Annotated in this window: 54 protein-coding genes (2 of these 54 cut by a window edge); 26 read left to right on the top strand and 28 right to left on the bottom strand. The window is 37.3% G+C overall.

Annotated features, from left to right (window positions below):
• The 3 genes from F984_RS14765 to F984_RS14755 form a co-directional block, all read right to left on the bottom strand.
• Nucleotides 1–760 carry the start of a VPA1262 family protein gene (locus tag F984_RS14765; RefSeq protein ID WP_004710414.1) on the bottom strand. Its footprint begins 2,612 nt before the window's first position, so the window shows 760 of its 3,372 coding nt (coding positions 1–760); it begins with the start codon at nucleotides 758–760; its stop codon lies beyond the left edge, outside the window.
• Nucleotides 761–1,019: 259 nt separating this feature from the next.
• Entirely contained in the window at nucleotides 1,020–1,580 is a 561-nt protein-coding gene (locus F984_RS14760) for a hypothetical protein (protein WP_004710413.1), read from the bottom strand.
• Between the two features lie 51 nt (nucleotides 1,581–1,631).
• Complete coding sequence (locus F984_RS14755) at nucleotides 1,632–2,693, bottom strand: hypothetical protein (RefSeq protein WP_004710412.1); 1,062 nt, start codon at nucleotides 2,691–2,693, stop codon at nucleotides 1,632–1,634.
• A 599-nt stretch (nucleotides 2,694–3,292) separates the two neighbouring features.
• Here F984_RS14755 and F984_RS14750 point away from each other — a divergent pair.
• Nucleotides 3,293–4,069, top strand: a complete 777-nt coding sequence (locus F984_RS14750) for a DUF4145 domain-containing protein (protein ID WP_004710411.1) — start codon at nucleotides 3,293–3,295, stop codon at nucleotides 4,067–4,069.
• Nucleotides 4,070–4,362: 293 nt separating this feature from the next.
• On the opposite strand, the gene F984_RS14745 is transcribed toward F984_RS14750, so the two are convergent.
• The 8 genes from F984_RS14745 to F984_RS14710 form a co-directional block, all read right to left on the bottom strand.
• Complete coding sequence (locus F984_RS14745) at nucleotides 4,363–4,911, bottom strand: hypothetical protein (RefSeq protein ID WP_004710410.1); 549 nt, start codon at nucleotides 4,909–4,911, stop codon at nucleotides 4,363–4,365.
• A 590-nt stretch (nucleotides 4,912–5,501) separates the two neighbouring features.
• Entirely contained in the window at nucleotides 5,502–6,323 is an 822-nt protein-coding gene (locus F984_RS14740) for a hypothetical protein (RefSeq protein ID WP_004710409.1), read from the bottom strand.
• Nucleotides 6,324–6,559: 236 nt separating this feature from the next.
• Nucleotides 6,560–8,086, bottom strand: coding sequence for a caspase family protein (locus tag F984_RS14735; protein ID WP_025469341.1), 1,527 nt, complete (start codon nucleotides 8,084–8,086; stop codon nucleotides 6,560–6,562).
• A 290-nt stretch (nucleotides 8,087–8,376) separates the two neighbouring features.
• On the bottom strand, nucleotides 8,377–10,359 hold the full coding sequence (locus F984_RS14730; protein ID WP_004710407.1) for a TniQ family protein: 1,983 nt from the start codon (nucleotides 10,357–10,359) through the stop codon (nucleotides 8,377–8,379).
• A 2-nt stretch (nucleotides 10,360–10,361) separates the two neighbouring features.
• The gene (locus F984_RS14725) at nucleotides 10,362–11,306 is read right to left on the bottom strand and encodes a TniB family NTP-binding protein (RefSeq protein WP_004710406.1); all 945 of its coding nucleotides are present in this window, start codon (nucleotides 11,304–11,306) and stop codon (nucleotides 10,362–10,364) included.
• Nucleotides 11,303–13,186 (bottom strand): Mu transposase C-terminal domain-containing protein, encoded by a 1,884-nt coding sequence (locus F984_RS14720; protein ID WP_004710405.1) that lies wholly within the window; start codon nucleotides 13,184–13,186, stop codon nucleotides 11,303–11,305. The genes F984_RS14725 and F984_RS14720 overlap by 4 nt, the downstream gene beginning before the upstream one ends.
• 1 nt (nucleotide 13,187) lies before the next feature.
• Complete coding sequence (locus tag F984_RS14715) at nucleotides 13,188–13,877, bottom strand: hypothetical protein (RefSeq protein WP_004710404.1); 690 nt, start codon at nucleotides 13,875–13,877, stop codon at nucleotides 13,188–13,190.
• Nucleotides 13,878–14,082: 205 nt separating this feature from the next.
• On the bottom strand, nucleotides 14,083–14,328 hold the full coding sequence (locus F984_RS14710; RefSeq protein WP_004710403.1) for a hypothetical protein: 246 nt from the start codon (nucleotides 14,326–14,328) through the stop codon (nucleotides 14,083–14,085).
• 105 nt (nucleotides 14,329–14,433) lie between these two features.
• On the opposite strand from F984_RS14710, the gene F984_RS14705 reads away from it, so the two are divergent.
• Nucleotides 14,434–15,240 (top strand): hypothetical protein, encoded by an 807-nt coding sequence (locus tag F984_RS14705; protein WP_004710402.1) that lies wholly within the window; start codon nucleotides 14,434–14,436, stop codon nucleotides 15,238–15,240.
• Between the two features lie 131 nt (nucleotides 15,241–15,371).
• Here F984_RS14705 and F984_RS14700 read toward each other — a convergent pair whose 3' ends face one another.
• A complete protein-coding gene (locus F984_RS14700) occupies nucleotides 15,372–15,986 on the bottom strand; it encodes a hypothetical protein (protein ID WP_228128010.1) in 615 nt (204 codons plus the stop codon).
• On the opposite strand from F984_RS14700, the gene F984_RS14695 reads away from it, so the two are divergent.
• Nucleotides 15,977–16,207: a helix-turn-helix domain-containing protein gene (locus tag F984_RS14695; protein ID WP_004710398.1), complete on the top strand. Its 231-nt coding sequence runs from the start codon at nucleotides 15,977–15,979 to the stop codon at nucleotides 16,205–16,207. The two genes, F984_RS14700 and F984_RS14695, sit on opposite strands and share 10 nt — an antisense overlap.
• A gap of 50 nt (nucleotides 16,208–16,257) precedes the next feature.
• Here F984_RS14695 and F984_RS14690 read toward each other — a convergent pair whose 3' ends face one another.
• The 8 genes from F984_RS14690 to F984_RS14660 form a co-directional block, all read right to left on the bottom strand.
• Nucleotides 16,258–17,844 (bottom strand): SAVED domain-containing protein, encoded by a 1,587-nt coding sequence (locus F984_RS14690; protein ID WP_004710397.1) that lies wholly within the window; start codon nucleotides 17,842–17,844, stop codon nucleotides 16,258–16,260.
• Between the two features lie 8 nt (nucleotides 17,845–17,852).
• On the bottom strand, nucleotides 17,853–18,326 hold the full coding sequence (locus F984_RS14685) for a Mov34/MPN/PAD-1 family protein (RefSeq protein WP_004710395.1): 474 nt from the start codon (nucleotides 18,324–18,326) through the stop codon (nucleotides 17,853–17,855).
• Complete coding sequence (locus F984_RS14680; RefSeq protein WP_228128009.1) at nucleotides 18,319–19,992, bottom strand: ThiF family adenylyltransferase; 1,674 nt, start codon at nucleotides 19,990–19,992, stop codon at nucleotides 18,319–18,321. Before F984_RS14680 ends, F984_RS14685 begins: the two co-directional genes overlap by 8 nt.
• A 44-nt stretch (nucleotides 19,993–20,036) precedes the next feature.
• A complete protein-coding gene (locus F984_RS14675) occupies nucleotides 20,037–21,077 on the bottom strand; it encodes a nucleotidyltransferase domain-containing protein (protein WP_004710393.1) in 1,041 nt (346 codons plus the stop codon).
• 260 nt (nucleotides 21,078–21,337) lie between these two features.
• The gene (locus F984_RS14670) at nucleotides 21,338–22,621 is read right to left on the bottom strand and encodes a ribonucleotide-diphosphate reductase subunit beta (protein WP_004710391.1); all 1,284 of its coding nucleotides are present in this window, start codon (nucleotides 22,619–22,621) and stop codon (nucleotides 21,338–21,340) included.
• 313 nt (nucleotides 22,622–22,934) lie between these two features.
• Nucleotides 22,935–23,171 (bottom strand): DUF2188 domain-containing protein, encoded by a 237-nt coding sequence (locus F984_RS14665; protein WP_004710389.1) that lies wholly within the window; start codon nucleotides 23,169–23,171, stop codon nucleotides 22,935–22,937.
• A gap of 231 nt (nucleotides 23,172–23,402) precedes the next feature.
• A complete protein-coding gene (locus F984_RS23050) occupies nucleotides 23,403–23,531 on the bottom strand; it encodes a hypothetical protein (protein WP_031944800.1) in 129 nt (42 codons plus the stop codon).
• 342 nt (nucleotides 23,532–23,873) lie between these two features.
• Complete coding sequence (locus F984_RS14660; protein ID WP_004710387.1) at nucleotides 23,874–26,708, bottom strand: ribonucleoside-diphosphate reductase subunit alpha; 2,835 nt, start codon at nucleotides 26,706–26,708, stop codon at nucleotides 23,874–23,876.
• Nucleotides 26,709–27,037: 329 nt separating this feature from the next.
• Between F984_RS14660 and F984_RS0103980 the strand changes: the two genes are divergently transcribed.
• The 3 genes from F984_RS0103980 to bfmS are packed head-to-tail and all read left to right on the top strand — an operon-like array spanning nucleotide 27,038 to nucleotide 29,639.
• Nucleotides 27,038–27,244 (top strand): hypothetical protein, encoded by a 207-nt coding sequence (locus F984_RS0103980; protein WP_017393245.1) that lies wholly within the window; start codon nucleotides 27,038–27,040, stop codon nucleotides 27,242–27,244.
• Nucleotides 27,241–27,957 carry a response regulator transcription factor BfmR gene (gene bfmR / locus F984_RS14655; protein ID WP_000076440.1) on the top strand — a complete coding sequence of 239 codons (717 nt, stop codon included), beginning with the start codon at nucleotides 27,241–27,243 and terminating at the stop codon, nucleotides 27,955–27,957. The genes F984_RS0103980 and bfmR overlap by 4 nt, the downstream gene beginning before the upstream one ends.
• A 32-nt stretch (nucleotides 27,958–27,989) precedes the next feature.
• On the top strand, nucleotides 27,990–29,639 hold the full coding sequence (bfmS, locus tag F984_RS14650) for a sensor histidine kinase BfmS (protein ID WP_004710386.1): 1,650 nt from the start codon (nucleotides 27,990–27,992) through the stop codon (nucleotides 29,637–29,639).
• 21 nt (nucleotides 29,640–29,660) lie between these two features.
• Here the strand turns inward: bfmS and F984_RS14645 are convergent, their stop codons facing one another.
• The gene (locus F984_RS14645) at nucleotides 29,661–30,014 is read right to left on the bottom strand and encodes a hypothetical protein (protein ID WP_002050462.1); all 354 of its coding nucleotides are present in this window, start codon (nucleotides 30,012–30,014) and stop codon (nucleotides 29,661–29,663) included.
• Between the two features lie 92 nt (nucleotides 30,015–30,106).
• On the bottom strand, nucleotides 30,107–31,528 hold the full coding sequence (locus tag F984_RS14640; protein ID WP_004710384.1) for a sensor domain-containing diguanylate cyclase: 1,422 nt from the start codon (nucleotides 31,526–31,528) through the stop codon (nucleotides 30,107–30,109).
• A 427-nt stretch (nucleotides 31,529–31,955) separates the two neighbouring features.
• Here F984_RS14640 and ndhC point away from each other — a divergent pair, with 427 nt between their 5' ends.
• The 16 genes from ndhC to F984_RS0103975 all read left to right on the top strand — a co-directional run bounded on the left by ndhC (nucleotide 31,956) and on the right by F984_RS0103975 (nucleotide 48,780).
• Nucleotides 31,956–32,507 (top strand): NADH-quinone oxidoreductase subunit A, encoded by a 552-nt coding sequence (ndhC, locus tag F984_RS14635; protein WP_002050273.1) that lies wholly within the window; start codon nucleotides 31,956–31,958, stop codon nucleotides 32,505–32,507.
• Nucleotides 32,508–32,513: 6 nt separating this feature from the next.
• Nucleotides 32,514–33,191 (top strand): NuoB/complex I 20 kDa subunit family protein, encoded by a 678-nt coding sequence (locus F984_RS14630; RefSeq protein ID WP_002050353.1) that lies wholly within the window; start codon nucleotides 32,514–32,516, stop codon nucleotides 33,189–33,191.
• Nucleotides 33,192–33,275: 84 nt separating this feature from the next.
• Nucleotides 33,276–35,063, top strand: a complete 1,788-nt coding sequence (gene nuoC, locus F984_RS14625) for an NADH-quinone oxidoreductase subunit C/D (RefSeq protein WP_002050296.1) — start codon at nucleotides 33,276–33,278, stop codon at nucleotides 35,061–35,063.
• A gap of 13 nt (nucleotides 35,064–35,076) precedes the next feature.
• Nucleotides 35,077–35,586 (top strand): NADH-quinone oxidoreductase subunit NuoE, encoded by a 510-nt coding sequence (gene nuoE, locus F984_RS14620; protein ID WP_002050341.1) that lies wholly within the window; start codon nucleotides 35,077–35,079, stop codon nucleotides 35,584–35,586.
• Nucleotides 35,583–36,914: an NADH-quinone oxidoreductase subunit NuoF gene (gene nuoF / locus F984_RS14615; protein ID WP_002050452.1), complete on the top strand. Its 1,332-nt coding sequence runs from the start codon at nucleotides 35,583–35,585 to the stop codon at nucleotides 36,912–36,914. Before nuoE ends, nuoF begins: the two co-directional genes overlap by 4 nt.
• Before the next feature lie 11 nt (nucleotides 36,915–36,925).
• Nucleotides 36,926–39,610: an NADH-quinone oxidoreductase subunit NuoG gene (gene nuoG / locus F984_RS14610; RefSeq protein ID WP_004710381.1), complete on the top strand. Its 2,685-nt coding sequence runs from the start codon at nucleotides 36,926–36,928 to the stop codon at nucleotides 39,608–39,610.
• A 3-nt stretch (nucleotides 39,611–39,613) separates the two neighbouring features.
• Entirely contained in the window at nucleotides 39,614–40,630 is a 1,017-nt protein-coding gene (nuoH, locus tag F984_RS14605; protein WP_002050372.1) for an NADH-quinone oxidoreductase subunit NuoH, read from the top strand.
• Between the two features lie 18 nt (nucleotides 40,631–40,648).
• Entirely contained in the window at nucleotides 40,649–41,191 is a 543-nt protein-coding gene (nuoI, locus tag F984_RS14600; RefSeq protein WP_000276693.1) for an NADH-quinone oxidoreductase subunit NuoI, read from the top strand.
• On the top strand, nucleotides 41,191–41,709 hold the full coding sequence (gene nuoJ / locus F984_RS14595) for an NADH-quinone oxidoreductase subunit J (protein WP_014205902.1): 519 nt from the start codon (nucleotides 41,191–41,193) through the stop codon (nucleotides 41,707–41,709). The genes nuoI and nuoJ overlap by 1 nt, the downstream gene beginning before the upstream one ends.
• A complete protein-coding gene (nuoK, locus tag F984_RS14590) occupies nucleotides 41,709–42,017 on the top strand; it encodes an NADH-quinone oxidoreductase subunit NuoK (protein WP_000529822.1) in 309 nt (102 codons plus the stop codon). Before nuoJ ends, nuoK begins: the two co-directional genes overlap by 1 nt.
• The gene (nuoL, locus tag F984_RS14585; RefSeq protein WP_004710377.1) at nucleotides 42,014–43,903 is read left to right on the top strand and encodes an NADH-quinone oxidoreductase subunit L; all 1,890 of its coding nucleotides are present in this window, start codon (nucleotides 42,014–42,016) and stop codon (nucleotides 43,901–43,903) included. The genes nuoK and nuoL overlap by 4 nt, the downstream gene beginning before the upstream one ends.
• Nucleotide 43,904: 1 nt before the next feature.
• Complete coding sequence (gene nuoM, locus F984_RS14580) at nucleotides 43,905–45,503, top strand: NADH-quinone oxidoreductase subunit M (RefSeq protein ID WP_002050326.1); 1,599 nt, start codon at nucleotides 43,905–43,907, stop codon at nucleotides 45,501–45,503.
• A 2-nt stretch (nucleotides 45,504–45,505) separates the two neighbouring features.
• Entirely contained in the window at nucleotides 45,506–47,002 is a 1,497-nt protein-coding gene (nuoN, locus tag F984_RS14575; protein WP_002050422.1) for an NADH-quinone oxidoreductase subunit NuoN, read from the top strand.
• 100 nt (nucleotides 47,003–47,102) lie between these two features.
• Entirely contained in the window at nucleotides 47,103–47,738 is a 636-nt protein-coding gene (gene upp / locus F984_RS14570) for a uracil phosphoribosyltransferase (RefSeq protein WP_002050313.1), read from the top strand.
• A 117-nt stretch (nucleotides 47,739–47,855) separates the two neighbouring features.
• Complete coding sequence (locus F984_RS14565) at nucleotides 47,856–48,149, top strand: cold shock domain-containing protein (protein WP_002050402.1); 294 nt, start codon at nucleotides 47,856–47,858, stop codon at nucleotides 48,147–48,149.
• Between the two features lie 154 nt (nucleotides 48,150–48,303).
• Nucleotides 48,304–48,780 carry an excalibur calcium-binding domain-containing protein gene (locus tag F984_RS0103975; protein ID WP_004710373.1) on the top strand — a complete coding sequence of 159 codons (477 nt, stop codon included), beginning with the start codon at nucleotides 48,304–48,306 and terminating at the stop codon, nucleotides 48,778–48,780.
• Nucleotides 48,781–48,791: 11 nt separating this feature from the next.
• Here F984_RS0103975 and gigC read toward each other — a convergent pair whose 3' ends face one another.
• On the bottom strand, nucleotides 48,792–49,679 hold the full coding sequence (gene gigC, locus F984_RS14560; protein WP_002050411.1) for a LysR family transcriptional regulator GigC: 888 nt from the start codon (nucleotides 49,677–49,679) through the stop codon (nucleotides 48,792–48,794).
• A gap of 85 nt (nucleotides 49,680–49,764) precedes the next feature.
• On the opposite strand from gigC, the gene F984_RS14555 reads away from it, so the two are divergent.
• On the top strand, nucleotides 49,765–50,526 hold the full coding sequence (locus F984_RS14555) for a ferredoxin--NADP reductase (RefSeq protein ID WP_002050307.1): 762 nt from the start codon (nucleotides 49,765–49,767) through the stop codon (nucleotides 50,524–50,526).
• Between the two features lie 47 nt (nucleotides 50,527–50,573).
• Here the strand turns inward: F984_RS14555 and F984_RS14550 are convergent, their stop codons facing one another.
• Entirely contained in the window at nucleotides 50,574–50,993 is a 420-nt protein-coding gene (locus tag F984_RS14550; RefSeq protein ID WP_170318166.1) for a hypothetical protein, read from the bottom strand.
• Between the two features lie 292 nt (nucleotides 50,994–51,285).
• Here F984_RS14550 and F984_RS14545 point away from each other — a divergent pair, with 292 nt between their 5' ends.
• The 3 genes from F984_RS14545 to F984_RS14535 all read left to right on the top strand — a co-directional run bounded on the left by F984_RS14545 (nucleotide 51,286) and on the right by F984_RS14535 (nucleotide 53,728).
• Entirely contained in the window at nucleotides 51,286–51,513 is a 228-nt protein-coding gene (locus F984_RS14545) for a hypothetical protein (RefSeq protein ID WP_002050410.1), read from the top strand.
• Nucleotides 51,514–51,740: 227 nt separating this feature from the next.
• Nucleotides 51,741–53,429, top strand: a complete 1,689-nt coding sequence (locus tag F984_RS14540; protein ID WP_004710370.1) for a mechanosensitive ion channel — start codon at nucleotides 51,741–51,743, stop codon at nucleotides 53,427–53,429.
• A 128-nt stretch (nucleotides 53,430–53,557) separates the two neighbouring features.
• Nucleotides 53,558–53,728 carry a hypothetical protein gene (locus F984_RS14535; protein ID WP_000742881.1) on the top strand — a complete coding sequence of 57 codons (171 nt, stop codon included), beginning with the start codon at nucleotides 53,558–53,560 and terminating at the stop codon, nucleotides 53,726–53,728.
• Nucleotides 53,729–53,740: 12 nt separating this feature from the next.
• Here the strand turns inward: F984_RS14535 and F984_RS14530 are convergent, their stop codons facing one another.
• From F984_RS14530 to F984_RS14515, 4 genes are all read right to left on the bottom strand, one after another.
• On the bottom strand, nucleotides 53,741–54,940 hold the full coding sequence (locus F984_RS14530) for a BaiN/RdsA family NAD(P)/FAD-dependent oxidoreductase (protein ID WP_004710368.1): 1,200 nt from the start codon (nucleotides 54,938–54,940) through the stop codon (nucleotides 53,741–53,743).
• 116 nt (nucleotides 54,941–55,056) lie between these two features.
• Complete coding sequence (locus tag F984_RS14525; RefSeq protein WP_004710367.1) at nucleotides 55,057–55,938, bottom strand: 1-aminocyclopropane-1-carboxylate deaminase/D-cysteine desulfhydrase; 882 nt, start codon at nucleotides 55,936–55,938, stop codon at nucleotides 55,057–55,059.
• 66 nt (nucleotides 55,939–56,004) lie between these two features.
• Complete coding sequence (locus F984_RS14520; protein WP_004710365.1) at nucleotides 56,005–57,138, bottom strand: HlyD family secretion protein; 1,134 nt, start codon at nucleotides 57,136–57,138, stop codon at nucleotides 56,005–56,007.
• A 40-nt stretch (nucleotides 57,139–57,178) separates the two neighbouring features.
• Nucleotides 57,179–57,671: the final stretch of an MFS transporter gene (locus F984_RS14515; protein WP_002050275.1), read on the bottom strand. It continues 1,151 nt past the right edge of the window; only the last 493 of its 1,644 coding nucleotides appear in the window; the start codon falls outside the window, past its right edge; its stop codon occupies nucleotides 57,179–57,181.

The raw sequence follows: 57,671 nt of genomic DNA, 5'->3' as shown, positions 1-57,671 counted from the left end.
GAGAGGGATTAAACCTAGCTATTAAAGTGTGTGGTGAGTTTATCCAGTTTATTTCTAATAAGTTTCGCTCCTGATCATCTAATGTTGGAAAAACAAGCAATTCTATGTCACCAAATCTAGAGGTATCGGTAATAGAAAAGTCCATACCTGTGTCTTCATTAAGGGATTTGACGACCATCTTAGTTAACGTTGGACTATATAGAGATCCTAGTTGAAATAATGCATCCTTATCAGTTGGGGTAATCGAGGCACTAAATGCTCCAGCTCCTTCATGTGGGCTAGAGAGTGAAGGATGATAAGCATCGCGATTGATGAGGTATGCAACAGGGCGGTAAGCCAGATCAGTAGGAGATAGTGAGGTTTTTCCGAATTCTTCTTCTAATCTTTCGGGAATTGTAAACCTTAATTCTTTGCTAATTAGAGTAATAGTTTGCCTATCATTCAATAATCGTAAGAGATCGGCACAATGAATACTTTGAAGGTACAAAGTGAGTTTAGCTACTCTAGCTTTAGTTTGTGAGTTAATGGTAATGAACTTGTTGTTATGGCTGAAATTCCAAGTGTTATTACAATGACTATAAGGAAGTAGACGGCCATAAACTATTCGATTCTCACTTAATTGGCCGCATTTTATTTGTAATACCCACAGCTGAAGAACACAGGGTTTAACATTTTTTGAGAACAATCGCTCTAGTCTACTATCATTTATTATGTCGTCCAAAGTAGGAGACTTTAATTTTTCTTGAGCATGTTGATGCATTTTGCTTCCTAAAATTGATTCTTAATAATGATTGTGGATTAATTTTGATTTCGTTAAGAATTTGTGTTGATAATTGAACAATTATCATAAATTAATAAATAGTAATAAGTAAAATTTTAGCTAATTAATAATTATATATTTCATCAGGCAAAACTGTTTTAAATTCAAAAACAACAGCCATCTACTATGAGATGGCTTTTGAGCGAAGGAAATTTCAATTGTTATTTTCAGCGGGTACTGGTCATCTAAAACATAAGTATTATTTAAAGTTTTGAAGGTTTTTTAGATCAAGCTTCTCATTATCAATAAGTAATTCAGATAATGAGAAGCCGGTTTCCTGTCTTACGAATTCATCACTTATTTTTTGACACCACTGTGGGTTAAATTGTTCGTCCATCTTAACTAAACGGCAATCATCTTCAAATTCTCTTAGGCCAGTATCTAATGGGTATCTTTCAATCCAAAGAATATTGTTAAAAAGCTCAGGAATATTCAGATATATTTTTTTTGATTGATTTTTATCGTTTAGCAGTTTTAATTTTATGAGAAGCCTTTTAAGTAAATTTCTATCTTTAGAGAATATTTTATATTCTGATAAATTAGGAATTTCGATGTTTACAATATTTTTATTTGCTACATCATAAAAAAATTTTTCTGCGATTGTTTCAACAGCATTGGTTACAGATGTTCCATAATAATTTTTATATTGTGAACAAACTATAACCATTTTTGATTCGGTTGACTTCATAGCAACTCTTAGGTGGCAATAACCTGTAGTTGCACTAAAACCCGGGAAGCTAAAATGTAAATCTTTAATCATGATTTTTCCTTGAGTCAATATTTTGATTGGAAACTAAATTTTTTAAATAAATTACAAGCTATAAGGTGACTTATTCAGTATTTTCCCAATTTGTTCGAGTGGTTCATTTTGAAGATCTTCGTAATACTTTTTGAATTTCGGTGAATCTTGAATTGCGTTAAATAATTCAGTTGCACCAATCCAATATGAACTGTCATTGTGGTTGTTTGTATCAGTTTTATCGAAAATAGATTCATACCAGAAATTAGCTTTTGTTTGTCCCCAAATATTAAAATGAATTGGAAGTTTCTCACCTTCAATAAGGGCATTCATTTCATCTTTTTTAATATTATAAGAAATTATTAGAGATGGTTTTCTTATATATTTGTAGAAAACCATGCAAAGGATTGCTAATTCTACTAAATAATGAAACCCCGAATTTCCAATATCATCCATGGATTGTAATTTAAGGTTTGAATAATAGATGCTCCGAACTTTCCAATCATTTCTATTAGATCCATAACCAATCGATACAAGCAAACTACCTTCTTCGCCGCGGATCAACTTTATAGAATGCGGTTGATGTCCTTTATATTCCTGAAGTATGTCTTGTAAGGATTCGGTCCAGTAATGAAAAGATTTTCTTTCAACAAGGAATGGAGTTAATTCAGGCATATACGGACTACTATTTCCAAATTTTATCCAGTCAGAATTGATAAAGTAAATATCACTAAATCGATCTAAATCCTCAAACGAGGGGATTTGGGATCCATTTAACCAACTTGAAACTTTTAAAGTGTTATCGTGACCTAATTCAAAAGCAACTTTTTCTGTTTGAAGTTTTAATTCATTGAAAACATAGTGTAAACGAGTGATTAAATTGATGTGTTCAATTGGTAAAGTGGAAATAAAATCTGAGTTAATACGATAAAATTTAGCCCCAAGATCAATTAAATTAACAAGGTGTTTTGAGCGATAGCGATCACCACCAATTGCTTTAGACTGATTAGTTACTTCCTCAAGTAAGTTGAGCGGAAGGCGAACCGTAAGTGGATCTGAAAGATCATAGCTAGACTCATTCTTTTGTTCATTTCTATAAAATCTAACTATAGATTTCCAAGCATCAGCGATCATTTTTATACTTCATTTTTGATTAACATATATTCAATATGAGGAATATTCGATTAATTGTCAATAGAAATTAATTCAATGTAATAACTTTATTTTTTTTAATTACTACAATGTATTAATGTGATTTAGGTTTGCTAGAAACTTTACTTTCTTCGCAGTTGTTAGAAATACTATTCTTTATAAGTTGTTGACTTATTTGAAAATTATTTAAGTGTAAGATGTCTAAGAGGTTACAGGCCTCAGCATTTGTAATGAATTTCTATTTTGGCTTCAATACATCCACTTAGATCAGTGGGGGGATATTTCTATACTTTAGAATGAACATAGACTATATGAAATTGTGAAAGATTGATGGATAAGTGATTGTTAAAAATGACAAATCATTAAAAAAGCCCAGATATGATAGAATAAAGCTATGATTTATATCAGATAAAAAAGCATTCCTTATAAGGCGTATTATATTAATTTTAAAAATCTTAAAATATGAATAGTTAAAGAATTACCCTAAAAAATTTACTACATATAAAAGATTATATTTAATTTAATAGAAATTTAATTGAGAGTTTAATATTATAAACTTTAATTTATATGACATTATTATTATGGATAGACAATTATTTAAAAGACCTTTTAAGAAAACTGATGATGTTATTTTCCCTTGTCCAGCATGTGGTAATCATAGTTTAAAGCTCGATGAAACAAAATTTCATTCAGAAGATACTGCGCAATCTAAAAAAATTCAGGAAAGTGATTATTGGGAGCCTGAATGGCTAACCTCAGTTTTTACTACGGTTTTTGCTTGTAATAATTCTAATTGTGGAGAAACTGTTATTTGCTCAGGCACAGGTTATGTTGATTGGGAACCTGAAGAAAATGAACATGGAGAATTCGAGCAAGAATATTACTGTTTCCATACTCCTAAAATTTTTATACCTGCAATTCATTTTTTCAAAATTCCTGAAAAATGCCCTGATAGTGTTAAAAACTCATTACTCGAAGCATTTTCTTTAACATTATATTCTCCTAGTTCTGCTGCTAACAAAGTCAGAGCTGCTGTTGAAAACCTATTAACAGAGTTTGGTATTCCTAGAATTACCCGAAAGCCGGGCAAAAATATTCGTTTACCTCTTGATGCCCGAATTGCAAAAGCAAAACATCATAAAGCCATTTTAGGTGAGCTTGAAAATATTCTATATGCTCTTAAATGGTTAGGGAATGCTGGCAGTCATGCTAATTCAGAGATTTCAGTTGATGATGTTTTTGATTCTTACGAATTTATGAATCATATACTTAATGAAATTTATCAACCTAAGCAAAAATTAGAAAAACTAGCAAAAGAAATTAGGAAGCGGAAAGGACCTGTGAAAAGCAAAAGTTAATTTTGATGCTAACTGAAAGTTCCACGCCTATTTAATATAATGGGCGTTATAGGAAATTTAATTAATAAAAAACCTGACTAAATGTCAGGTTTTTCTTATTATGCTACTTATAGATTTTTGAAAAAATTTACAACTTTTTTCTGTCTGATTCTAAAGTTTTCAACCTCCAAATCTGCTACTTCTATTACATCTTTAGTTATATAAAAAGAAAATTTTTCATTAAACTTATGATATATAATTTTTGTTTTGAAGATAAAAATTCTGTGCCTGTAAATTTTTACTTATTAGAAACGTTATCTACCAATTCGTTGTTTAGAGTTAATATAGCTTTCTAGGTCATCAAGAATAAATCGATGAAAACATGCCAGAAAAAAGTAAATTATTAAAAACAACCAACCACCGATAAAAACAACAATATTTGTGTTTGTGAAGTTCCCATATGAAAAAGCTATAGAGGCTAGACTTATTGATATACAAGAAAATATTAAGATCAAAGAGAGTATATTTGATGCTAAGTTTGCAATTGAACGAATGATTGACGCAGTCTTACTATTTTCCTTTACATCTATACGTTTCCTTTTTACAAATGCGGCAATTAATAAAAAAAAGGCAAAATAGAAAACAAATGTAACTAGAACAGGTGTATTTGCAGTGAAAGCACCTTCAAACCACCCATCAAGGGCAGATGTTCCAGATAAGCCCTTTGGAGGAGGATTATTTCGTTCTATTATTTCAATTAGGTTATTTCCAATTTCTGTTGTCCAAAAAAAAGTTGCTCCAATAATTGCAAATAAATGAACAATAATATTCCAAAAATTATTTTGTAGGTTTGACCACTTCATTTTTTAAGATCTCTCTAAAACTTAAATATTTCTAATTGATTGGAGCACTAAACTAATGAGAACAGATTCTATATCATTCGCTAAGTATATTTTTAGACAATAAAAAAACCAACATCCTATTGGGGGACTTGGTACTAGAGTCTATTCCTGTCATGCCTCGCGTCCTGTCGCTGTTCTTATTGTTATTATAGGAACATCCTGTCCTCGATGAGTCTATAATAGAGAAGCTACCTATTGGCCAATGCCCTAAATCAGTGTGTGCCCAGATGTACAAAATTTGCGTATATTTATCCCAAGAGTTGTCCGCAGAAAACTGTGATAATTTCAGAAATACGATCATTAAGAAATAAGGAAAAAACTAAATATTAAACAATTTTAAATCAAAAATATTGGCAAAAAATTCCAGAACTACTCATAAAAAAGCCGACTTGTGTCTTAGTCGGCTTGTTGGTGTTTCTAGTTTTATGAAAATATTTTAATTTTTTTTCGTATAACGCTCATTATATTAAATAAGTACGTCCCAAGCTATATCTAAAAAACGGTAGCTATTTAAAATCCAATAAATTTTGATGAATATTTACTAAATTTTATTAACACTGTAATAAATTAAAATTAAGATTCTCAATTATATCTAATAATTTATATGGGTTATTTAAATAACTATTTCGTAGAATAATCAGGAACCATTTTTGACTTTCATCATCATTATCATTTGGAGTAGTTAGATATTGACGTACTATTGGGTAATCCTCATTGTCATATTCAGACATTAATCCATAGCGTTGTAATATATGAGAGTGTTGCATAAATATATGATTTGGAATATGTAACCTCATTTCGACTTCCCTTGGATCAAACTCTAAGTATTCATCACCATGAGAGCTCAACATACAATGAGTATATAAACTACGTGTCTCGTAGGGAACTTTTGAAATAGTATTTATAAATGAATTAACAACCCCAATTATTTCCTCACTAGTCAGTCCATAATTATTTAAATCAAGAGCATTAATATTGGTCAATGGTTCCACAAAATTAGAAAAAGTTGCATCGATGAATACTTGTACATCCTTTTCATTTATATTGGGTGTATATGATCTATTTTCATGATCAAATTTTATTTTTTTCATTTTATCAACAGGATATTCAAAAGAATTATCTGTAGTTCTATGATGAGTAGGGCACATAAGTACTAAGTTGGAAATATGCCTTCTCTCTTCATTTGATTGTTGTGGGTTAAATCTTTCTCCCTCCTTATTTGCAGCTTCAATATGACAAATTTCACCAATAAAGTGTCCAAATCTATCCACCATTAGTTGTTTACAGTGGGGGAATGCACATTCATTTCTCGAAAGTAAATATAGAGCTCTTTTAGTGCTAGTTAATGGTTCAAGTCTTTTTACAATTTCCATAGATTATTAAATGTTCTAAAGCTAGTAATTTATAAAAGATTATAAATAGATCTATAGCATCAAAATAGGACTTAGAAAAATTTTTATCTAAAATTTTTACGCATTGAAACTTTGTAATTTCTCTAAAGTTAACTTAATACGGCTTATACGAGATTTTCAAAAAAAATGTAAAAATGGGAGTTTAGAACTCCCATTTCCTGTTTCGAATAACATGTTAATTTTACTGAAACTTTAAATTACTTTTCTAATGTATGTGATCTTGGTAAAAGATATGTAAAAAACTTTTCTTCTGGAGCATCAATAAAGTTTAGTTCTAAGAGATTCTTAGGAATAACCAGGGTTTCTGATAATTTGTTTTTCAATCTATTTAAACTTAATGAATAATAACGAGGATTCTTATTAAAGGTTTCTTGGTCTATACCATCTTCTAATTTTAGAATATTACTACCTTCTAAAGAAATCGATTCGATTTTATATTCTTCTTCTTCTACAAGAGTTACCCGAATATCTAATAGGGTCTTACGTTTTTTTCCAGGAATTACATAGAAGAGATTGGCATAACCTAATAAGGATTCATAGATAAAATTAAAACTTTCTTTATATTCATCAAACTCTATTAAACTAAATACATTATTAAATTGAGAAATTTTATAATTTTCTCTTATCTCCCCATTATTATCAAAAAAGATCTCAAAAAGTATTCCATCTAACAAAGCTTTTCTTCTTTGGGAAGACAAATCCTTAGTCCTTACACTGAAGTTATTTAGAAAATTTATCGCATTATCAGAACTTCCAACAGCTGATTGATAAATATTTCTACCTAAAAGAAACAACATATCGTCTTCAAGATTTTCTAGAAAACTTTCATCCAATTTGGCTATTGCTGGATTTTGTAAATACCAGTTATGTGATCTCAAACCATTAATAATTTCATTAAATTGCTTGTTTGAAGAGGCTGTAAAATTTTTATCTGCTATTACATCTTTGTGGTATGTTAGTGTAGAGGATAAGCTGACTTTAAAGCAAAATTCTCCTGTTAATGACGTATGTTCCCAAGATGTTTGTTTCCCATTAGTAATACTTGATAGCGTATTCCTAGTTCTTTTTAATACTTCCTCAATTGTTAAGTCTGGGGCAGTAATATGTCTTAAAAGAGCTTCTGTAAAAGCACCATTTTTTCCTTTTCCATCACTAGCTCTTTCACCGGGTGAAGTTGAGAAAGCTATTAGAGTACCTTTCGGAGCATAAATAGGAGCTAATTCCGTAGAACTCCCACCTCTACTTCTTCCAGAAAGAGGGTTATCTCTACAAGCATCTAAAATAATAATATTAGTTTTATTCGAACATTGTGCCATTTCTTCCATCAGACCACTCAAAGAACATGATCCTCGAAGCACACTTCCTTCACTATAAAATGAGGTGTCTACAGCAGTAATATAATTATCTCCGTTAAGCTGTATCCCATGCCCAGCAAAGTAAAATAGACCAACATCATTACTATTTAAATTATCTTTAAACGTTAATATTGCCTCATCAATTTCTTCAATTTTAGCATCTGTAAGTAAAGTTACAGTAAAGCCTAAAGATGTTAAAGCTTTAGCAATATCTACAGCATCATTGACAGCATTTTTTAATGGCATTTCTGAATAACTTTGATTTCCTAAAACAAATGCCGTTAATTTTCTAGTGAACATGCTAATTACCCCCTTTAAAATTCCTAGTAGTATAATTATTTTAAAGAAAGTTAATTCACTTAATTTCATCCCACTTAACATAATGGCTGTTATATGAAATAAAAAAAATGATATTTTTTTAACGATTTTTGAAAAATTATTAAAATTAATAGGATATCTAATAATAAATTCTTAAATGATAATAGCTATCTAATCTAGATAGCTATTATCACACATGGCTAACAGATACCACTTATCACGCACTTGGGTGGTAAGTTTACAGTTTTAAAACTGCTAGCTCTGATAGGCTACGGAATTATTATAACGCATTCATCCTATATAAGTTAAAGGTTTATGCTCTTTTTGGAGAGATGAGTGAGCTAAACCTTAAAATAGTTTGAGTCCTTTAATTTCTGTACGTCTTCTCGCTTAAACAATCTAATTTTTTTATCATTTTTACCCATATAATAAGGTTTGATCAGCTGTTGTTTTTGTAAGTTAGTGATATATGAATGACGCATACCAAGTAGAGTACTAGCTTCAGCCCCAGTTATGTATTCATCTTTTAATTTAAGAACTTCATTCAACTCACTTTTCTTTATAAGCTTCCAAAAGACCAAATCTTCAATTGTCAGAAAGCCTGTTTCACACCAATACTGGTTTAACCAATTTAATGGGCAATTTAATATTTCGGCAGCAGCTTCAAAGCTAACGTAGTCTTCACTCTCAATTTTTTGTTTCAATGAGTCTAAAGATATCCTATCAACTTTTACAGATGCAGGATCGAGATAATTTCTTGTGAGATAACCTGCATGTATCAAATATGATACAGCCCGCGCACTGATTTTCAATAATGTGGCAGCTTCAAGTAGAGAATAGCAGTGAGCTCTTACTGAATTCTTGGCGCCTTTCTTATGCCTTCCTGTGCGTGTTTTGTAGTTTACTATTGAATTAATATCAATCTGTTTAATGTTTTCTACAGAAGATTTTTCATAAATATTAATAGGTAACCCATCAACATATGGCCCACTAACAGGAGATATATTAATGCTCAAAAGCTTCTCAACTAAGTTTGTGGCATTAACTTCAAGCTTTCTAGCCAAGCTTGAGGCAGTTATATAATTTTTATAAAAATCTTCAAGTTTTTCATATGAGATAACTTTGACTATAGATACGTTATCTCCAAGGAGCCAATGAGTCTTACTTAGCTTTCTTGCTGTCTCAAAATTAATATCAAGTTTTGTGGCAATCTCAGAAATAGTTGGTTGTATTGGCTTACTCCTGTGTGTACTTTTAGGTGGAGTAAATATTTCATAATCTATAAATTTATTTTTTCTAATTAAAAGCTTCTCAATTGATGAGCCTTTAAAGTCTTCATGACCATAGTAGTTTTTACCTACCTTCAGAAAATCATCGGCAACAAGACTTTTCAGTCGCTGACGTCCAATGTTTAAAACAAGCCTTACCTCTTCCTGTGATAGAAAAAGCTCTTCTAATCTAGAGCTAGTGATTTTATAGCGAGAACATTTTTCTTCTACTAATTTTAGATAGTCACAAAAGTAGTGGAACTTCTCTTCTTCCTTTAAAAAAGGAAGAAGTTGAATTCTCGGATGGGCTAGATAAATTCTATTATTGATCCACGTACTCAATCTTTTTATTGAGCTTGGAAGGTCAGTAAAATACTCGTAAGTTATTTTTGTGTATTCTTCATCAGATAATGTATCTTGAAACTCAGCAAAGTTCTTTAAAGCTGTCCAATAAGAAGTAAATTCATGAAAAAAATCAGTATTTTCTTCTTCTAAAATTCTTATAAACCAATGAACAATATGGGCTGTCTTACAAAAAATTCTTGGTGCTTTTGTTCGATCCGTTTTACAAGAAGGGCATACCGTAATATGACCCTTTGCAAGTGTAACTGTCTCACCACATTGATGACATTTGTCTAGAAGTAATAAAGAATGTATTGGGCATGCATAAATTGGTCTAAAGAGCCATATTTTTTTAAAATAAGCTTGTTCATTAAGACAGTCAGGACAAAATGAAAATTCATGATGTAGCAGAAGGTTTTCATTGATTTCTAGCTGTCCCCATCTTTTTGGAGAACGACTGGTTGGGCCTACTCGTTCTAAAGCTACAGTTTGATAAGAAGAATTTATCCCTAAAACTTGTAGAGCAAATTTGAAGCGGGGAAGATCTGTCAAATCACAGTTTGGTGCTTGCTTAGTCAAGTAGGCAAAATTTTCTTTGCCTATTAGCGTATACACTGATGAATGCATATTAAGTTGTGCAGCTCTTAGTAAATAGCTAGCAGCGGATTCATCCTCATAGGGAATTGGTTGTATAAGTAAACCTTTATTATTCATAATTATATTTCCCTTATATTTGATGCTAATTGGCTGAGACTCATAGCAAAGGGATCCTGTTTAAAATCACTAATAAATAGGGTTATTCCAAATGCCCATGCCTGACTAAAATCATTTTGAGTAACGGTCGTTCTACCATCTTCTGATGCGATCATCATACTTTCACGGACCAGGCTCATTACATACGAATGATAGCCTTTGGTTGCCGCATAGATTTGCATACCTAAAAGGTAGCTATCTAACTCAGGGCTGAAATGAGTATTATGTTGAAGTGCTTTATTGGCGATTTCATGAAGAAACGAGTAAATCGTGCCACAGATATCTTTTGTACCTAAGGTAAGCGGAGATAATTTATAGTGAAAAGGGAACCTTCTTGCGATTTGGGTATCAACCTGAATAAGGTCTGCGAATTGGGGAAGCCCTACAAGACAGAAACTAATTCCGGTTTCATTAACTAGAGTTTTTATCCAATTTCCAACCGTAATATTCATTCTTGTTGAAGTTGGTTTACGATCAAAAAGATGATGAAACTCATCTAAAAAAACCAGTTTAGTTTCACATTGTATAAGTAAGTACGTAAGTCTTGAGGTGAGGTATTTTGTTGTTCCGATGTCATAACTTGGGTCACCTAGTTTGTTTAGCATTGTGATTGCTAATGATTTCACTGTTGCGGGTGAGGGAACTTCAACGTAAAACGCCGGAATGATAATTTTCTGTCGATCATTCTCTATTTTTATGGAATTTGGCATTTGAGCGATTACTGCATGACATAGAGTTGTTTTTCCAAGTCCTCCTTCAGATAGAAGCATACTTCCAATTGGTTCTTTATAAGCAATACTACGTTCAGCGCATTGCTGAATACCTGTATAGGCATTCATAAATTCCTCTGAAGTAATAACAAGATCATTAAGATAACTAACGGATTCAAAACTATTATTATTTTTCATCTTTTTTTTACCTCCATTGAGCCAAATCTAGTTGGAGACGCTTTATTCGCTTTATGGACTTTCTCGTAGATTTTTAGGTCTTCTTGATTGTTACTCGTATTTAAGCCTAGTTTTTCTTCTAGCTGTTGCAATTGTTTTGGAATATCAATTTTGATTTGTTTTAGTTTTGGTTTTTTTCTGACAAGATCGATTTGTATGTCTTGCATAAGCTTGTATAAGCTATGAAGATCAGCAAACTTCCCTAATCTTTGTCGATCTGAATCTGTGATAAGTTTTTTTCTTTCTTGTACTTCTAGATGGACTATCCGAGATAAATTTTGAGTGTATTCTGGATTTGTTGAGTCGGCTTGAATGACCACTTGTTTATCATTCGGCGAAAGAATATAGACAATGTTAAGATCAAGATCATCGACTAAAACGGTAACTTTTTTAATTCTTTTTGCTTCTAATACTTTTAATGCGTGGGAATAGTAAGCTAATCCATCAATTTGTACTTGCCCATGATTGATTGTTCTTTCAACAGGCCTACGACAAATAATTTTGGCGTCAGATACTGTTAGAAAAGATGGTTTGACCTGCTCAATTGCATCATTCCACATTAAAATAGGGGTTCTTCCAGTCTGGCTATGAATAGATTGCTGATAGACATCATTGATCCACTCATTTACGTATTCTTTTACTTGTAGTAATGAATAGCCTGCATTCTTCCCAGAATTGTAGAGACCACGTTCACCAGGATTTGAAAAGGTTGTACCAGATAACTTTTGAATGACTCCTTTGGTCAATGTTGAGAAAAAACGTTCAATATGAGGCTTGTTATTAGGGGTTCCAATTTGAGAGGGTGTGAGTGTAATTTTTAATTGTTCACAGACTCTTGCTAAGGAATTATTCTTAAATTCAATTCCATTATCTGGAATAATGATTGATGCAATTCCTCCAGGTAGTCCATGGTTTGGGCGCGTAATCATATCTTTAATAACAGCTAAAGTAGTCATCGCACTTGGTGGGAACATACTTATATATGTACCCACAATCGCACGTGAATATACATCAATAGCACAAGCCAAGTATGGTCGCCCGAGTACTTGATGGGTTAATGGATCAATCACAATAATATCTAAATAATGTGTGTCAATTTCAACCATATAAAGTGCAAAGGGGCTGGGACAACTTTTACCAGATGCTTGAAAAGCTTTATGTGCTATACGGCTCCCTTTTTTAATTTTAGTAACTAAATAAGGATCTAATTTTTCTATGTAACGTTGAACAGTTCTTCTACTGGGCAAATATTTTGTTGATATACCTTGTTCTATTAATTTACCTAATATGTATGCTTGAACATCTTTGCTAGTTCTATATTCAGGCTTTAAATAAATTTCATTAATACCCTGAGACATAATTTGATAGATTTCTGGAGGGAATCGAAGTGACTGATTACCTTTATAACTATTACTTAAACTGAGGTTATGATGACAACTACTACGGTATTTATTTATCCATCTTGCAACTGTTCTAGGGGAAGGAGGGACTTGATCACCGAGTTCTGTTGCAATCTCATCAATAAGCTTTTTTAAGGGAATTAAGGCTGTAGGTTCATATAGTTTGTAAAGTGCAGATCTTACATATCGTTCTTTCCGTTGAATTTCGCTACATTTTTCCGGATTGATGATTAATTTTTCGGGAGCAAAAATGCATTTGATTTCATCGTTTCTATAGTATTGTTCAAACGCTTCAGATGATAAGGTGAAGGATTTTCCACCGATAACAGCAGCGTAACGAATTTGTCCATAAGTAACATTAGTGATCTCAAAAACATAGTCCTCTTGATTACTAAAAGTGAAGCGAAAACCTGACTGAGGAATAAATAATGACGTTGGCATCTTAAATTCCTCCTTCTGTATCTAGGATGATCCTTTTATGAAAGAGTAAATAGTCACCTAATTCACAAGGCAAACCCGATTCTTGAAGGGTTCTATATATTGCTTGAATGTTCTGAAAAGCAGTTTCCTCCAGTGCATCCATTGCCTGATCAATTTCTAAAGGTGTCCATATTCGTTTATGACCCCTTTGATAAAGATATAAAAGATTTTGAAGCTGTTTTGTTGTTGGTAAGCTGAGTTGGTCAATAAGCTTAAACAATATCCCCATTTGATTAAGTATCTGAGAGACTTGTTCAAACTTCTGGAGCTCTTCTTGTGCCAGAGCCCTAATAGAGGGTTTCACTTCATGGATCTCAAATGATCCATCGATTTTTTGGACCAAAAAGTCTGGATAGGAGAAATTACTTCCTGATAAGGGGATTTTTAATGCCTGAGTACGGAAGCTTTTCACTTGGGTATTTTGTTCAAGGCAGAGTGCTTGAGCCAATTCGAGATGACTTTCAAGTGGAATTGCCCCACCAGATTTAGTGCTAGGAAATAAGGCTGTTCTGCGGCCAAAACACCCTTGATAAATTTTTCGTTGGCCGTGGAGGGTTGATGCTAAGTTAGGTTTAACCTGAAAAGCTTTTTCTATTTGTTCCCAAATAAATTGATTCAGATTACTTCTTCTGTTTTGTGGGAAAGGGTACATATATGTATTTCCAGTATTCCGTTACATCTCCAAAACTTTTTTAGAGATGAGTGAAATTCTTTGTTGCTTAAAAAATAGCAACAAGACTTGACTGGTGGCTTTATACGGAAGATACTTTGATTACCACGTCTTTGTATCTTTGCGTATAAAGTCACTAACGGATCCTTTTAGGGTCCGTTTTTTATTAGCTATTATTTAATCCATATTAGATATCTCCTTTGTTTTTTAGATTTGTTAGCCAATCAAGAACATCATTTGTATAAGCAAATCTGCCTTTACGATTTTCTATATTGAATGTTGAAAATGGTATTTGATTTCTAGAAATAGCTTGGCGAAAAGAAGCCGTGGACTTATAGCCCAATAATTTTGCTAAATCATAACCACCGATAATTTCGCCATATTTTTCTTTTATTTCAGCTACCAATAATCTGGATTGTTGATGAGTTTGCATCTTCAGTATCGCTTAGTTATACATAGTAATTATTCTAGAACTAATTATTTAAGATTCAACCTGCACGAAATTCTCCAATTTCGTGCCGAAAATAATGGGTAGACAATGAACGAAAAAAAGAAGCGTGGGCGCAAATCAAAAAACCCTGTAAATATTTATAAAACTAAAGTGTGGGTTGAATATTTAACTCAAACTGCAAAAATGAATGTGAATTCTTTAGAAAAATTGATCGGCGAGTTTATAAATGAAACCATAGACAAACCTTATAGATTAAGGCGTTATCAAAATGGGAGTCATAGTCCAGAGCTTGAATATATTGATTTAATAGAAAGGATTTACCCGGGTTCTAAAGCGATATTTGAGCATGTTCTATGGGAGGTTTTGTCTTCATTTAATTATAATCAAGATGAAATAAATGACTTAATTCAAAAATTAGAACCACGAGTAAAGTTTGAACTTATCAGTCGAGTAGAAGTGAACCCTATAAAAAGAAAACCTTTTAATGAATATACTGTTGAGTCTTTAACGAAAATTGGGTCAATTGACTGTCTTGTCGTAGCAATATTAATGATTCAAGAATCAATTTTTTTAGGATCAGAGAAACTTCGAGAACTTGCTTTAGAGTTGTATGCAGGATTGACAGAAAAAATAGCCCAAAATCCCTTATTCTTTAATATACATCCTGAGTTATTTGATTATATTGATAAAAATTTCAAGCATCACATCTTTTTAGCACCAAACATAAGACTTTCTGCAGTAATTTTTTGGCAATCATATAGAGATAATTTATGGTCAGAGGAAATGAAGCAAAAGTCTGAAATTCTTGAAGCAAGTAAAAGAGTAACTCCTAATAAAGAGACTTCACCAAAAACTCGCATAGAGTCTTCGGAGATGCCTTCGTATTTTGATTAAATTGTTTAAATTTCAATATGTTATTATTTTATATATTTTGAAAATTTTTCTAAGTGTGATTTATCTTTAAACATAAATTTGATCAAAACTTTACCTCTAATGTTATGGGGTAAAGTTTTGATTTGGAATAATTAATTTTTATCAATCTTTGTTGTAAGAGTTATATATCGCCAAGCATTTGTTCCATCATTTTTTGCTCTCCAGTTGGTTGCTTTAATGGAGGTTTTCCAATTTTCTGTGCTACTTGAGCAAGAATAGTCGCCAATCCATTTAGAGTTACGAATTTGTGTAAGCACTTCAGTTGTTAAACGATCGGGTGGAGGTAATGGTTGGCCATTTTTTACTGATCCAGCATTTATCATTACTGAATTATTATCACCTAAATAAGTAAATTGCCCATTTTGTCTGCGACATAGTCCTTGTAGCTTTCTATAAGGGGATGCTAATTGCTCTACCCACTGTTGATGAATAAAAATAGGTGATGAGTAGGTAGATACCCGCATTTCAAATTCATTATTGATCAGGACCGGCTTTGAAGGGTCATATGGTTGAATATGCCACTCATTAGTCAACATTTGGTTCACAGAGGTAGATGTACCTGTATCTTGAAATTTTGTTGTACAAGATGCCACGGTCATAACGCATAGAATTATTGGTAAATTTTTAATCTTTAACATCGTTCTAATTCTCAAATATCCTATTTTGGGATATTTTGAATTGTAACTGATATTGAGCCATGCGCTCAATACACGACCCTAGGTATCAAGACCTAATCAAGAGACTTATAGAACTACGTGAGTCAAAAAATGTGACTCAGGTCGAGCTTGCGCGTCGTTTGAACAAACCCCAATCTTATGTTTCTAAAATTGAAATTTTAGAAAGGCGATTGGATGTAATTGAGTTGATGGATTGGCTAGAAGTAATGAATACAAATATTAAAGACTTTTTGAGCTTCTACGATTTTTGAATATTGTAAAGCCTAGGTTATTCTCCTAGGCTTTTATCAGTTAATAGTTTTTAGATTGACTCTAATTTATTACCATGTTCTGTGCTATTTATTCTAAAAACGGGCTCTAAACCAGCTTTCTTATAGTCATAGATAATTACATCTGGATGATTTTTATCAATTCCTTGACCTACAGCAACACAAGCTGCATTTGGAGCTGTTATAAATAAATGTACTAGTTCAACTCCATGATCACTTTTGAATTGATGTAGTAATTTTTGTACTTGAGCCGTAAGAGCTTTAACATTTAATGGATGAGGTATACTTTTGCTGCCCATATGTTCGGGTAGAGTAGTAATCTCCACTACCTGATTATTAATAGCATCTGCTAATTGATTTGCTTTTTCTAGAACTCTATCTACTTTTGCTGTGGCATGGATACATAAAACAACTTCTTTATTTTTTTTAAGTTTATCTAGTCCAATTATTTCATTGAATGGATCTATCATACTTGGACTTGGCCATTCCCATTTTTGACTATCTCTAAACTTTAACATGGGTATAAATTCACCTTTACTTCCAAGTAATGCACCTAAACCAACTAAGGCTGGCATAGGGCCAAATGCAAAAATAGCGGCTTTATGGTGAGTCGTTCTGGTTTGGTTAATAATTTTTGCTGCCTCATTCTCAATATGATGAATCATCTGTGTATTGAATAGTTCACTATTCATAGTACTGTCACATAGGGGGATGAGACAGCCATTGACTCTATAACGTAATGGTAGAAGACTAGAGGAAATTTCTTTTAAGTTGGGATTGGAGGCGGGTTGCCCATGAACAGGCCAAAGAACCGAATATACTGGAATTGGCTCAAATGCAAGAGCATCTAGAAGTTGTTGAGCCATTTCACTATGTGCTTTTCGCATATTATTTAAAGTTTCTGCGTCATAATTACTAGGAGCTACTTTATCGATTAAGCGATGGTGTTTATCACATAGTAATAGAACATTATTAGGCTCGTCAGAAAGCATTTCAGATAAGAATGGTAAACCTCTCTCACCGTTGTCTGAAGATGCGATATTGTGTGCATTATAAGCAAAGTTTCCCTTTGCTCCTGTAAGCTGATCTATATCTAATCTTTCACCACAGCCTGTAAACATACAGCGTCCATGACTATCAATCATTAAGTTGGTAATAGTTTTACTAGTGAATTGTTTACCTCTACCAGTCTTTTTCTTATTACTGTAAAAGTCTTTTATAAACTTTACTTTTAATGTTTTGGTTTTTAGACTTACTGTAGAAAACTCATATTTTTTCCATATAGAATTTATTATTTCTAAACTTACAATATCATCGGACGTTAAAATATTATCCGTAGCTCTTAATTCAATAGTAGATCTAGTACCTGAAAGATAATCTAGAAAATTTAGCAAATCTATTTCGCAGAGATTCACCCGTAGAATAGATTCGATTCTTTCTGAAGTAATCAATAAGATTAATAAATTTTTGTTTGCCTTGCTTATGAATAGTCCAATTCTATCCCAAACTAAAACAGATTTTATTCCATCGATGTATGATTTAGCTGTTAGTAAGTTATCTAATGGTTCTAATTTACTTTGTATTAGCTCAAATTTAGGCAGAGAATTGATGTCACTCATGTTTTTTATTAAAACCTCAAGGCTGAAGATGTACTTAAATAGCTATTTTTAATAGTGTAAATTTTAACTTCCTGAATTCCAACGATAATAAAAAATAGTCTTCTATTCTGATTTCTCGCTATACAATTATGCCAATCTTTCTTGTCAATGAAAGAAGGGGTAGGTATCAATTCTGGATGGCTATGCCATGTACCCAAATAAACAGATGTGCCATTTGAGGCTTTATATTTATCTTCAAGAAAGCTTTGATGAAATGGATCTTTCATAACAAAGTTATATCTAGTTCTAATGTCCAGTTTTTGTGGGGTAGTGACAAATTCTAATTGAAAGACTTCAGTGCCTTGAATTTGATGTCCTATGAGTATTCCACACGCTTCTTTAGATTTAGGTGAGATTTGACGATATTGTTCCCATATTTCAATGATATTTGAAGGGAGATGAACAGTAGCATCAGAAATATGAACAGTTAATTGGTCATTCATTACAAATATCACATTCTGAATTTAATAGTGGTGTGATTAGTAATGATTTTGAAAAGGCATAATAACGGTCTGTTAATTCTAAATTTTCATTTAAAGCGTCTATGGAGCAACCTTTCCAGCTTACTTTTGAAGATTTTATTACTTTTCCTTGTAAGAATTTTAATGCCAGATCGGTAGTTATATTTGCTGTTTGAATTGCAGATAAATTCGAATATGGAAGAAAAGCGTTTCCACATCCTGAAAGATTTCTAGTTAAATCCTGATTAGGTTTCAAAAAATTAAGATTAGATACTAAACCTCTGCATAAGTTCTTATTATCAACATACGCACATCTTAAACATCCTTCAGATTCAGGGATATCTAAAATAGCATGTCCACCTACTCCAAATCCCTCTGTCCAAGTATTAAGAACAGCAGTCTCTACATTATTTTTCAGACAGTAATCATGAAAAATTCGTTCTTTTGTTGGAGAGCCTATCGCAATGATGATGAGGTCATATCCATTAAGAATGGAATCATTTCTAAGATCTAATAAGCATCCATTAACAGGAGTAATATTAATCCATGGATATTTAGTAGCTATTCTAAATTGTAGGCCTATAGTCTTCTTTTGATTTAAATAATTTATTGGTAAATAATGTCTATATATATTTTCAATAGACAGGCTATCTGAATCTACAAGTGTTAAGTTTCCTAAACCACATGATGCAAGTTGATCTGCAATATAACCACCTACTGATCCACAGCCTACTAATAAAACATTTTTATCTTGAAGATTAGGGAAAGCACCACCACGAGGTATTAAACTTGATTTATCAAATAATTTAATTGAGCATGCTTCTATATTCCACTCAGAAAAGTTTTCTAGTTTAAGAGGAAAAGCTTTATTAGCTTTAGATTTTTTATGTTGAAATTTTAAACCAAACCAAGATTTTCCGGATGGAGTATCTATATTAAATATTACCCAAAAAATATTTCTTCTAATTTGTGCAAATGTGGTTAAGAAGAGATGTTTTGTATCAGGAGATAATAATTCGATATGTTCTAAAAACCATAAAGGAAGGTCTGATGCTGTCCAGGGAATAGACACAATATCAGGTAGGGGAAGAATACAACCCAAATCAGGATTAACTTTTCTTTGAGCTATTTGTATTTTAAAAAAAGGTTCTTTGGTTTTTAAGTCATAATCTTCAGGATGAACTAATATACTACTTTGCAAACCATACTTACCTTCAGGAGCATAAACTCTTAATTTACAAAATTTTGATGAATCTACAACACAGATAATGTCATTGAATTTTGTATTGTTTAGACTATACCAACTGGCTAAAAACTCTCTTAAAAGTTCTTCCTTATTCCAATTTAGATCAGTTAAACATTTTGTAAGTAACTTAATATGTCTTTCAAGCGAATCTTCAAAAGCTTTTTCTGGAACTTCATAATTTACTGATACTGCATCAGAAACGTTAATACATAAGTTTGCCAGATTGTAATCTTCAAAAGACGTACTATGAGCAAGTCTAGGAAATTTTTGTGGATCTTTTAGATAAAATGAAGGCATTTCTTTTAATTCATTAACTTTAAAATGAATTAATGTAATTTGATCTTTTCCAATCAAAAAATTAACTTCTAATATGTCTAAATCTTGCAGTTTAGCCGTGGACACGTAGTATCCACGACTTTGTAAATGTTGAATAATTAGTGAATAGTTCATGCGCCTTGAGAGGTCCCTACAGATCCTGCTGAGGCAAAAACAACTTTAGCTGCTTCATTCTTAGAACTATTTTGGGAACTTTCAGGAAAATCATCGCCGAACACAGTTCTTAGTAGGCCACATTGTTTTGACTCATCTGTTTCATCAATAACTTTTTGTAATGTAGTTCTAAGATTTGATAATTTATTTCTTAATTGAGTACCTGTATTTATACTGCTACCTGAAAAGATATCTCTATATGGCGAAACAGGTAGATAAACTTCTATCTTCCATTTATTGTCTGGTTGCGCAAGAAAGTAATTGGAGTTGTCTATAATTTGATCTATGGTTTTCTTCAATGCCTCTAAATCATTTTCCAAGCCTTCATCATTAATTGAGGACTGAAATTTTTGTTTAAACATTACAGTGAGGCCAATAGAAAAAACTTTTCTACAAGTATCTTCATGAAAATTAAAATTTCTCCATCTTTTTATATACCGCGTTAATCGTTTAAATTGAAGAAGCTTTTCGGTTTCATAGATTCCTGAATTATCTTTTTGATTTATCCAGCTCTGTAAACCTTTAGGATCTGAATCAGACCATTCGCGGTTATTTTCATCAGAATTTTTTTTACCGACGGCTAATTTATAAAGACCAGAAGAGGACTTGCTATAAATTGGAATATCAATGTGTAAATCTTCACTCTGATAATCTGCTGTAACACATGGTTTTTTTATTTTTGCATTTTTAAATCCTCTATTCTCTAAAATATCTAATACAACTTTTTTAGGAATAGTTGGATCTTCTGGGGCATCATCTTCTTTTATGACAATTGCTCTATCAATATCAAAGTCTTTTCCTTTTTCCTTAATTGTAGTGCTTGTCGCTAATGATCCTTGAATAAAATCTTCTTGAACAGGATATCCATTTTCTTTAAATTTCTTACGAATTTCTTCAGTAATACTATCATCTTTTTCTCTCGCTTTTTTATATTCATCAGAATAGCGAGTAATATAAATCTTACCATCGAATGTTAGAAATTTGTTCTGTAATCCCATATTTACCTTCTTAAACAGTTATTCATTCTGAAATTGATTAATTGTTTGAGGCAGAATTGCTCCTTAGCCAGAATTAGCCAAACATTTATATTCAATCTCAATAGTTAAAGTTTTAAAGTGAAATTTTTTAATTATCCAATAAGAAACCTAAGTCTCTTATTGGATATTTATTAGAATTTTTATCAATGACAACTTATGTGTCGCTCAATGACATTTTATGCGTCGCAAATGACAACATATGTGTCGCGTGACGATTAAACTTACCAGCTTAACGCACCACCAGTTTGGTAGTCAGTTACGCGAGTTTCAAAGAAGTTCTTCTCTTTACGTAAGTCCATCATCTCAGACATCCACGCAAATGGGTTAGTTACACCAGCAAATTGCTCTGGTAAACCTAACTGAGATAAACGGCGGTTACAGATGAATTTCAAATATTCTTCCATCATGCTTGCATTCATACCCAATACGCCACGTGGCATTGTGTCACGAGCATATTCGATTTCAAGCATCGTACCTTCAAGAATCATTTGAATGACTTCTTGTTGGAACTCGGCAGTCCATAGGTGAGGGTTCTCAATCTTGATTTGGTTAATCATGTCGATACCAAAGTTCAAGTGCATAGACTCATCACGCAAAATGTATTGGAACTGCTCAGCAACACCGTTCATCTTGTTACGACGACCCATACTCAAAATTTGTGTAAAGCCACAGTAGAAGAAGATCCCTTCAAGTACACAGTAGAACGCGATCAAGTTACGAAGTAAACGTTGATCGTTTTCAGGCGTACCTGTGTGGAAAGTAGGGTCACTCAATGATTGAGTATATTTCAAGCCCCAAGCTGCTTTACGTGCAACTGATGGAATCTCGCGGTACATGTTGAAGACTTCGCCTTCATCCATACCTAAAGATTCGATACAGTATTGGTAAGCGTGAGTGTGAATTGCTTCTTCAAACGCTTGACGCAAAATATACTGACGGCATTCAGGGTTAGTAATGTGACGGTAAATCGCCAATACCAAGTTGTTCGCAACCAAAGAGTCTGCAGTCGAGAAGAAACCTAAAGAACGCATAACAATAGTACGCTCATCTTCGGTTAAGCCATTTTCAGACTTCCAAAGTGCGATGTCATGGTTCATGTTCACTTCTTGCGGCATCCAGTGGTTTGCACACCCGTCAAGATACTTCTGCCAAGCCCATTCATATTTAAACGGCACAAGCTGGTTCAAGTCAGCGCGACAGTTAATCATGGCTTTGTCGTCAACTTGAACGCGTTGCGCGCCCATTTCTAACTCTTCCAGGCCAGGAGCAACATCCAAATGTTCTAAGGCTTCAGATGCTCGAGCCATTGAATCGGTTGGATTTGTTGATCGCACGGAATGGGTTCCAGCGGATTGTGGAGCTGCCACGCTCTGCGATGATGGCTGCGCAGCAGATACATTCTGCGAATCAGACGTTTTTTCCGGTTGGATGGGCGCAGACTTGTGTTCAGGTGCAGCCGGTTTTTGCGAATCATCTTCAAAATCGTCCCAACTAAGGATAGACATATCAATTCTCTCAAAATTTATACGCCCAATTAGGAGAAACTTATGAAACAAATATTGCCAATATTGTTCAGAAATTCAGTGGGCGAATTTAGTTCTTAATAAGTTGACTACTATTGTAGTTATCAAATGATAATTTTGATAGCTGTTTTAAGGGTGAATAGATGATTTTTGACCATAATATAGATTATATAATTGTTTTTGAATGCAATAAAAAAATGTAAAAAAATCATCGTCTTATGTTTTATTTTATAGCCTTTATCACCCCGATCTAGGTCGAGGTAATAAGGGACTTTGTTTATATTTAAAGGATAAATTATCCTTTAATATTCCTAGGATCATTTCCGTTTGGAATAGTGTTTTTTTCTCTGATAAGTTGATTAACTCCTTTAATAGTCAATTCACCACCACCAGAGTTTTTCAACATAGTTCTTGCAGAATCAATAGCATTACGTTGTGTAGTATGGGTTGAAGAAGCACGGCTATTGCCATTAGCTTTATTTACCCATTCATTACCACGTTTATATACCATTCTGTCAGTTGATTTGCTCATAAGAATACTCCTAAATTTTGAGCCATTAACAACGGTTAATTTGACGATGGCTTTAAACTAGTTCAGAATATTCCCTAGCTGTTTCGTAAGAATAGTCATCGCCCAAAAGATAACCTTATGTCTTTTGGGAAAAGGGGGGCATCGTTGACGCGATGTTTCCCTTTTTCATTTTGGTATTTAGAGAATAATTTCTCCTACATAACCAAAAGAAATAATTCATTAATTTTAAAATTATTTATTTTGCTTACGCTGTTGCTTACGTATCGAGATAAATGCGTAAATCATCGGTATATAAAAGAAAACAAAGGAAAAAACTAGAACCGCGAGTCCTAACTGATAGTTATGAGTCATTTGGAACATAGTTTTTCCCATTAATTTCTAATGTGATTCAGAATTTTTGTCGTAATTACCATAATAGTTATGGTTTGTGATGTTATTTATAATTTTCGTATTTTGCGAATTGTTTCGATTCGCTCTATATGAAAATTTTAAACTCACTGTGTACAAACTTGCTATTACACCTATTAAACCTAAAACACATATTACTACTAAGCTGTCCATTGAAATCACCACTAAATTTGGCGATTTGGCTATCTCTGACTATAAACAACATCCTAGATAGCCAAATACTGGCTATTTTCGGAGCTAATTAATTGTTTGGATTAATTAGCTCTACGGATAAATTGCTTTTTTAATCAGTGATTACTGACAAGCTTCGCAATCAGGGTTGTCGATTGAGCAAGCCATTGGTACAGGAGCTGCTTGAGTAAAGCCGTCTTCTTCAACTGCTTCAGGCTTTTTCGCTTCTACTACTGGCGCTGCTGCAGGTGCTGCCGCTTCTACAGTTGCAGGTTTAACCGCGTTTAACGCACCTGTGTTAATTGTAGATTTTTCAGCAGAAGTTGCACCTAAAGCTCGGAGGTAATAAGTCGTCTTAAGACCACGTAACCATGCCATCTTATAAGTGATGTCAAGCTTCTTACCGTTTGCACCAGAGATGTAAAGGTTAAGAGATTGTGCTTGATCAATCCATTTTTGACGGCGTGATGCAGCATCAACAATCCAGCGTGGCTCAACTTCAAACGCAGTAGCAAAGATTGCTTTTAATTCTTCAGGAATACGAGCAATTTTTTGTACTGAACCTTCAAAGTGTTTAAGGTCGTTAACCATTACTGTGTCCCAAAGGCCACGGTCTTTTAATGCACGAACAAGGTAAGGGTTAATAACAGTGAACTCACCAGACAAGTTAGATTTCACATATAAGTTTTGGAATGTTGGCTCAATAGACTGAGAAACACCACAAATGTTTGAAATGGTTGCAGTTGGAGCAATCGCCATTACGTTTGAGTTACGCATACCGTCTTTTTGAACTTTGGCACGTAAAGTGTCCCAGTCTAAACGTTGAGTACGGTCAACTTCGAACATACGTTCTGGACGAGATTTAGCAACAATTTCTAAAGAGTCGATTGGAAGGATACCTTGATCCCACAATGAACCTTTAAATGTTGAGTAAGCGCCACGTTCAACAGCCAAGTCACTTGAAGTTTGGATTGCATAGTAGCTAATCACTTCCATTGACTCGTCAGCAAAGTTCACAGCTTCATCAGAACCGTAAGCCATACCCATTTCGTAAAGCGCATCTTGGAAGCCCATGATACCCATACCAACAGGACGGTGTTTCAAGTTAGAGTTTTTCGCTTGTGGTACAGCGTAGTAGTTAATGTCGATAACGTTATCGAGCATACGAACTGCTGTTTTAACCGTACGCGCTAACTTTTCACAGTCTAATACGCCGCCTTTAACGTGTTGAACAAGGTTGATCGAACCTAAGTTACATACTGCAATTTCGTCTTGGTTTGTGTTTAACGTAATTTCAGTACATAGGTTAGATGAGTGAACTACGCCAACATGTTGTTGTGGTGAACGTAAGTTACATACATCTTTAAACGTGATCCAAGGATGCCCGGTTTCGAACAACATAGAAAGCATTTTGCGCCATAAGTCTTTCGCACGTACTTTCTTGTGCAACATGTTCTGTTCTTTCGCAACAGACTCATAGTATGCATAGCGTTCAGCAAACTCAGCACCAGTTAAATCGTGGAGGTCTGGAGTTTCAGATGGAGTAAATAGTGTCCATTCGCCATCTTCAAACACACGTTGCATAAATAGGTCAGGAACCCAGTTTGCAGTGTTCATGTCATGAGTACGACGACGGTCATCACCTGTGTTTTTACGAAGTTCTAAAAATTCTTCGATGTCTAAGTGCCAAGTTTCTAGGTATGCACACACAGCACCTTTACGCTTACCACCTTGGTTTACCGCAACAGCAGTATCGTTCGCAACTTTAAGGAATGGAACAACACCCTGAGATTTACCGTTTGTACCTTTAATATAAGAGTTCAAGGCACGTACAGGTGTCCAGTCATTACCTAAACCACCAGCCCATTTAGAAAGCATCGCGTTGTCACGCATTGCACCATAAATGTCATAAAGGTCGTCACCAATCGTTGTTAAGTAACAACTTGAAAGCTGTGGACGTAATGTACCTGAGTTAAACAGGGTAGGCGTAGAAGCCATGTAGTCAAAGCTAGACAACAAGTTATAGAACTCGATTGCACGCTCTTCTTTATCTTGCTCATTCAGTGCAAGACCCATTGACACACGCATGAAGAATAATTGTGGTAATTCGAAGCGAACGCCGTTTGAGTGAATGAAGTAACGGTCAAATAGAGTCTGTAAACCTAAGTAGGTAAACTGGTTAGAACGTTCAGGCTGAATTGCTGCTGCTAGTTTTTCTAAATCGAACTTAAGCAAGTCTGGTGAAAGCAAATCAAGCTCTACACCTTTTTTCAAGAATGCTTCAAGTGCATTATTTTCAGCTGTATCTGCCGGTAAACCTAAGAATGCTAAACCAGTGCTGACCAACTCATCACGGAGCAAACGCGCAGTTACGTATGTATAGTTAGGTTCTTGTTCGATACGTGTACGTGTTGCCATCATCATGGTTGTTGCAATATCGCTTTCTTTTACGCCGTTATATAAGTTTTTAACGGTTTCATCGATAATTGCTTCAACCTCAATACCTTCTAAGCCTTCAGCAGCTCTATTTACAGTTGCTTTCAGTGCACTTAAATCAAGTGGTTGAAGCTGACCGTTTGCATCAGTAACTTGCAAGGTAGGGTGGTGGTTTGAATTTGTTTGCTGACGAGCGCTAGCACGTTGTTCGCGGTAAATTACATAAGCGCGGGCAACTTTTTGTTCCCCAGTACGCATTAAAGCAAGTTCTACTTGATCTTGAATTTCTTCAATATGGATCGTACCGCCCGATGGTAAACGGCGTTTAAAAGTATTTAATACCATTTCCGTCAACTGGGTAATACGGTCATGAATACGGCTTGAATCCGAACTCTGTTGACCTTCCACAGCAAGAAAAGCTTTACCAATCGCAACAGAAATTTTCTCTGCATCAAATGCAGCAACATCTCCAGTACGCTTAATCACCTGAATTTGACCAGGAGTCGAAGTAATTACGCTCATGCCAGCATAGCTCCATTGTCACTTTTGTTATGTTCATAGACCGTTTGAACCGAGCAAAAAACATGCCACGATATTTGAGGGATAAACACAAGACTTAGTAGTTAAAGTTTATTTTCAACACAAGATACGGGATTTTTTAAGCTAGATCAATCTTGACTTTTTAGTAATTTTTTATCTGTATGATTTGTCGGGAGATAGCATACCAAAGCTATGAAAAAACACTTATAGATAACTTTGTGGATAACTCAAAAAACAAACACTTGAGTGAATTTAAATTCATCTAAGAAATAATTTGTTTAATATTCATACATAGGAAATATGAATAGATTATGACATATAAGAATAATAAACAGATATCAAAAATACTTGAAAATTCAAAGGTTAATAAAATGCAACAAAACATGGTTGTCATGTATCAGTTTGGTGAACGCCTACTTGTTTACAATGTAAACGTGTGTATATTGCAAATGATAAACGAATGTATCTGCAAGATTTTTAAGATGCATGTAATGAGATTTATAGGGGCAATGATATGAGCCAAGAAGAAAAGTTACCAAAGATTCTGATCGTTGAAGACGACGAGCGTTTAGCGCGATTAACTCAAGAATATTTAATCCGCAACGGTTTGGAAGTTGGTGTAGAAACTGACGGTAACCGTGCAATTCGTCGTATTATTAGTGAACAACCAGATCTTGTGGTCTTGGATGTCATGTTGCCGGGTGCAGATGGTTTAACCGTTTGTCGTGAAGTTCGCCCACACTACCATCAACCAATTTTGATGTTGACTGCGCGTACTGAAGACATGGACCAAGTACTTGGTCTAGAAATGGGTGCAGACGATTATGTCGCTAAACCAGTTCAACCACGTGTATTATTAGCGCGTATTCGTGCACTATTACGTCGCACAGATAAAACTGTTGAAGATGAAGTTGCTCAACGTATCGAGTTTGACGACCTTGTCATCGACAATGGCGGCCGCTCTGTAACGTTAAACGGTGAACTTGTTGACTTTACAAGTGCTGAATATGACTTGTTATGGTTGCTTGCATCAAACGCTGGTCGTATTTTATCGCGTGAAGATATCTTCGAACGTTTACGTGGTATCGAATACGATGGTCAAGACCGTTCAATCGACGTACGTATTTCACGTATTCGTCCAAAAATTGGCGATGATCCTGAAAATCCAAAACGTATTAAAACTGTACGTAGTAAAGGTTACTTGTTTGTTAAAGAAACCAATGGATTGTAAAATCTGATTAAACTTCCTATAAGGTTGGTCGAGTGTTTAAACACAGTATATTCCTGCGAATATATGCGGGGCTGGTAATTCTTGTTGTTTTGGTGGCTGTTTTTGGGTATTTACTGGTACAAATTATCAACTACCAACGCGCACAAGAATACCGAGAATCTTTAACTGATGGTATTTCTTATGTCATTAGTGAAGGGGTCGCTCGACAACCTGGGAAGCAGCAAAAGATAGATTGGATTTCTGATGCATCTGATTTGCTCGAACTTCCAATTTACTATACTGATGCAAGTAAGGTTGAATTGTCTCGAACCGAGAAAAAGCGGATTGAAGCGCAAAAATCTGTTGTTCGTTACGATGCCAGTAATAGCATTGCGTATGTCATTATTGGATTGCGTGACGACCCACAACATTACTTATCTATAAAAGTCGACAAAATTAGTGAACGCCAAATGAAGGCGCTCCCTATTTTTGTACTCGACTACTTAATGTTTTATCCGGGGCAGGAACAAGAGTACCTTGCCAAGATTCAAAAACACTTTTCATATCCAATCAATATTCAAAACATTCAAGATGTAAATCTGGACTCTGAACAGATTGGGCGTTTACGCCAAGACCAAAGTGTCATGTTGTATAAAGATAGTGCAACAGTACGTGGTACGACCATTTCGATTGTCTCTCCAATCCCGAATCATCCTGCACAAGTGTTAGTGTTGGGTCCTGTTCCAATGTTTAACTGGATGCCTTTACAGCTTTCTGCGGGTATTACCTTATTTAGCTTATTCTTATTAAGTTTGGGTGTTTACGGTTTGATTTTGCCGCTAGAGCGCAAAATTCGACAAGTGCGTTATGCATTAAACCGTATGAAATCGGGTGATTTGTCATTGCGTGTTCCGATTGAAGGAAGTGACGAAATGGCTAACTTGGCTTCAAGTTATAACAATATGTCTGATCATATCCAGCGTTTGATTGAAGCTCAACGTGAGTTAATGAGAGCGGTATCTCATGAACTCAGAACGCCTGTGGCACGTATTCGCTTTGGTACAGAAATGTTAGCCGAAGAAGATGACTACAATCACCGTATGCATCAGGTCGACATGATTGATAAAGATATTGAAGCACTCAATACCTTAATTGATGAAATCATGACTTACGCAAAACTAGAGCAGGGTACACCTTCGCTAGATTTTGCAGAAATTGTACTCTTTGAAGTGTTGGATCAGGTTGCAGTTGAAACCGAAGCGTTAAAAACACAGAAAGAAATTGAACTCATTCCACCGCCTTTATATGTGAAAGTAGATGCAGAGCGCCGTTACCTTCACCGTGTTGTACAAAACCTAGTAGGTAATGCTGTTCGTTATTGTGATAACAAAGTGCGTATTACTGGTGGTATTCACAGCGATGGCATGGCTTTTGTCTGTGTTGAAGATGATGGTCCCGGTATTCCTGAACAAGATCGTAAACGTGTATTTGAAGCCTTTGCACGTTTAGATGATAGCCGTACACGTGCATCTGGTGGGTATGGTTTAGGACTTTCGATTGTAAGCCGTATTGCTTATTGGTTTGGTGGTGAAATTAAAGTAGATGAAAGCCCAAGCTTGGGAGGCGCACGTTTTATCATGACGTGGCCAGCACATCGCTTTAAACAGCCGCCATTAAAGGCAAATAAAAAAGCACCTGCATAAGGTGCTTTTTTATTGGTTTATTTATAATTGAGTGGCATCAGGTTCTAAAATTGGTTTCCCGCTTCTTAAACTGTTTAGCGCATCTGTATTAAAGTCAATTAACAGCGAATTGTTTTTAGCATCGATTTGATATTTTTGAATAAGAGGCTGGTCTCCATTCAAAGTTTCAACTCTATATGAATCCGCAATATGTAAAATGCCTTCTAGATTTGTTGTGGTTGACGCGAAATCTTGTCTAAAAATTTCATAGACATCTCGCAAGTCAAAAATGGCATTATCTGCATCTGGGTGTTTTTGAATATAGCTTTCTATATGTCGCACGAGTAATTGTGCAAACAAGTAATAGTCTGGTTTATGCGTATATTCTAGATTCATACATTTTTCTCCTTATTATCTGTTATTAGCATACATGGCAAAACAGAAGTTATTGTATAAAATTCATTACACTAGATGATGACTTTAAAATATTACAAAGAAATAAAAACTCGGTTACGTCCTTGGCGCTTTGCTTGATAGAGTGCGTCATCTGCTTCTTTAAACAAGCTTTCAATAGATCGGTGGTAGTTTGGAGAATATAAGCTAATGCCAATACTGACCTGTACAAAAATAGGTAATTTGCCATAAACATATATTGGTTGCTGACTAATTTTAATTCGTATTCTTTCTGCAAGTTCAAAAGCAGCTTCCTTAGTCGTGTCAGGAATAAAAATTGCGAATTCCTCACCTCCAAAACGACCCAGTAAATCATGAGGGTGCAGAATATTTTGTATGGTGGTTACACAGGTTTGTAAGGCTCTATCACCAATCAAGTGACCATAACTGTCATTCACCTTTTTAAAATGGTCGACATCCAACATAAAAAATGCAGAGGTTTTATGTTCTTTTTGTACTTTTTCTTGGAGTAAACGAACCGATTGTAAAAACTGACGTCGAGTTAAACTCGATGTGAGTTCATCATGGGCAATAGCATGTTGTAATTTTTGAATTAATTCAGAATGAAGTGCACTAATACTGGAAACAGTAAGTGGTGCAATGGTCATCATGATTAGCCCTATACGGATAGAAATAGTATTGCTTAAATAATCTTGTGGATACAGTAATAAATAATGACCAGAAACATGATAAATAATATACGCACTCGTAAAAGAGGTAATGAGAGCCACAATGATGGGTTTATAGCGTATAGCGCACCAGATTAATGCGGCAATTGGATAGAGTAGGGAACCTGGACCTGAGTCATAATAACTGACAGCTATTGAAATGAGGACAGCCAATAAAGGCAGAAAATCAACAGCCTTTACATATACTTGATTACCTTTAATGTAGTTTTTTATTTTAAGGTAAGGAGGGAAATTTAAAATGATTGGCAATAACAGTAAGGCATTTTGAAGTTCTGATGTAACCCAATAACCAAATTCAGCCCAAAAACTGCCAATCATAAATTTGGTATTAAACATCGGTACAAAAGTTGCTGCAAAAAAAGCACCGGTTATGCTACCAATACCGCACAGAGCAAATAAAACCAAGTAAGAATAGCCTCGATAGGCAGCTTTTATATAACGGCCAAATAACATTGCAAGTGCTAATGTCATGACGACATATAGGTAATTTGAGGCAGTTAAAATAAGGGTGAGAAAAAGAGGAGTGCCCTTAACTAAATCGGCAATCATGTAACCGATAAAAGCTCCTGCAAAACTACCCACTTGTCGTGTTTGCGGAAATCGAATGAGTAGACCTAAAAATACGGAGTTAGCAGGCCAGAAAAATGCAAGAAAACTAAGGGGGCGAGATGCAATTCCAATAAAACAGCATATTGAAATAATGAGAGTAAATAGCAAAAAAAACTTCAGGGAAGAAGAAAATGAAAATTCACGAAGTGAGTATGGCATCAGCTGCCCTTAATGATAAACACTCTTATCCAAGAGTAATAAAATATTAATGCATGATTAAACATTCATCATAATTCAGAGGGGAAGATGAATACAATAAAAAACCGTCTAATATTATAAAAAAGTAAGGTGTTTATTTTGACCGATTGAGCAATTGTGCAAATAATATTAAAAATCAAAAAATGAAAAAAATCATTACAACTAAGAAAACTATCAAATAAACCGATTATAAGCGGTGAAACCCCCTCTACAAGACATAGAACAATACTTTTGATTGGAAAATCATCCAAAAGACTAAGACGCTTCAACTAGCATGCGAAATTAGAAATCAGGTACAATTGGCGGGATTAATTTTGTGTTTGGTGTATTCAAAGGCCAATACATACATTCTTTGTTAAATAATAGGCCTGCCAGGAGTTATCCCCGCATGAGTGCCATTACTCCATACGACTGGGCGATTATCGCCTTCGTGATCGGCGTTACATTTCTTTGCGTCTTTATGCTCACAGTTCCCTTACTCCTCGGGGGAAAATCGTGGGGACGTGCTAAGCAAGAGCAGTTTGAATCAGGTGTCGTGAGTGCTGGTGGCGCTCGCATTCGCCTGTCTGCAAAGTTCTATCTAGTTGCAATTTTCTTCGTGGTTTTCGACTTAGAGGCCCTTTACCTCTATGCATGGTCTACTTCTGTGCGTGAAGTAGGGTGGTTGGGATATACCACTGTTGTAATCTTTGTCGTTGATCTATTAATTGCGCTTGTTTATGCCTTCTCTGTAGGTGCTTTAAGTTGGGCACCGGCAGATCGCCGTAAATTAGCTGGTGAGAAGATTAAAGTCGGTTCACCAACAATGGACATTGCTGAAATTACACGCTTTAACTCTATTGAAGAGCTCGTAACTGACCCTACTGGCCAGATTCCAGCCCAATCATCAGGTCGTGTTAAGTCAAAAACTACACCTGCATTGTCATCTGAAAAGGAGTAAGTCGGGATGAAATATACTCTGACCCGCGCGAATCCGGATGCTGATCAATACCCATTGCAAGAACGCCAAATTGTGACTGATCCGCTTGAAGAGGAAGTGAATAAAAACGTATTCATGACTCGTTTAGAGGATGTCTTGCATACAGCAGTAAACTGGGGACGTAAAAACTCTTTGTGGCCATTTAACTTTGGTACCTCATGTTGTTACGTTGAATATGCAACGACTTTAACAGGCGTGCATGACTTGTCCCGTTTCGGTGCAGAGGTTATTCGTGCTTCACCTCGTCAGGCTGACTTGATGATTGTTGCAGGTACCTGCTTTGTAAAAATGGCTCCGGTTATTCAACGTTTGTATGAACAAATGTTAGAACCTAAATGGGTTATTTCAATGGGTGCTTGTGCAAACTCTGGAGGTATGTACGACATCTATTCAGTAGTACAAGGTGTAGACAAAATTATTCCTGTTGACGTGTACGTCCCAGGTTGTCCGCCTCGTCCTGAAGCATTAATTCAAGCGTTAATGCTTTTGCAAGACCAGATTCAATTAGAGCGACGCCCGCTTTCTGCCGTGATTGGTGATGATCTTCAGCCAGTGTATAAGCCAAAGATGATGCCAGAACGTGATCGTAAGAATGCGCAGCGTATTGCCGTTAAAAACTTACGCTCTATGGATGAGATTAAATAATTTTTTGACGGTGTTTTGACATATCTGACCGATATGTTCATCGAGAAAATTGACAGAATTTGTATTAAATAGGAAGCCAAGCCAATGGCTGAAACTGACATTGCTATGCCAGAATCAACACCAGTTGATTCACGCCCAGCATTTGCAATCGTAGAAGAGCTCAAAACCAAGTTTGGTGAGAACTTCTATGTGCAGGCGACTTTTGAAGAGTTTCCAACAGTCTGGGTTGAGCGCGCACGCGTGCAAGAAGTCCTCATGTTCCTGCGTAAAGTGGAACGTCCTTATGTAATGCTGTTTGACTTATCAGCGATGGATGAGCGTTTACGTCAACATCGTGATGGTTTACCAGCATCTGACTTCACTGTGTTCTATCATTTATTATCGCTTGAGCGTAATAGTGACATTCGTATCAAGGTTGCCTTGAACGAAAATGATCTTAGCCTCCCGACAGCGACAAATATCTGGCCAAATGCCAACTGGTATGAACGTGAAGCTTACGATATGTTCGGTATCAATTTCGAAGGGCATCCAATGCTCCGTCGTATCTTGTTGCCAACTTATTGGGAAGGTCACCCGCTTCGTAAAGAATATTCAGCACGTGCGACAGAATATACGCCGTATATGCAAGACAAAGCGAAGCAAGATTTCGAACAGGAACATTTACGCTTTGTACCTGAAGACTGGGGTCTTAAGCGTGGTAACGCTGATGAAGACTTCATGTTCTTGAACTTGGGTCCTAACCATCCATCTGCACACGGTGCGTTCCGTATTGTATTGCAGTTAGATGGCGAAGAAGTGAAAGACTGTGTTCCTGATATCGGTTATCACCACCGCGGTGTGGAAAAGATGGCTGAGCGTCAAACATGGCACTCTTTCATTCCTTATACTGACCGTGTTGACTACTTGGGTGGTTGTGCGCAAAACATGCCATATGTAATGGCAGTTGAACAGCTTGCAGGAATTAAAGTTCCTGAGCGTGCACAAGTGATTCGTGTCATGTTGAATGAGTTGTTCCGTATTAATAACCACTTACTTTACTGTGGTACGGCAATTCAGGATGCTGGTGGTATGACACCAGTATTCTATATGTTCGCAGACCGTCAAAAAGTATACGACATTGTTGAAGCAATTACGGGTTACCGTATGCACCCAGCATGGTTCCGTATTGGTGGTACAGCACACGACCTTCCAAATAACTGGCAAAAACTTGTTAAAGAATTGCTAGAGTGGATGCCAAAACGTCTCAACGAATACTACACAGCTGCGCTTAAAAACTCTGTGTTTATTGGTCGTACACGTAATGTTGCTCAATACGATGCAAAATCTGCACTTGCATGGGGTGTAACTGGTACTGGTTTACGTGCAACAGGTATTGATTTCGACGTTCGTAAATATCGTCCATACAGTGGCTATGAAAACTTTGATTTTGATGTGCCAGTTGAGTATGAAGGCGATGCCTACGCTCGTGTTCTTGTTCACTTCCGTGAAATTACTGAGTCACTCAAAATTATCAAACAGTGTTTGGATAACATGCCTTCGGGTCCATATAAAGCGGATCACCCATTGGCTGTTCCACCACCAAAAGATAAGACGTTACAAGATATTGAAACTTTGATTACGCACTTCTTGAGCGTGTCATGGGGTCCTGTCATGCCTGCTGGTGAAGCGTCATTCATGACTGAAGTTGTGAAAGGTGCAAGTACTTATTACTTGACTTCGGATAAGGCAACGATGAGTTATCGTACTCGTATCCGTACACCGACGTTTACTCACTTACAGCAAATTCCTTCAGTGATTAACGGCAGTTTAGTGTCTGACTTAATCATTTATCTGGCGACCATTGACGTGGTTATGGCTGACGTGGATCGCTAAGAGGTAACGCAAAATGATGATTCTGACTGATAAAAAACCACGTGTGAATGTTGAAGGGATTTTGACTGCTGAAGAAATCCATGAAATTGAACATCACATTGGTCACTATCCATACCCACGTGCAGCTTCTTTAGATGCATTAAAGTGCGTACAGCGCCGTAACGGTTGGGTAGATGATGCTCAAATGAACGCCATCGCACAATTATTGACGATTAGTGTGGCAGATTTAGAAGGTGTAGCAACGTTCTACAACCGTATCTATCGCCAGCCTGTAGGTCGTCACGTAATTTTGCTTTGTGACTCGATTGCTTGCTTCTTAATGGGTGCTGAAACATTAGCTGAAGCATTCCAGCGTGAATTAGGTATTCAGTTTGGTCAAACGACACAAGATGGTCGTTTTACACTGCTCCCAATTTGCTGCCTAGGCAACTGTGACAAAGGCCCAACGTTAATGATTGATGAAGATACTCACGGTTTAGTTGAAGTGACATCAGTCAAACAGTTATTGGAGAAGTATGTATGAATACTGAACCAAAACCAATTTATGGCGACGGTAATCCGGAAACTCATCCACTGACTTGGCGTTTAAGCAAACAAGATGCCGTACATAGCGCTGACGACTATGAAGCACTTGACGGTTATGCTGGCTTTAAAAAAGCATTAGGCATGAAACCTGCTGAAGTGCTTGAAGTCATTAAAGCTGCAACTGTAAAAGGTCGTGGTGGTGCAGGCTTCCCAGCAGGGATCAAATGGTCTCTTATGGCGCCAAACGATGGTGGCCCACGTTACTTGATCTGTAACGCTGATGAGATGGAACCAGGTACCTTTAAAGACCGTTTGTTGATGGAAAAACTTCCTCACCAATTGATCGAAGGTATGTTAATTGCAGGTTATACCTTAGAAGCAACTCAAGGCTATATCTTCATCCGTGGCGAATACATCGAAGCTGCTCAATACCTAAATGAAGCGCTTGAGCAAATTCGCGCTAAAGGTTACTTAGGTGACAACATTTTAGGTTCTGGCTGGAACTTCGAGTTACACGTACATACTGGTGCAGGTCGTTATATCTGCGGTGAAGAAACTGCATTGATTAACTCACTTGAAGGTCGTCGTGCTAACCCACGTACTAAACCGCCATTCCCGCAAGTTGCTGGTGCATGGGGTCGTCCTACGATTGTGAACAACGTTGAAACTTATAACAACTTGCCAGCAATCATGCTTCGTGGTCCAGAGTGGTATATCGGTTTATCAGCTGGTAAATCAAAAGACCCAGGCACTAAGATTTATGGTGCGTCAGGTAAAGTTAAATTCCCTGGTCTTTGGGAACTACCATTTGGTACGACTGCACGTGAAGTAATCGAAGATCATGCCGGTGGTATGCGTGAAGGCTTAAAGCTTAAAGCATGGTTACCAGGTGGTGCGTCAACTGACTTTTTACCTGCAGATACCATTGATTTACCAATGGATGCTGAAACCATTATGAAAGCAGGTTCTCGTTTAGGAACATGTTTATTGATGGTGGTAGACGAGACTCAATGTATGGTGTCGTTGACCCGTAATCTTGAAGAATTCTTTGCGCGTGAATCATGCGGTTTCTGTACACCGTGCCGTGATGGTTTGCCATGGGCTGTTAAAGCGCTTAAAGCACTTGAAACAGGTGAAGGTAAGAAAGAAGATATCGATCATTTACAAGAACTTACTCGTAAGTTATGGATTGGTAAAACTTTCTGTGCCCACGCACCAGGTGCGATGGAGCCGCTTATGGGCGCACTCAAACATTTCCGTAGCGAGTTTGAAGCGAAAGTGACGAATCGTCCTGTCGTGCAAACTAGCAACGTAGAACAAGCTTAAGGGATTCGACTATGGCTACAATTCATGTCGATGGAAAATCGTACGAAGTCAATGGATCAGAAAACTTGCTACAAGCATGTTTATCCCTTGGCATTGATATTCCGTATTTTTGTTGGCACCCATCCTTAGGTTCTGTTGGTTCATGTCGTCAATGTGCCGTAACTCAGTATGCAAATCCTGAAGATACGCGCGGACGTCTTGTGATGTCATGTATGACACCAGCATCTGACAATACCTATATCTCGATTGAAGACAAAGAAGCAACGGATTTTCGTGAATCTATCGTTGAGTTCTTAATGACCAACCACCCACATGACTGTCCGGTGTGTGAAGAGGGTGGTCACTGTCATTTACAAGATATGACTGTAATGACTGGTCATGACCGTCGTCGCTATCGTTTTACTAAGCGTACACATTACAACCAAGAACTAGGCTCATTCATTGCGCATGAAATGAACCGTTGTATTGCTTGTTACCGTTGTGTTCGTTACTACAAAGACTATGCGGGCGGTACAGACTTTGGTGTGTTTGCCAATGCATCGCGTGTTTACTTTGGTCGTCCAGAATCAGGCACTTTAGAATCTGAATTCTCTGGTAACTTGACTGAAGTATGTCCAACAGGTGTATTTACCGATAAGACTCATTCAGAGCGCTATAACCGTAAATGGGATATGCAATATGCACCAAGCGTGTGTCATGGCTGTTCTTCAGGTTGTAACATCTCTCCGGGTGAGCGTTATGGCGAAATCCGTCGTGTAGAAAACCGTTTCAATGGTTCGGTTAACCAATACTTCCTTTGTGACAAAGGCCGTTTTGGCACAGGTTATGTAAACCGTGCAGATCGTCCACGTCAACCTCAGTTCCGTAATGGCGAAACAGTAGCAACTGTTTCTGTTGACCAAGCTTTAGATCAAGCAATTGCGAAACTTGAAGGTAAAAAAGTTTTAGGTATCGGTTCACCACGTGCAAGCTTAGAATCAAACTATGCATTACGTGAACTTGTAGGCCAGGCAAACTACTCAACAGGTGTTGCGCAAAAAGAGCAAAAACTTGTTGAACTTGCTGCTTCAATCATGCAAACAGAAGGTATTTACAACCCGAACATGCGTGAAATTGAAAGCTATGATGCAGTATTAATTTTGGGTGAAGATTTAACCCAAACTGCACCACGTATGGCTTTGTCAGTTCGTCAAGCTGCGAAAAACAAAGCTCGCGAAATGGCTGCAAAAACACGTACGCCAGATTGGTTGGCTGAACCAGTACAACGTATTGGTCAGGAAGCGAAATCTCCGATCTATATTTTGGCTGCAACTCAAACTCGTCTTGCTGATGTTGCAACTGGTGAAGTTGTTGCCTCTCCAAATGACATTGCGCGTTTAGGTTTTGCAGTTGCTGCGGCAGTTAAAGGTGAAACAGTTAATGGTTTAGATGACGATGCAAAAGCATTTGCTCAAACTATTGCAGACACTTTAAAAGCAGCAAACAAACCGTTAATTATTGCGGGTACGAGCTTGCAAGATGCTTCAATTATGGAAGCTGCAGCAGAGTTAACGCAAAACCTTGGCTCAAAAGCTGGTTTAAGCCTTGTAGTTCCTGAAGTGAACTCTATGGGCTTGGCATTGTTTGGTGGCTTAAGCCTTGAACAAGCATTTGCTCAAGACTACGACACACTTGTTATTGTTGAAAATGACTTGTTCCGTCGTTTACCAGCTGCTCAAGTTAAAGCAGCACTTGATAAAGCTGAAACAGTAATCGTACTTGATCACAGCGAAACAGAAACTGTGAAACAGGCGGATATTGTGCTTTCAGCAGCAAGCTTTGCCGAAGGTGATGGTACTGTTGTAAGCCAAGAAGGTCGTGCTCAGCGCTTCTATCAAGTTTACGATCCAAGCTACTACAAACCTGAATACGCGATTAAAGAATCTTGGCGTTGGTTGCATGCCATTGAAACTGGTCTTAAAGGTAAGCCAGTTGATTGGACATTGCTTGATGACGTGATTGAAAGTATCGTTAAAAATGTTCCGGTACTTGAAGCAATTCAAGATGTTGCACCAGATGCAGGCTATCGTGTACATGGTTTGAAAATTGCTCGTGAACCACGTCGCTATTCTGGTCGTACAGCAATTCGTGCACCTTTATCTGTTCATGAACCTAAGCAACCGACAGACCCAGACTCAGCATTAACATTCTCTATGGAAGGTTATGTAGGTCCGCAAAAAGCTTCTTCGCTTGTACCATTTGCGTGGGCGCCAGGTTGGAACTCTCCACAATCTTGGAACAAATACCAAGATGAAGTGGGTGGTCACTTAAAAGGTGGTGATTCAGGCGTTCGTTTATTTGACCGTTTAGCAAAACGTCCAGCACGTAGCTATGTTGCTCCAACTGCAGTAGTTGCAAACCCTGAAAGCTTCCGTCTTGTACCAATGCACCATATTTTTGGTTCTGGTGAATTCACGATTAAAACACCTGCAATGGAAACTCGTATTCCTGAAGCTGTATTTGCTGTAGGCGAACAAGACGCAACGCGTTTGAACCTACAAGAAGGTCAACGTATTACAGTTAAAGCAGGCGAAACTACAGTGAGCTTACCTGTACAAGTAATTGAATATTTACCTACAGGTTATATCGGTTACCCAGTTGGTTTAGCACCGACAGTATCCTTAGCTGAGCCTGTTTCAGTGGCATTAGGAGTGTAATTCATGAATCAAGAAATTATACGTCAAACGCCACTTTGGGCTGAGAACTGGCCAATTGCTTATGCAGTGGTTCAAGCAGTTGTGATTTTGCTTGTCGTTGTACTTGTTGCTGCATTGATGTCTTTTATTGAGCGTCGTTTACTTGCTTGGTGGCAAGACCGTTATGGTCCAAACCGTGTTGGTCCTGGTGGTATGTTCCAGATCGTTGCCGACATGCTTAAGATCATGTTCAAAGAAGACTGGACACCAAAATTTGCCGATAAATTAACTTTCCGTTTAGCTCCGGCAGTTGCGATGGCAACTGCGGTGCTTTCGTTCATGGTTATTCCTGTAAGCCCTGCATTGGGTGTTGCAGACATGAGCATCGGTCTGTTGTTCTTTATGGCTATGGCTGGTATTGCGGTTTATGCAGTGTTATTCGGTGGTTGGTCATCAAATAACAAATATTCATTACTCGGTGGTTTGCGTTCAGCTGCTCAAACAATTTCTTATGAAGTGTTCTTGGGCATCTCGTTAATGGGCGTAGTTGCAATCGCTGGTTCATTTAACCTTCGTGAAATTGTTGAAGCTCAACGTGACGTTTGGTTCATCATTCCACAATTCTTAGGTTTCTTGATTTTCGTGGTTGCTGGTGTTGCGGTAACTCACCGTCACCCATTTGACCAACCTGAAGCAGAACAAGAATTGGCTGAAGGTTACCATGTTGAATATGGCGGTATGAAATGGGGTATGTTCTTCGTTGCTGAATATGTAAACGTTGTACTTATCTCTGCATTGATCGTGACTTTATTCTTTGGTGGCTGGTTAGCGCCATTCAATTTAGAAATTCCATTTATTCCACCAGTGTTCTGGTTTGTGATTAAAACAGCATTCTTCGTAATGATGTTTGTATTGGCACGTGGTTCTTTAATGCGTCCACGTTACGACCAAGTCATGAACTTCGGTTGGAAAATTTGTTTGCCGCTGGCGTTGGTTAACCTATTGGTAACTGGTGCTGTGATTCTGATGAATCAGGCCTAAGACAGCAGGGAGTACAAAATGTATAAAATTCTAGCTGGAGTTGGGTCAATCGTTCGGACGTTATTCATGGTATTTACCCATGGTTTCCGTAAACGTGACACAATTCTTTATCCAGAAGTACCAGCAGAGGAAATTGTACCACCTCGCTATCGTGGTCGTATTATCTTGACACGTGACCCAGATGGGGAAGAGCGTTGTGTGGCATGTAACCTTTGTGCGGTTGCATGTCCAGTTGGCTGTATTTCACTGCAAAAAGCTGAAAAAGAAGACGGTCGTTGGTATCCGGAGTTTTTCCGTATCAACTTCTCTCGTTGTATCTTCTGCGGTATGTGTGAAGAAGCATGTCCAACGACAGCGATTCAGTTAACTCCAGATTTCGAGTTGGGCGAATACGTACGTCAAGACCTCGTATATGAGAAAGAAAACTTACTCATTTCAGGTCCAGGTAAATACCCAGACTACAACTTCTACCGTGTAACTGGTATGGCAATTAACGGTAAAGAGAAAGGTCAAGCACAAAAAGAAAGTGCACCAATCGATGTACGGAGTCTATTACCATGATGTGGCCGTTTTATTTGATGGCGCTCGTGGCCATCGTTTCTACGGTTCGTGTAGTGACTAACACGAACCCTGTACATGCATTGCTTAGTCTGATTGTTTCATTACTAGCTGTTGCTGGTATTTTCATGATCGTAGGTGCGCCGTTTGCCGGCGCCCTCGAAATCATTGTTTATGCTGGTGCGATTATGGTCTTGTTCGTATTCGTTGTGATGATGCTTAACTTAGGGCAACACACTGTGGAACAAGAGCGTAAATGGCTTTCTTCAGATGCTTGGGCATATCCAGCACTCATGAGCTTTTTACTTGGCTTGCTTTTAGTTTGGATGCTTGGTGGTGAATATACAACCATCTCTGCACCACTTGGAGCACAAGTAATTGGACCAAAAGTTGTTGGTCAAGCGCTCTTTACTCACTACTTATTATTGGTTGAAGTTGCCGCGATGTTATTGCTAGCAGCCCTTGTTGCAGCATACCACTTAGGTAAACGTGAACCAGGTGCAGAAGAGGAAAAAGAATAATGGGCCAGATCCCTTTAGAACATGGTTTGATTGTTGCAACCATTCTTTTTGCACTCGGTTTTTACGGTGTAATGGTGCGACGCAACCTACTATTTATGTTAATGAGCCTTGAAATCATGATGAATGCTGCTGCGTTAGCATTCGTTCTTGCGGGTAGCGTATGGGCACAACCAGATGGACAAGTCATGTTCATTCTGATTTTAACCCTTGCTGCGGCAGAGGCGTGTATCGGTCTTGCGATTGTCCTTCAGTTCTATCATCGCTTCCATCATTTGGATGTGGATGCTGCTAGTGAGATGCGCGGATGAGTTATTTATATCTAACAGTATTATTTCCGCTAATCGGTTTTATTTTATTGGCGGCAGGGCGTGATAAGCTCTCTGAAAATGTTGCAGCAATTATCGGTGTGGGTTCTGTAGGTTTATCTGCATTATTTGCATTGATTGCTGGTATGGCATTTACCAACAGCGGCCAACAGGTTTTTGTTCAAAACCTTTGGACATGGTTCAATGTTGGTGGTTTCGCTCCTGGCATTAGCTTACATTTAGATGGCTTATCTTTACTCATGATGGGCATGATCACAGGTGTTGGTTTCCTAATCCACATCTTTGCATCATGGTACATGCGTGGTGAAGAAGGTTATGCGCGCTTCTTCTCTTATTTCAACCTATTCGTTGCAAGCATGCTTGTGCTTGTATTGGGTGACAACTTAGCGTTGTTATTCTTAGGTTGGGAAGGCGTAGGTCTATGCTCTTACTTGCTGATTGGTTTCTATTATGCAAACCCTGCAAATGGTTGGGCAGCGATCAAAGCATTTACAGTTACTCGTGTAGGTGACGTATTCCTACTTATCGCTTTATTCTTGCTTTACCAACAATTTGGTACGCTTAATACTCAGTACATCGTTGAACACGCAGCAGAAATCATGACGAAGAGTTCGTCACTTACTATCTGGACTGCATTAATGTTGTTCTTAGGTGCTGCTGGTAAATCTGCTCAAATTCCATTGCAAACATGGTTGGCAGATGCGATGGCAGGTCCAACACCTGTTTCTGCATTAATCCACGCAGCAACAATGGTAACGGCTGGTGTGTATTTATGCTGCCGCCTATTCAGCGTATTTGAGCTTGCACCTGAAGTGATGCAATTCATTTCGGTAACAGGCGCTGTAACTTTATTAGTTGCAGGTTTTGCTGCTCTCGTGCAAACAGACATCAAACGTATTTTGGCTTACTCAACAATGAGTCAGCTTGGTTATATGTTTATGGCTGTAGGTGCAGAAGCGTATCAAGCTGGCCTGTTCCACATGTTAGCTCACGCATTCTTCAAAGCATTATTATTCTTGTCTTCTGGTGCAGTTATTCTTGCTTACCATCACGAACAGAACATTTTCAAAATGGGCGGTTTGTTCTACAAAAACAAATTCCTATTTGCATGTTTCGCGATTGGTGGCGGTGCATTAGCAGCGATTCCATTCTTAACAATCGGCTTCTTCTCAAAAGATGCGATTCTTGGTGAAGTTTGGGTACAAGGTCAATCAATTGCTCTATACCACACTTTATATTGGGCTGGTGTAGCAGGTGCATTCCTGACTTCAATCTATACCTTCCGTTTAATCTGGGTTGTATTCTTCGGTAAAGAAAATACGCATTACCATGAGATTAAAGGTGCAACTTACTGGGCGCCATTAGGTATCTTGGCAGTATTGTCTACTTTTGTGGGTGCTGCATTAAAAGGTCCAGTAGCTGGTATTTTAAATACAGCAAAAATTCCTGAATTCCATGTTGCTGAACAATTTGTAGAAGGCATGCATGGGGCAGAGCATTTAGCTGTAGGCATTGCGCTTGTTGGTTTAGCTGTTGGTATTGGTCTATTTGCATTTGCTTACGGTGCAGTGAAATCGTTTGCTCAAACAAGTCTTGGTGCTGGCTTAGCTCATATTTGTCGTACTGCATTTGGTTTCGATGCGTTGTATGACATCGTTTTTGTTAAACCTTATTTATTCTTCGCCAAACTATTTGGTCGTGATCCGATTGACAGCTTATGGCTTGTTCTTCCTGCGCTTGTTAAAGGCGGAAACAGTTTCACAAGCTCACGTCAAACAGGTTCATTGCGTGAATACGCATCAAGCATGTCACTCGGTGTAGTGGTGTTATTGATGATCTTGATCGTTATTCAGGTAGTGGGGAAATAAAATGGAAAACAATTTAATTTTACCCGCGCTGATCCTTGTTCCGTTCATTGCAGGTTTTACTTGTTGGTTAGTCGATAAACTCGACAAAACTTTGCCACGCTGGATTGCCTTAATTGGTATGCTCATTACCTTGGGCTTAGGTCTTGCACTTTGGCAAAATGGTACTTATAGCTACGAGTTGGGCTCAAAAGTCCCAACTTGGTCAGCTGAGTTCTATTTACCTTGGATTAAGTCTCTCGGTATTGGCATTCACTTAGCTGTAGATGGTTTGTCTTTACTCATGGTGTTGTTAACAGCTTTACTGGGTGTACTTGCTGTTGGTTGTTCATGGGGCGAGATTCAAAAGAATGTTGGTTTCTTCCACTTAAACTTATTATGGAGTTTAGGTGGCGTTATTGGCGTGTTCTTGGCAATTGATTTGTTCCTATTCTTCTTCTTCTGGGAGATGATGCTTGTACCAATCTACTTCTTGATTGCGTTATGGGGTCATAAGGGTTCAAACGGCCGTTCACGTGTTTACGCTGCAACTAAGTTCTTCTTATATACACAAATCGCTGGTTTAGTGATGTTAATCGGTATCCTTGGCCTTGTGGTCTATGGCTACATGATGACTGGTATGATCGGTTTTGATTACAACTATTTATTAGCTGTAGCGAATCGTTTACCTGCTGGCTTCGCGTATGGTTTCATGATCTGCTTCTTTATCGGTTTTGCAGTGAAGTTACCAGTTTTCCCATTGCATGGCTGGTTACCAGATGCGCATGCTCAAGCTCCTACAGCGGGTTCTGTAGACTTGGCTGGTATCTTGATTAAGACTGCAGCGTACGGTTTGCTCCGTTTTGTAATTCCATTCTTCCCGGCAGCTTCTGCACAGTTTGCAGATATCGCGATTATTTTCGGTTTGATTGGTATTTTCTACGGCGCTTGGTGTGCTTACCAGCAAACTGACATGAAGCGTTTACTTGCGTATACGTCGATTTCACACATGGGCTTCATTTTACTTGCAATCTATGCAGGTAATATTTTGACCTTCCAAGGTTTAATGATCATGATGTTGGCACATGGTTTGTCATCTGCTGCATTGTTCATTATGTCTGGTCAAATCTACGAGCGCTTGCATACACGTGATTTGCGTTTGATGGGTGGTCTTCGTGGTCAACTCCAATACTTACCATTCTTCTTAATGTTCTTCGTAGCTGCTCTTGTTGGTGTGCCAGGTTTAGGTAACTTTATTGGTGAATTCCTGATTTTGATGGGTTCATTCAATAAATATCCTGCCTTCACGATTCTTGCTTCTATCAGCCTTGTATTTGCAGGTTTATATGGCTTGATCTTGATTCACCGTGCTTTATTTGGTGAGCCAAACCCTGAACAAAAGCAACACTACACTAGTCCATTAAAAGACTTATCTGCTCGTGAAGTTGTTATTTTGATGATTTGTGCGATTGGTCTCGTTTGGCTTGGTATCTTCCCGCAAACATTCTTGGATGTATCTCATTCAAGTATGCAGTGGTTGGTCAATAGTTATGTGCCAGTACAAGAAGTCGTTGAAACTGTTCAGCAAACAGCTACTCAACTTGACCATGTGGAGATCCAATAATCATGAACTTCACAGTATCATTCTCTACGCTTATGCCTTTAGCACCGGTGATGATTGTTGCTTTGACAACAGTCGTCGTCATGTTGTTAATTTCAATAAAACGTAACCATAATTTAATCGCAACAACTTCTGTTGTCGGTTTAAACCTTGCTGCACTTTATATCTTGCTAGAACTATTTGGCGGTAAATTTGTACCGGCAAATGTGATGGGCATGTTTATGGTTGATCCATTTACTTTGTTCTATCAGTTCATGATTCTAGTTGCATCATTGGCTTGTTGTACTTTGTCTCATGCTTATATCGAGACTTATAAAGACAACCGCGAAGAACTCTATCTTCTGTTACTTGCTTCTGTAGCTGGTGCAATGTTGATGGTTGCAAGTTCTCACTATGCATCTTTCTTCATTAGCCTTGAGTTAATGTCGATTCCTGTATATGGCTTACTTGCTTATACATATCAACGTAGTCAATCGCTTGAAGCGGGCATTAAGTACCTTGTGCTTTCTGCAACAGCTTCTGCAATGTTGTTGATGGGTATGGCGTATATCTACGCTTATACTGGTTCGCTTTCATTCTATGATTCTGTTCAAGCTTTATTTGGTGCAATCAAACAGCCAATGGTGTTATTAGGTTTAGCACTCATTATCTTTGCTGTTGCATTCAAATTATCGCTTGCACCGTTCCACAAATGGACACCAGATGTATATGCAGGCGCTCCAGCTCCAATGGCAACTTTCTTAGCGACTGCTGCTAAAGTTGCAACAATTGGTTTGTTCGTACGTTATTTGCTTGCTTCTGGCGCAATCATGGTGAACTCGCTAGTGACTGTTTTGACAATCATCGCTGTATTGTCAATTTTAGTCGGTAACTTGCTCGCTGTTCGTCAAGTGAACTTAAAACGTATTTTGGGTTATTCATCTATTGCTCACTTTGGTTATTTGTTAATTGCTTTAATCAGCATGACATATGCAAGCTTAGGTAGCGTAACTGTGTATGTGGTGACTTATGTCTTAACAACTATTGGTGCCTTTGGTGCAGTAGCGTTAATGTCTAGCCCATATAACAATGTAGATGAAGCTCAAAGCCTTGCAGACTACCGTGGTTTGTTCTGGCGTCGTCCAGTACTTACAGCAACATTAACAGTCATGATGTTATCTTTGGCTGGTATTCCATTAACAGCGGGCTTCATTGGTAAGTTCTTGGTTGTTATGGCTGCTGTAACGACTCAACACTGGTTCTTAGCTGCAATGATTATTGTAGGTAGTGGTATTGGTTTGTATTACTACTTACGTGTGATGGTTGTTATGTATATGACTCCACCTGAAACTCCTCGTATTGATGCTGATGCACATTGGGGACAAAAAGTGGGTGGTTTAATGGTGTTGGCTGCTGCTGCATTAGTAATTATTTTGGGTGTATATCCAGATCCAATGATTAATTTGGCGTTAAAAGCAGAAATTTTATCTCCATTACATTTCATGCTTTCACAACAGCAATAATTCTTGTGTACAAAAAAGCCTCCAAATATGGAGGCTTTTTTTTATTGATAGTTAAAAAAAGATTATAATAAATACGTTTTTATATTTTTAGGTAACATCTGTGGCCATTCAAGAAATTCGTCACCCACTTATTCGTCATAAATTAGGTTTATTACGTCGTGCTGACATCAGTACTAAGAATTTCCGTGAGCTTGCTCAAGAAGTGACTATGTTATTGACATATGAAGCAACCAAAGATTTACCAGTTGTGGATTGTGAGATTGAAGGTTGGGCTGGCAATGTTACTACTCAGCGTATTGCTGGTAAAAAAATAACGATTGTACCAATTCTACGTGCAGGTATTGGTATGCTTGATGGCGTACTTAACCTGATTCCAAGTGCCAAAGTCAGTGTGTTAGGTCTTGAACGTGATGAGGCTACGTTAGAAGTACGTACTTACTATAAAAAGTTAGTTCCAGATGTGGCGAACCGTATTGCGATGATTATTGACCCAATGTTAGCAACGGGTAATTCTTTAGTTGCTGCCATTGATGTGCTAAAGGCAAGTGGTTGTAAAGATATTCGTGTTATGGTGTTAGTTGCAGCTCCTGAAGGAATTGCAAAAGTAGAAGCAGCACATCCCGATATTCAGCTTTATACTGCATCTATTGATGATGGCTTAAATGAACATGGTTATATTGTTCCTGGTTTAGGCGATGCTGGCGACAAGATTTTTGGTAGTGTTCAAAAAGATTAATTTTTGACATAGCAATAAAAAGAGACTTCATCAAACCGTATATTTTTTTAAGAGCGGAATTGAAAGTCTCTTTTTATTTACCGCAACGATTGGATGGGAAAAAATAGGGGAAAGATCATGAAGCAAGAGTTTTATGTTGGAAGAGTAAAACAATATAACGCCGATAAGGGATTTGGTTTTATTTCAACCACTGAAGGAGATATTTTCTTTCATATTTCTGATTTCCCTGCATCAGAAGGTGAGCCAAAAAGAAATGAAAAAGTAAGATTTCTTGCAGCGGATAATCAGGGGAAATTTAAAGCGATCAAAATTGAGCGTGTGGACCCAAACCCTGCAAAAACTAAAAAAAATAAAATTTCGGAACACAATAAAGCGATTACCAGTGAGTTATTGTCAAATTTCCGACGCTAGGTGAACTAAGTCTTATGCATTAAAATTACTTAAATAATGTATTAAGCAATTACTTTGGTTGATGTTTAAAAAATTAAGAGATTTAGCATTAAGGGAGATATAAGTTTCCCTTAATTTTCTTAAAACGAATAATAAAATTAAAAAAAGGGGAAATATGAATCAACGGGGAAAAATCAAACGCAGCAAATTCAAGCTGAGTTCAAGTGAATACATCAGTATATTTACCGTTATGGTCTTAGTCATTGTTGCGTGTGTGAGTTTTATGGTATTGCACTATCGTCAGGAGGCTCAACAACGTGCATCACATGAGAAAGTGCAATTATTAATACAGCAGCAGAAGCAGATTATTAAGGAACAGCGCGCAGCTTTGGGTAAATTGCCGGATATTCAACTATCTGAGAAAACGAAAAAGGCTTTAGCATTTACTCCTCAAACAGTTGCTTCTCAAACAGCTCCAGCCCCGGAACGAGTAAATGATGAAACATCAGTTTTTCATTGTGATGGGCGTGAGTATTGTTCGCAAATGCATTCTTTAGAAGAAGCACGTTGGTTTGTAAGAAATTGTCCGAACACTAAAATGGATGGTGATCATGACGGTGAGCCGTGTGAAAATGACTCACGATGGCATTAGAAAATCAGGCTTTAAGCCTGATCTTCATCGCAGAATTTTAAAAATGCTTTAAGGCCCGGACCTTGATATTTTTGGCGATGCACCAGCATATAAAGCGGACGAGTCAGTTGCCAAAATGGTGTATCTAAAATGACGAGCTGACCTTTTTCACTTAAAGGTTCAATTGCTAATCTAGAAATACAAGACATTCCTAAACCACCTGCCACTATTTTTAAGATTGCTTCATTGTGACCAAGCGTTAAGCGAATGTTGGCATCGGGTAGATCTTGCAAAATAGCATTATCAAAGACTTCTCGAGTACCAGAACCTTCCTCACGTAATATCCATTCTATGTCATGAAAATCTTGAGGCGTAAGTGGGCGATTTAAACGTGTTAAAGGATGATCTGGTGAACAGCACACTGCTAATTCATCATCGCGCCAATGAATACATTGGAGTTGAGGTAAGTGACAAGAACCTTCAATTAAAGCTAAATCTAATTGGAACTGATTCACAGCTTCAATCATTTGGCGTGTGTTACCTACTTGAAGTTGTAAATGTGCTTGCGGATGACGCTGTAAAAAGTTAGCCATTAAATCAGGCATTAAATAGTCACTGATAGTTAAGGTCGCCCCAATACGAAGGTCAATGCTTTGTAACTCACCTTTTGCAGCTTGTTCAAAAGCTTCACAGCGCCCTAATATCTCTAATGCTTGTGGAAGTAAAAAACGTCCAAGATCATTTAGTTGTAAGCGCTTCCCTAAACGATCAAACAAAGGAGCACCTAAGCCGTCTTCTAAATCAGCTAAAGCCATACTTGCTGCACTTTGCGTCAGTCTGACCGCATCACTGGCTTTAGTAACGGTTCCTTCTTGGGCGACTGCTACAAAAACAGCCAACTGGCGTAATGTCATCCGCATGTTTAAAAGCCTTAACGTTTAAAAGTATTCATTATTTCGGCTGTCATGCTAACATGAGCGCACTATTTCATGCCACGTTGAAATCATGTCAATTGAAAAATTTAGCGTAGAAAAAGTTTTATCTGTTCATCGTTGGACCCCAACACTTTTCAGCTTTACCATGACTCGCCCTTCACATTTTAAATTTACCGCAGGTCAGTTTGCGCGTATAGGTTTAAAGGTGGGGGAGGAACTGGTTGTTCGTGCTTATTCGGTGGTGTCTTCTCCATTTGATGAAACGCTAGAGTTCTTCTCAATTGTTGTACCAGACGGTGCCTTCACCTCGAATCTACAGCATTTGAAAGTCGGTGATGAGCTATATTTAGAAAAAATTCCATATGGCTATCTGACTTTGGCGCGTTATCAGCAACCTTTACCGCATGATTTATGGTTATTGGCAACAGGTACTGGCTTGGCTCCATTTTTGTCAATGCTACAAGACTTTGAAACTTGGTCTAATTATCAAAAGATTAATTTGGTCTACAGTGTACGTACAGCAGATGAATTGGCTTATGTTGACCGTATTCAAGAGATTGCCGAAACTTTTGGCGAAGGACATGTAGGTTTTAAATTTATTCCAATTATTACCCGAGATCCATCTGCGCCGTTGCATGAACGTTTACCGATATTAATTGAAAATGGTGAGTTAGAAAAAGCAGCAAGTCTGGAACTTAATTCAGCAACCAGTCATGTCATGCTATGCGGAAACCCACAAATGGTTGACGATACCAAAGAGGCTTTAAAACGCCGCGGTTTGACGATGAATCGTCGTGGTGAGGGAAATATTGCAGTAGAGAATTATTGGTAAAAACCGAAAGTAAAAATATTTTAAGAGAATTTTTATGGATATGTTTATTAATGGACAAACATATCCATAAATTCACGAATTTCTGAAATTGCACTGTCTACATCTGTTGAAAGCCAAGTTGGCTCAAACAGGCCCGCATAATATTCTAGACGATCTTGAGGAACAACCAAACGAACAGGGCAGTCTTCTTCAAGTAAACGCCATGGTAAAATAGGCACTTCGTTGTCCAGAAATACATTGATATTACGAATATCAACAATCATCGCATTAACACATTCAGGGAATGGCATGACCGAGAACTCTTCGGTACGGCGACGGAAATACTCAAGATCACCCCATTTGAGCTCATAGCTTGGCTTATTAAATTCAATAATACCAATGAGATGGTCATCTCTTGTCTGATGCAAATAACATTGATGTGTGACGTCAGTGTCGAGATCAAGAGTTACGCTTTGCTGACGATACATCATAAAATTGAGTAGCTTTAAAACAAGGGGGCTTATTATAGCCTATTTTATAAAAAGTAAGCGCTAAAACATATTGTATTACAAATCCAACTTCGCAAAAGAATTCGAATAAAGTCAGAATATTTTTTATATAGTCAAAAATAAAGTGGCTAAATTTTATACTAAAAATATTTTTTTTAAAGTAGAGTTTTGCAAACCTAGTCACCTTCGCATAATGCTTTTTCACACAATGCAACAAATCAAATTGTTATGATGAATATAAAGTTAATGATAATAGAAGAGGGGAAAGAAGATGCATGATTTTTCAAAACCACCTCATGTGACGAGTCCTGAAGAGACTGCAAAAAAAAGAAGATTGCCAGTTTATATTTTAATTATTGTAGGGCTTTTTCTTCTTGCGCTTATTGTTTATATGGTTGCTGAACATAACCAATCACCAAAACAAGAAGCGGCTTTTCAACATGAGACTACACCACACGTCATGATGGGTAATTCTGATTTGAAAACTTACAAAGGGTAGTAAGCTCACCAGTATATATCTATAGAAAGCCTTTAGGATGTGCCCTGAAGGCTTTTTTTGCAATCTTTTGCATCAATTTGTTGTATTTATGCAGAAGAATGTTGATTGAAAAATATTCAAAACATAAGGTGACATAGACCGCATTTATCGTCATTTTTTACAACGAACTGGTGTTTTTCATTTATTGATAACACTGAAAAGAACATAACAATTGAGGACATAACAATATGAATGAATTTTTTAATGGGCCTCGCGGCGCTCAGTTTGATGCGATGTATTACTGGGATCAGTTTCATCCTATTTTAGCTGCAATTGTCATCTTACTGGTTGGCTGGATAATCGCTTTATTAGTTGCGGCAGGGGTAAAAAAACTTCTGCAAAAATTAAATACAAATGCCAAATTATCTTCAGCTACAGGACGTACTCCCAACATAGAAGGCCTCGTCTCCAAAGTCATATTCTGGTTTATTCTGATTCTTGCTGTTGTTGCCGCTTTAAATGTGCTCAACATTAGTGGAGTGAGTGGGCCATTTAGCAATATGGTGAATCAGGTACTCGTCTATATTCCAAATATCATTGCTGCCGTGGTAGTGGGTTTCATTGGCTGGATCGTTGCTCGACTGGTGCGGGCAGGAATTACCAATGTGCTATCCAGAACGCAACTTGATGACAAGTTAAGTAGTGAAGTAGGGGTAGGGGGAATTAGCCAGAATATTGGTGAAATTCTTTACTGGCTTGTATTATTACTTTTCCTTCCTATTGTTCTCTCAATCTTAGGATTAACAGGTTTACTTATTCCTGTTCAAAATATGGTGAATGAGGCAATCGCCTTCCTACCAAATATCTTTATTGCTGGCGTTATCGTTTTTGTTGGTTATATCTTGGCAAAAATTGTACGCGGTATTGTTGAGGGCCTAATCAATAGCTTAGGCGTTCAAGCACAAGCTGAAAAAATCGGTCTTTTCAAAAATTCAAATGTAGGCAAATTCTTAGGTTCTTTTGTTTTTGCCATTATTATCATTACGACATTAATTGTGGCATTTGAAGCTTTAGGTATTGAGACTATTTCTCAGCCAGCGACAGCAATGCTCAATGAAATTTTGCAAGCGATTCCAAATATTATTGCTGCCGGATTAATTTTACTGGTTGCTTATATTGTTTCTCGTTTTGTTGGACGCTTGGTTGCCGAACTGATTGCGGGAACAGGTGTTGATGAAATCCCTGCAAAATTAGATGTACAACGCTTTTTAGGTCAAACTAAAGTTTCTGGCGCTGTGGGTTGGTTAATCGTGTTCTTTACGATGCTGTTTGCAGTTTCAGAAGCTGCTGACCGTCTTGGTTTTGAACAGATTAGTGGTCTGATTGCAATGTTTATCCATTTCGGTGCAAACATTCTATTGGGCGCTGTAATTTTGGTTATTGGTTTCTGGCTTGCCAATGTTGTGGCAAATGTGGTGCAACGCGGTGAATATAATAGTTCACGTTGGTTAGGTAGTTTGGTTCGTGTCTTAATTATTGGTTTAGTCCTTGCGCTTGGTTTAAAAGCGATGGGTATTGCTGATTCGATTGTGAACCTTGCATTTGGCTTAACTCTAGGTGCAGTTGCAGTGGCTTTCGCACTTGCATTTGGTTTAGGTGGTCGTCAACCAGCTGAAAGATTGCTGTCTGACTTACTTGATAAAGCGAAAAAAGAAGCTAATCAACCAAATCCTTTATATCAACCTCCTTCTACTACAACAGCAAGTACGTCTTCGGCTTCAACTCCGTCAACGACTACAACAGCACCATCAACAACAGTTTCATCTGATGCAAAAGTTTCATCTGATACAAAACCAGCTGATTCTGCACAAGTAAATCCATCACAACCACCAGTAAATAAACCGTTTGGTTCTACTGGCGAAAATGATGAAATTTAGTAGGTGTAACTAATTTTCAGATAAACAGTACAAAAAATCTTTGATTTTTGTGATAAGTTCGACCACTCTATATTGAGTGGTCGTTCTGTCTTTGACAGCTATAAAAACAAATAAGTGAGGAAAATACGATGAAGAAGCCTGGTCGTTTTTTAGCACCTGTTGTAATTGCTGGGATTACCGTAGGTTTTTTAGCAAGTGCTTATAAGTTTGTATTTAGCAAATCTGATTCATCAAAACAGGCAACAACACATACACGTGATGCTGACAAATCATCAAGTGATGCGAAAGCAGCAAATTAGTGTATTCAACAGTTAAACATATTGTGCTGCTGCATAAGCAGAAGACCAAGCCCATTGGAAGTTATAGCCTCCTAAGTGGCCGGTCACATCAAGTACTTCTCCAATAAAGAACAGTCCTTTCTGCTTTTTGCTTTCGAGTGTTTTAGATGAAACTTCGGTTGTATCAACTCCACCTAAGGTAACTTCGGCAGTACGATATCCTTCAGTGCCTGATGGTTTAACGGTAAACCCATGTAGCTGCTCGGCAATATGTTCTAGCTGTGCATCACTCATATTACCAATTGCCATTTCGCTATGCTCGGGCCATATGAGTTGTTGTAGCTCTTGTACAATACTTTTCGCAGTAAACTCATTAAGAAGGGTACGTAATAAAACTTTAGGCTGTGCTTTCTTTTTATCTTTTAAATAAGTCGTTAAATCTTGGCTTGGGAAAAAATCAATTTTAAAACTTTCACCGGTATTCCAGTAGTTAGAAAGCTGTAAAGAACTTGGCCCACTTAAGCCGCGATGGGTAAATAATAACGCTTCAGTAAAGCTATTTTTTGAGTTGCTTAACGTGACATCTAAAGCATTACCACTTAAGCGCGTGGTGACTTCTTTAATATGATCTGAAAAAGTAAATGGAACTAAACCAGCGCGGGTTGGGAAAACTGTATGCCCAAATTTTTGTGCCAATTCATAGCCAAAACCAGACCCACCCAAAGTCGGAATAGATAAACCGCCTGTAGCAACGACTAATGACTCACAGCTAAAGCGACCTTGGTTGGTTTGTACAGAAAAACCACCTTGTTCTAATGGGTCGATCTGTCCAACTTCACAATTGGTCTGGATTTCAACATTGTTGGTTTTATTACACTCACTCACCAACATCTCTAAAATTTCTTTAGCGCCGTTTAGAGTAAATAATTGGCCGTGTTTACGTTCTTCATAGGCAATTCCATAATCACACACCAGACCAATAAAGTCCCAGTTGCTATAGCGTGACAGGGCAGAAATGACAAAGTGTGGATTATGGGAAATATAGTTGTCAGGCTCTACATACAGGTTGGTAAAGTTACATTTACCTCCACCCGACATTAAAATCTTTTTACCAATTTTATTGGCTTTTTCTAAAATTAAAACCGAGCGCCCTCGTTTAGCAGCATGTGCAGCCAACATGAGTCCAGAAGCGCCTGCACCTAAGACAATGACATCGACATGACTGTTAGACATAAGAGATTCTCGATTAATCGTGAAAATTAAAAAGGGGCATATACTACCATGTCAGCCCTTACTCGTGCTAAAGACATTTATGATGGTAGAGAAAACGTTAACTAAAAAAGAGTGAATTATTGGTCCGTTTTATTTCTTATAACTGCCTGTAAACCACCAGAATGAATAGCGAGAATACGAGTTCCTACAGGAAAGTAATTATATTTTATAAGGTCGAATAAACCGAACATCATTTTTCCCGTATAGATCGGTTCAAGAGGCACGGCATATTGCGCTTCAAAACCTTTAATAAATGCAAATAGTTCAGGGGACGTTTTGGCATAACCACCGCAGCAATAAGCATCTGTTAGCGACCAATTTTGTTTTTTAGTCCACCGACGAATCTCTTGTTGTAAAAAGTCGCCTTTTAAAGCTGAAAATCCTAAGACTTTTTGATGTGTTGAACTTTTTTCAATAAGACCTGAAATTGTTCCGCCAGTTCCTACCGCACAGCAAATCACATCATATTTCTCTAAATCACTCTGACTAAGAATTTCCTGACAACCTTGAACTGCTAACTTATTGGTGCCGCCTTCAGGGATTATGTATGTTTCAGGAAACTGTTGAATTAACTGTTGAAGAAATTTTTCATCATCTCTCAAACGATATTCATTGCGTGAGACAAAATGTAGCTGCATTCCTAAACTTTGTGCTTTTTCCAAAGTGGGGTTAAGCGGCTTATTCGCTAACTCTTCACCACGAATAATTCCAATGCTGTTTAAGCCAAAAATATGAGCTGCATAGGCCGTTGCGGCAATATGATTTGAATAAGCGCCACCAAAAGTCAAAATATTTGATAGTCCTTGTTGTTTTGCGGCAAGTAAATTGTATTTTAATTTGAAAAACTTATTGCCCGAAATTTGAGGATGGACGAGATCTAAACGTTTAATGTCGAGATGAACAGATGATGGGAGTTCAATGTGCTGGTAAGAAATAGGTTGGGCAATGTGATCAAACATTAGAAATTGAGAAAAAATAATGAATGATCACATTGTAACTTTTTAAAGAGAACTTTAAAAAGCTGATTAAGAGCTTGTGTCGACAGAAGTAATCACTGACATACCAGGGCGTAAGTGTTCCATTCCTTCCTGATTTGGGTCGATGGTGATACGTACAGCTATGCGTTGCACAACTTTAGTAAAGTTACCTGTCGCATTGTCTGGCTTTAACACACTGAACTCGGAACCTGCAGCAGGCGAAATTTGCTCAACATGTCCTGTAAATTTTTTGTGGTTCATCGCATCGACTGTAAACCATGCTTTTTGTCCAATTCGCATATTGGCAATTTGGGTTTCTTTAAAGTTAGCAATCACCCAAGTTTGTTGTGGAATTAAGTAGAGCAACTGTGAACCTGCTGCGACATATTGCCCAACACGAGGATTTACTTCTCCAAGTTGACCATCCATAGGAGCAACAATAACGCTATAGTCTTTGGTGGTTTGTGCTTGATCTAATTGTGCTTTAGCGCTAGAAACTTGTGCTTCTAAACCTGCTTCTGCGACCTGTGCGGTTTTTAAAGCCTCTTTTGCAACTAATACATTAGCTTCTGCTTGCTTAAGGGCTGCAAGATTATTTTCGGCGTCTGCTGCGGCTTTATCTTGCTCAGATTTAGAGGCTGCACCACTATTTCCTAACTGCTGATAGCGTCTAAGCTGTGCTAAAGAGAGTTCGTATTGAGCCTTCACCTGATCTACTTTGGCTTGCGCCGCAACAATATCAGCTTGTTTTTGTGCGATTGATTGGGTTTGATTGGCTAAAGTATTTTTAGCCTGTTCAACGCCTGAAGCTGCTTGTGCTACTTTTTGATCGTAAGTAGTGGCATCAATATGCATTAATACTTGACCCTTTTTAACATGGTCAAAGTCTTTCACTAATACATCTTTAACATAGCCATTAATTTGTGAAGATAAAACAGTGGTTTTACCTTTGACATAACTATTGTCTGTTTGCTGTACACTCGTTGCAAAAGGCCCAATTCTCCATGCCCATAAAATCACTAAAATACCAATAATAAGAACACCTAACATCCATAAGAGGGTTGAGCGTTTTGTTGGAATCAGTTTACTTGCAGGTGCAGGTGCAGGTGCAGGTGCAGGCGTTGGCTCATTATTAGATGTTTGAGCAGGGCTTTGTTCCGGTTTATTTTGATCATCTGACATATATCAATCTCAATTTCTGTTTCATCAATAACGAAAGCCATTAAGGACGGCTAATTCCTCTGCGTTGTAGATATTTACTACGGGCAATATTAAATCCACCCCATAAGAGCAATGCGATAGCAAAAATACCGTTTAACGCAATAACATCATTGTAGGCACGCACTTGTGCTTCACGGGTGACCACTTGATTGAGTGTGCGCATGGCCTGAGCCGTTTGTAATGCTGGGTCATTTGTTGTGATGGCTGCACTACGCTGATAAGTGGAGAGCCTTTGAGAAACTAACGGGTCGGATTGTTCTAAATCTTTAATAATCTCGACTTGATAGTTTTGCGTGCGGTGTTGTTGATAGGTCGAGAAGAAAGAAGACCCGACCAGACCACCAAAGGTTTGAGTTGCAGAGAACAGCACAATAAAAGTCACTACATATGAAGGACCTTTTGCTAAAGTTTGAGCAAAGCCAATAAGCAGTAATGGCCCAATAAATAAACCACCTGCAAAACCCACTAAGAATTGACTTGCAAAAAAGTTCACA

The sequence above is a fragment of the Acinetobacter nosocomialis NIPH 2119 genome, from assembly GCF_000368085.1.
GTDB classification, from domain to species: domain Bacteria; phylum Pseudomonadota; class Gammaproteobacteria; order Pseudomonadales; family Moraxellaceae; genus Acinetobacter; species Acinetobacter nosocomialis.
Note: the sequence above shows the minus strand (reverse complement) of the source record. Positions and strands in the feature narration are given on the sequence as shown.

Excerpts from the sequence above, each read along its gene's own strand:
- F984_RS14760 (WP_004710413.1), bottom strand. The coding sequence starts at position 1,580 with ATGATTAAAGATTTACATTTTAGCTTCCCGGGTTTTAGTGCAACTACA.
- F984_RS14755 (WP_004710412.1), bottom strand. The coding sequence starts at position 2,693 with ATGATCGCTGATGCTTGGAAATCTATAGTTAGATTTTATAGAAATGAA.
- F984_RS14750 (WP_004710411.1), top strand. The coding sequence starts at position 3,293 with ATGGATAGACAATTATTTAAAAGACCTTTTAAGAAAACTGATGATGTT.
- F984_RS14745 (WP_004710410.1), bottom strand. The coding sequence starts at position 4,911 with ATGAAGTGGTCAAACCTACAAAATAATTTTTGGAATATTATTGTTCAT.
- F984_RS14740 (WP_004710409.1), bottom strand. The coding sequence starts at position 6,323 with ATGGAAATTGTAAAAAGACTTGAACCATTAACTAGCACTAAAAGAGCT.
- F984_RS14735 (WP_025469341.1), bottom strand. The coding sequence starts at position 8,086 with ATGAAATTAAGTGAATTAACTTTCTTTAAAATAATTATACTACTAGGA.
- F984_RS14730 (WP_004710407.1), bottom strand. The coding sequence starts at position 10,359 with ATGAATAATAAAGGTTTACTTATACAACCAATTCCCTATGAGGATGAA.
- F984_RS14725 (WP_004710406.1), bottom strand. The coding sequence starts at position 11,306 with ATGAAAAATAATAATAGTTTTGAATCCGTTAGTTATCTTAATGATCTT.
- F984_RS14720 (WP_004710405.1), bottom strand. The coding sequence starts at position 13,186 with ATGCCAACGTCATTATTTATTCCTCAGTCAGGTTTTCGCTTCACTTTT.
- F984_RS14715 (WP_004710404.1), bottom strand. The coding sequence starts at position 13,877 with ATGTACCCTTTCCCACAAAACAGAAGAAGTAATCTGAATCAATTTATT.
- F984_RS14710 (WP_004710403.1), bottom strand. The coding sequence starts at position 14,328 with ATGCAAACTCATCAACAATCCAGATTATTGGTAGCTGAAATAAAAGAA.
- F984_RS14705 (WP_004710402.1), top strand. The coding sequence starts at position 14,434 with ATGAACGAAAAAAAGAAGCGTGGGCGCAAATCAAAAAACCCTGTAAAT.
- F984_RS14695 (WP_004710398.1), top strand. The coding sequence starts at position 15,977 with ATGCGCTCAATACACGACCCTAGGTATCAAGACCTAATCAAGAGACTT.
- F984_RS14690 (WP_004710397.1), bottom strand. The coding sequence starts at position 17,844 with ATGAGTGACATCAATTCTCTGCCTAAATTTGAGCTAATACAAAGTAAA.
- F984_RS14685 (WP_004710395.1), bottom strand. The coding sequence starts at position 18,326 with ATGAATGACCAATTAACTGTTCATATTTCTGATGCTACTGTTCATCTC.
- F984_RS14675 (WP_004710393.1), bottom strand. The coding sequence starts at position 21,077 with ATGGGATTACAGAACAAATTTCTAACATTCGATGGTAAGATTTATATT.
- F984_RS14670 (WP_004710391.1), bottom strand. The coding sequence starts at position 22,621 with ATGTCTATCCTTAGTTGGGACGATTTTGAAGATGATTCGCAAAAACCG.
- F984_RS14665 (WP_004710389.1), bottom strand. The coding sequence starts at position 23,171 with ATGAGCAAATCAACTGACAGAATGGTATATAAACGTGGTAATGAATGG.
- F984_RS23050 (WP_031944800.1), bottom strand. The coding sequence starts at position 23,531 with ATGTTCCAAATGACTCATAACTATCAGTTAGGACTCGCGGTTCTAGTT.
- F984_RS14660 (WP_004710387.1), bottom strand. The coding sequence starts at position 26,708 with ATGAGCGTAATTACTTCGACTCCTGGTCAAATTCAGGTGATTAAGCGT.
- F984_RS0103980 (WP_017393245.1), top strand. The coding sequence starts at position 27,038 with ATGACATATAAGAATAATAAACAGATATCAAAAATACTTGAAAATTCA.
- bfmR (WP_000076440.1), top strand. The coding sequence starts at position 27,241 with ATGAGCCAAGAAGAAAAGTTACCAAAGATTCTGATCGTTGAAGACGAC.
- F984_RS14645 (WP_002050462.1), bottom strand. The coding sequence starts at position 30,014 with ATGAATCTAGAATATACGCATAAACCAGACTATTACTTGTTTGCACAA.
- F984_RS14640 (WP_004710384.1), bottom strand. The coding sequence starts at position 31,528 with ATGCCATACTCACTTCGTGAATTTTCATTTTCTTCTTCCCTGAAGTTT.
- ndhC (WP_002050273.1), top strand. The coding sequence starts at position 31,956 with ATGAGTGCCATTACTCCATACGACTGGGCGATTATCGCCTTCGTGATC.
- F984_RS14630 (WP_002050353.1), top strand. The coding sequence starts at position 32,514 with ATGAAATATACTCTGACCCGCGCGAATCCGGATGCTGATCAATACCCA.
- nuoC (WP_002050296.1), top strand. The coding sequence starts at position 33,276 with ATGGCTGAAACTGACATTGCTATGCCAGAATCAACACCAGTTGATTCA.
- nuoE (WP_002050341.1), top strand. The coding sequence starts at position 35,077 with ATGATGATTCTGACTGATAAAAAACCACGTGTGAATGTTGAAGGGATT.
- nuoF (WP_002050452.1), top strand. The coding sequence starts at position 35,583 with ATGAATACTGAACCAAAACCAATTTATGGCGACGGTAATCCGGAAACT.
- nuoG (WP_004710381.1), top strand. The coding sequence starts at position 36,926 with ATGGCTACAATTCATGTCGATGGAAAATCGTACGAAGTCAATGGATCA.
- nuoH (WP_002050372.1), top strand. The coding sequence starts at position 39,614 with ATGAATCAAGAAATTATACGTCAAACGCCACTTTGGGCTGAGAACTGG.
- nuoI (WP_000276693.1), top strand. The coding sequence starts at position 40,649 with ATGTATAAAATTCTAGCTGGAGTTGGGTCAATCGTTCGGACGTTATTC.
- nuoJ (WP_014205902.1), top strand. The coding sequence starts at position 41,191 with ATGTGGCCGTTTTATTTGATGGCGCTCGTGGCCATCGTTTCTACGGTT.
- nuoK (WP_000529822.1), top strand. The coding sequence starts at position 41,709 with ATGGGCCAGATCCCTTTAGAACATGGTTTGATTGTTGCAACCATTCTT.
- nuoL (WP_004710377.1), top strand. The coding sequence starts at position 42,014 with ATGAGTTATTTATATCTAACAGTATTATTTCCGCTAATCGGTTTTATT.
- nuoM (WP_002050326.1), top strand. The coding sequence starts at position 43,905 with ATGGAAAACAATTTAATTTTACCCGCGCTGATCCTTGTTCCGTTCATT.
- nuoN (WP_002050422.1), top strand. The coding sequence starts at position 45,506 with ATGAACTTCACAGTATCATTCTCTACGCTTATGCCTTTAGCACCGGTG.
- F984_RS14565 (WP_002050402.1), top strand. The coding sequence starts at position 47,856 with ATGAAGCAAGAGTTTTATGTTGGAAGAGTAAAACAATATAACGCCGAT.
- F984_RS0103975 (WP_004710373.1), top strand. The coding sequence starts at position 48,304 with ATGAATCAACGGGGAAAAATCAAACGCAGCAAATTCAAGCTGAGTTCA.
- gigC (WP_002050411.1), bottom strand. The coding sequence starts at position 49,679 with ATGCGGATGACATTACGCCAGTTGGCTGTTTTTGTAGCAGTCGCCCAA.
- F984_RS14555 (WP_002050307.1), top strand. The coding sequence starts at position 49,765 with ATGTCAATTGAAAAATTTAGCGTAGAAAAAGTTTTATCTGTTCATCGT.
- F984_RS14550 (WP_170318166.1), bottom strand. The coding sequence starts at position 50,993 with ATGTATCGTCAGCAAAGCGTAACTCTTGATCTCGACACTGACGTCACA.
- F984_RS14545 (WP_002050410.1), top strand. The coding sequence starts at position 51,286 with ATGCATGATTTTTCAAAACCACCTCATGTGACGAGTCCTGAAGAGACT.
- F984_RS14540 (WP_004710370.1), top strand. The coding sequence starts at position 51,741 with ATGAATGAATTTTTTAATGGGCCTCGCGGCGCTCAGTTTGATGCGATG.
- F984_RS14535 (WP_000742881.1), top strand. The coding sequence starts at position 53,558 with ATGAAGAAGCCTGGTCGTTTTTTAGCACCTGTTGTAATTGCTGGGATT.
- F984_RS14530 (WP_004710368.1), bottom strand. The coding sequence starts at position 54,940 with ATGTCTAACAGTCATGTCGATGTCATTGTCTTAGGTGCAGGCGCTTCT.
- F984_RS14525 (WP_004710367.1), bottom strand. The coding sequence starts at position 55,938 with ATGTTTGATCACATTGCCCAACCTATTTCTTACCAGCACATTGAACTC.
- F984_RS14520 (WP_004710365.1), bottom strand. The coding sequence starts at position 57,138 with ATGTCAGATGATCAAAATAAACCGGAACAAAGCCCTGCTCAAACATCT.